Source organism: Nitratidesulfovibrio sp. 1201_IL3209, assembly GCF_036763125.1.
Taxonomy (GTDB): domain Bacteria; phylum Desulfobacterota; class Desulfovibrionia; order Desulfovibrionales; family Desulfovibrionaceae; genus Cupidesulfovibrio.
Genome location: NZ_JBAIYT010000011.1, coordinates 57,672 through 102,490, shown reverse-complemented (window position 1 = coordinate 102,490; position 44,819 = coordinate 57,672). Strand labels below are relative to the sequence as shown.

37 protein-coding genes and 1 tRNA gene (1 of these 38 only partly in view) are annotated in these 44,819 nt (G+C 68.6%); 17 read left to right on the top strand and 21 right to left on the bottom strand.

Translation table 11 applies throughout. From position 1 onward, the window contains the following. Positions 1-251: 251 nt before the first annotated feature. Positions 252-1,580: a hypothetical protein gene (locus tag V6B97_RS07545; protein WP_333505886.1), complete on the top strand. Its 1,329-nt coding sequence runs from the start codon at positions 252-254 to the stop codon at positions 1,578-1,580. Positions 1,581-1,732: 152 nt separating this feature from the next. Here the strand turns inward: V6B97_RS07545 and V6B97_RS07540 are convergent. Together V6B97_RS07540 and V6B97_RS07535 are read right to left on the bottom strand one after the other, a co-directional pair. Then, a tRNA-Met gene (locus V6B97_RS07540) sits at positions 1,733-1,809 on the bottom strand. 241 nt (positions 1,810-2,050) lie between these two features. Beyond that, on the bottom strand, positions 2,051-2,728 hold the full coding sequence (locus tag V6B97_RS07535; RefSeq protein WP_333505885.1) for a metallophosphoesterase family protein: 678 nt from the start codon (positions 2,726-2,728) through the stop codon (positions 2,051-2,053). A 358-nt stretch (positions 2,729-3,086) separates the two neighbouring features. On the opposite strand from V6B97_RS07535, the gene V6B97_RS07530 reads away from it, so the two are divergent. The 5 genes from V6B97_RS07530 to V6B97_RS07510 all read left to right on the top strand — a co-directional run bounded on the left by V6B97_RS07530 (position 3,087) and on the right by V6B97_RS07510 (position 7,818). Then, positions 3,087-3,758: a 5-formyltetrahydrofolate cyclo-ligase gene (locus V6B97_RS07530; protein ID WP_333505884.1), complete on the top strand. Its 672-nt coding sequence runs from the start codon at positions 3,087-3,089 to the stop codon at positions 3,756-3,758. Beyond that, positions 3,749-4,591 (top strand): polyphenol oxidase family protein, encoded by an 843-nt coding sequence (locus tag V6B97_RS07525; RefSeq protein WP_333505883.1) that lies wholly within the window; start codon positions 3,749-3,751, stop codon positions 4,589-4,591. Before V6B97_RS07530 ends, V6B97_RS07525 begins: the two co-directional genes overlap by 10 nt. Before the next feature lie 290 nt (positions 4,592-4,881). Then, on the top strand, positions 4,882-5,532 hold the full coding sequence (locus tag V6B97_RS07520) for an aminodeoxychorismate/anthranilate synthase component II (protein WP_333505882.1): 651 nt from the start codon (positions 4,882-4,884) through the stop codon (positions 5,530-5,532). Next, on the top strand, positions 5,504-7,048 hold the full coding sequence (locus tag V6B97_RS07515) for a chorismate-binding protein (RefSeq protein WP_333505881.1): 1,545 nt from the start codon (positions 5,504-5,506) through the stop codon (positions 7,046-7,048). Before V6B97_RS07520 ends, V6B97_RS07515 begins: the two co-directional genes overlap by 29 nt. Beyond that, a complete protein-coding gene (locus V6B97_RS07510; protein ID WP_333505880.1) occupies positions 7,045-7,818 on the top strand; it encodes an aminotransferase class IV in 774 nt (257 codons plus the stop codon). The genes V6B97_RS07515 and V6B97_RS07510 overlap by 4 nt, the downstream gene beginning before the upstream one ends. Positions 7,819-7,855: 37 nt before the next feature. On the opposite strand, the gene dinB is transcribed toward V6B97_RS07510, so the two are convergent. Beyond that, a complete protein-coding gene (gene dinB / locus V6B97_RS07505; RefSeq protein ID WP_333505879.1) occupies positions 7,856-9,211 on the bottom strand; it encodes a DNA polymerase IV in 1,356 nt (451 codons plus the stop codon). A gap of 265 nt (positions 9,212-9,476) precedes the next feature. Between dinB and V6B97_RS07500 the strand changes: the two genes are divergently transcribed. From V6B97_RS07500 to V6B97_RS07490, 3 genes are all read left to right on the top strand, one after another. Beyond that, on the top strand, positions 9,477-10,979 hold the full coding sequence (locus V6B97_RS07500; protein WP_333505878.1) for a DNA repair exonuclease: 1,503 nt from the start codon (positions 9,477-9,479) through the stop codon (positions 10,977-10,979). After that, positions 10,979-15,229, top strand: a complete 4,251-nt coding sequence (locus V6B97_RS07495) for an AAA family ATPase (protein ID WP_333505877.1) — start codon at positions 10,979-10,981, stop codon at positions 15,227-15,229. The genes V6B97_RS07500 and V6B97_RS07495 overlap by 1 nt, the downstream gene beginning before the upstream one ends. 261 nt (positions 15,230-15,490) lie before the next feature. Continuing rightward, positions 15,491-16,939, top strand: coding sequence for a cyclic 2,3-diphosphoglycerate synthase (locus V6B97_RS07490; RefSeq protein ID WP_333505876.1), 1,449 nt, complete (start codon positions 15,491-15,493; stop codon positions 16,937-16,939). A 96-nt stretch (positions 16,940-17,035) separates the two neighbouring features. Here the strand turns inward: V6B97_RS07490 and V6B97_RS07485 are convergent, their stop codons facing one another. From V6B97_RS07485 to carB, 4 genes are all read right to left on the bottom strand, one after another. After that, positions 17,036-17,563, bottom strand: a complete 528-nt coding sequence (locus V6B97_RS07485) for an acyl-CoA thioesterase (RefSeq protein WP_012613416.1) — start codon at positions 17,561-17,563, stop codon at positions 17,036-17,038. Positions 17,564-17,623: 60 nt separating this feature from the next. Next, positions 17,624-18,625, bottom strand: a complete 1,002-nt coding sequence (locus V6B97_RS07480) for a KpsF/GutQ family sugar-phosphate isomerase (protein ID WP_333505875.1) — start codon at positions 18,623-18,625, stop codon at positions 17,624-17,626. A 354-nt stretch (positions 18,626-18,979) separates the two neighbouring features. Continuing rightward, entirely contained in the window at positions 18,980-20,383 is a 1,404-nt protein-coding gene (purF, locus tag V6B97_RS07475) for an amidophosphoribosyltransferase (protein WP_333505874.1), read from the bottom strand. Positions 20,384-20,544: 161 nt separating this feature from the next. Further along, the gene (gene carB / locus V6B97_RS07470; RefSeq protein ID WP_333505873.1) at positions 20,545-23,781 is read right to left on the bottom strand and encodes a carbamoyl-phosphate synthase large subunit; all 3,237 of its coding nucleotides are present in this window, start codon (positions 23,779-23,781) and stop codon (positions 20,545-20,547) included. A 552-nt stretch (positions 23,782-24,333) separates the two neighbouring features. Between carB and hisH the strand changes: the two genes are divergently transcribed. The 5 genes from hisH (at position 24,334) to V6B97_RS07445 (ending at position 27,338) form a co-directional block, all read left to right on the top strand. Beyond that, positions 24,334-24,972, top strand: coding sequence for an imidazole glycerol phosphate synthase subunit HisH (gene hisH, locus V6B97_RS07465; protein WP_333505872.1), 639 nt, complete (start codon positions 24,334-24,336; stop codon positions 24,970-24,972). Beyond that, the gene (gene hisF, locus V6B97_RS07460) at positions 24,965-25,744 is read left to right on the top strand and encodes an imidazole glycerol phosphate synthase subunit HisF (protein WP_333505871.1); all 780 of its coding nucleotides are present in this window, start codon (positions 24,965-24,967) and stop codon (positions 25,742-25,744) included. The genes hisH and hisF overlap by 8 nt, the downstream gene beginning before the upstream one ends. 47 nt (positions 25,745-25,791) lie before the next feature. Continuing rightward, positions 25,792-26,469, top strand: a complete 678-nt coding sequence (locus V6B97_RS07455) for an RraA family protein (protein WP_333505870.1) — start codon at positions 25,792-25,794, stop codon at positions 26,467-26,469. Between the two features lie 170 nt (positions 26,470-26,639). Further along, positions 26,640-27,014 carry a type II toxin-antitoxin system RelE/ParE family toxin gene (locus tag V6B97_RS07450; RefSeq protein ID WP_333505869.1) on the top strand — a complete coding sequence of 125 codons (375 nt, stop codon included), beginning with the start codon at positions 26,640-26,642 and terminating at the stop codon, positions 27,012-27,014. A 3-nt stretch (positions 27,015-27,017) separates the two neighbouring features. Continuing rightward, a complete protein-coding gene (locus V6B97_RS07445; RefSeq protein WP_333505867.1) occupies positions 27,018-27,338 on the top strand; it encodes a helix-turn-helix domain-containing protein in 321 nt (106 codons plus the stop codon). Positions 27,339-27,389: 51 nt separating this feature from the next. On the opposite strand, the gene moaC is transcribed toward V6B97_RS07445, so the two are convergent. The 7 genes from moaC to rpoZ form a co-directional block, all read right to left on the bottom strand. Then, the gene (moaC, locus tag V6B97_RS07440; RefSeq protein ID WP_333505866.1) at positions 27,390-28,067 is read right to left on the bottom strand and encodes a cyclic pyranopterin monophosphate synthase MoaC; all 678 of its coding nucleotides are present in this window, start codon (positions 28,065-28,067) and stop codon (positions 27,390-27,392) included. 194 nt (positions 28,068-28,261) lie between these two features. Beyond that, positions 28,262-30,904 carry a putative bifunctional diguanylate cyclase/phosphodiesterase gene (locus V6B97_RS07435; RefSeq protein WP_333505865.1) on the bottom strand — a complete coding sequence of 881 codons (2,643 nt, stop codon included), beginning with the start codon at positions 30,902-30,904 and terminating at the stop codon, positions 28,262-28,264. Beyond that, positions 30,901-31,743, bottom strand: a complete 843-nt coding sequence (locus V6B97_RS07430; protein WP_333505864.1) for a phosphate/phosphite/phosphonate ABC transporter substrate-binding protein — start codon at positions 31,741-31,743, stop codon at positions 30,901-30,903. The genes V6B97_RS07435 and V6B97_RS07430 overlap by 4 nt, the downstream gene beginning before the upstream one ends. 121 nt (positions 31,744-31,864) lie before the next feature. Beyond that, the gene (locus V6B97_RS07425) at positions 31,865-33,367 is read right to left on the bottom strand and encodes a TolC family protein (protein WP_333505863.1); all 1,503 of its coding nucleotides are present in this window, start codon (positions 33,365-33,367) and stop codon (positions 31,865-31,867) included. Between the two features lie 380 nt (positions 33,368-33,747). After that, positions 33,748-34,263: a DUF2179 domain-containing protein gene (locus tag V6B97_RS07420; protein ID WP_333505862.1), complete on the bottom strand. Its 516-nt coding sequence runs from the start codon at positions 34,261-34,263 to the stop codon at positions 33,748-33,750. Between the two features lie 255 nt (positions 34,264-34,518). Beyond that, positions 34,519-35,643, bottom strand: a complete 1,125-nt coding sequence (gene dnaJ, locus V6B97_RS07415; protein WP_333505860.1) for a molecular chaperone DnaJ — start codon at positions 35,641-35,643, stop codon at positions 34,519-34,521. A 6-nt stretch (positions 35,644-35,649) separates the two neighbouring features. Further along, positions 35,650-35,877, bottom strand: a complete 228-nt coding sequence (gene rpoZ / locus V6B97_RS07410; protein ID WP_333505859.1) for a DNA-directed RNA polymerase subunit omega — start codon at positions 35,875-35,877, stop codon at positions 35,650-35,652. A 427-nt stretch (positions 35,878-36,304) separates the two neighbouring features. Between rpoZ and V6B97_RS07405 the strand changes: the two genes are divergently transcribed. The 3 genes from V6B97_RS07405 to V6B97_RS07395 all read left to right on the top strand — a co-directional run bounded on the left by V6B97_RS07405 (position 36,305) and on the right by V6B97_RS07395 (position 38,855). Then, on the top strand, positions 36,305-37,051 hold the full coding sequence (locus V6B97_RS07405) for a tRNA lysidine(34) synthetase (RefSeq protein WP_333505858.1): 747 nt from the start codon (positions 36,305-36,307) through the stop codon (positions 37,049-37,051). A 126-nt stretch (positions 37,052-37,177) separates the two neighbouring features. Beyond that, complete coding sequence (locus V6B97_RS07400) at positions 37,178-38,080, top strand: M23 family metallopeptidase (RefSeq protein ID WP_333505857.1); 903 nt, start codon at positions 37,178-37,180, stop codon at positions 38,078-38,080. A 70-nt stretch (positions 38,081-38,150) separates the two neighbouring features. Continuing rightward, complete coding sequence (locus tag V6B97_RS07395) at positions 38,151-38,855, top strand: phosphatase PAP2 family protein (RefSeq protein ID WP_333505856.1); 705 nt, start codon at positions 38,151-38,153, stop codon at positions 38,853-38,855. 87 nt (positions 38,856-38,942) lie between these two features. On the opposite strand, the gene V6B97_RS07390 is transcribed toward V6B97_RS07395, so the two are convergent. The 7 genes from V6B97_RS07390 to flgB form a co-directional block, all read right to left on the bottom strand. Next, the gene (locus V6B97_RS07390) at positions 38,943-40,262 is read right to left on the bottom strand and encodes a FliI/YscN family ATPase (protein WP_333505890.1); all 1,320 of its coding nucleotides are present in this window, start codon (positions 40,260-40,262) and stop codon (positions 38,943-38,945) included. Between the two features lie 124 nt (positions 40,263-40,386). Next, a complete protein-coding gene (locus tag V6B97_RS07385) occupies positions 40,387-41,139 on the bottom strand; it encodes a FliH/SctL family protein (protein ID WP_333505855.1) in 753 nt (250 codons plus the stop codon). Beyond that, entirely contained in the window at positions 41,126-42,142 is a 1,017-nt protein-coding gene (gene fliG / locus V6B97_RS07380) for a flagellar motor switch protein FliG (protein WP_333505854.1), read from the bottom strand. The genes V6B97_RS07385 and fliG overlap by 14 nt, the downstream gene beginning before the upstream one ends. Further along, a complete protein-coding gene (gene fliF / locus V6B97_RS07375) occupies positions 42,111-43,730 on the bottom strand; it encodes a flagellar basal-body MS-ring/collar protein FliF (protein WP_333505853.1) in 1,620 nt (539 codons plus the stop codon). The genes fliG and fliF overlap by 32 nt, the downstream gene beginning before the upstream one ends. Positions 43,731-44,018: 288 nt before the next feature. Then, the gene (fliE, locus tag V6B97_RS07370; RefSeq protein ID WP_333505852.1) at positions 44,019-44,351 is read right to left on the bottom strand and encodes a flagellar hook-basal body complex protein FliE; all 333 of its coding nucleotides are present in this window, start codon (positions 44,349-44,351) and stop codon (positions 44,019-44,021) included. A 22-nt stretch (positions 44,352-44,373) separates the two neighbouring features. Next, entirely contained in the window at positions 44,374-44,811 is a 438-nt protein-coding gene (gene flgC, locus V6B97_RS07365; RefSeq protein WP_333505851.1) for a flagellar basal body rod protein FlgC, read from the bottom strand. Next, positions 44,811-44,819 carry the 3' end of a flagellar basal body rod protein FlgB gene (gene flgB, locus V6B97_RS07360; RefSeq protein ID WP_333505850.1) on the bottom strand. It continues 402 nt past the right edge of the window, so the window shows 9 of its 411 coding nt (coding positions 403-411); its start codon lies beyond the right edge, outside the window; the stop codon is at positions 44,811-44,813. Before flgB ends, flgC begins: the two co-directional genes overlap by 1 nt.

Genomic DNA, 44,819 nt, shown 5'->3' with positions numbered 1-44,819 from the left:
GCCAAGGCCCAACGTCAGTAAATCGTTAGCTTCCACGGCTCCTTCCCTCCTGGGCAAAGGGAAAGGCTACGATGCGTCAGGAAGGAGAGTCAAGAAAGCTGATTTCCACGTCTCGCGTCGAGGAACCCCCTAAATTGACCAACATGTGTATTTTCGATAGCCAGATATTCAGTGGCCACGCATGAATGCACCGTCAACAACAAACAGCACACCATCTACAGCACGACCTTCGACACCCATATGGACGTGATATGAAACGTAAAAAAAGCGCTTACACACAAAACAATGGCATCAAAGGGTATGAAAGGTGTGATGCGTTTTCAGACTTTTTTAAAGAAGAAATATTCATAAATAGCAGTATTGTTAAATTTTCAGAGAAAATTGAATCCATAAACCCTCAGAACTACAACAACATCATTAATGGAATGCTTTCGCACAAAATCAAAGACACATCAGACAATACAAAATCACTCTATTTATACCTAAAAGGCAAAGATCCAAAGGAAATTTTTCTTTCAAAAAATCCTATTTGCATACTTGATGCATTTGATAAATACGGCAAAGAACTTGTTATGAACAAGTTGATATCTGGAATACCAATATATGATGCGCACAGCGAAGTTCGTTTTGACCTAAAGAACATTCAAAAAAGCCTCTCTAAATGCGAACAAATTACAATCATAATTGACGACCTTCAAAACCCATACGACATCATAACAAGCGAACACTTCGAAAGCCATGTTACAAAAGAAATAACAAATCACATAATTACCTTTACAATATCAGCAAACATAGAACATGCCAGACCTCTCAAGGCATACATTGTTGAACAGGACAATCATGGAAGCATTAATGAACACCCCATCATCATTCATACTTTCAAGATTAATAACGAAACATTTTCCTGCGCAGAGTACAAAAGCAATGTATATTTCGCCACATGCAGGAAGATTTATGATTCATACAAAAAAACCTGCGAATCAATAAATTATCCGAGAGTATCATTCAGAATGTTTTGCTCAATATACTACTTCTTCAAAATGAAGAATATCAGCCGCCCACCAACACTCAGTGAAGATCTATTCCAACTTGAGATAAATCTCTTAAATGACGCACGTGACGAAGCTTTCCGAACATGGATCATCAGCTCTGTAGACATTGAGAGCAAAACAGATTTTATCGACATTACAACATACACGGACAGGAAAAAAGCTATCGCCATTTCAGACGAGCTAAAACATTACGCAAAGATATCCCCAGACGACGACCCTGAATTAATTAAAAAATACATTTCTGCCTGGAAATATTTCTCTAAAAACATGGGCGCGTACGAAGAAATACTCGCAATAATTGTAGAGAAATACATGCACAAAGCGAAAGACAAGGAAATAGCCAACACAACAAAAGAACTCATCGTCGTCAATCCCGCAGATGACAGGATAATTAACTTATACAGGATAACAAAAAAAACAGCCGCAAACAAAATCATGAGCGACTTAAAAGAACTCATACAGAAACAGGCTCAAGAGTACTCGCTCCCTCAAATGGGCAATAAGAATAGACGACGCAGCGCGGGCTAGCACGCGCTAGCCTGGCACCCCCACACAATTGAGCGACAAAAGAGACAACCAGCCCCCCCCACTTCCCGAACAAAAGGTGGGGCTATAGTGGGGCTAAACACCAACAACGAAAAGAGGCTTACAAGGATATCCTTGTAAGCCTCTAATTTTACTGGTTGCGGGGGCCGGATTTGAACCGACGACCTTCGGGTTATGAGCCCGACGAGCTACCGAGCTGCTCCACCCCGCGTCACCTGCGGAATTCGGGTCCGGCGGCGTGGGCTGGCCCTTGCCGTCGGGGCGTTAGAAGTATGCCCGTCGGCCCTCGGTGTCAACATGAAATCCGAAAAAGGCTGCTAATATACGACAACACACTGGTCTTGCACGACAAAAAACATTCACACCGACCAGTCACGCAACACGAGAATGCCGGGGGGGCCGGGCGTCGGCCTCCGGCGTGCCGCACGGGACACATTCCGGCCCGTGCGCGCCTACCCCCGCAGCACCTTCAGTTCCGCCGTCAGCGGGCCGTCTTCCGGCGCGGTGACCACGGCGTAGCCGCCCGCCCCCAGCGCGCCGGGGTTCACCACCACGGTACGGCCGATGTGGTCCACCGCCCGCGATTCGTGGATGTGCCCGCACAGGCACACGTCCGGCTGCACCGCCTCGATGAACGCCCGCACCGCCGGGCTGCCCACGTGCGCCCCGTTGCCCAGCCTGTCGCACAGGCTGTTCATGGGCGGGGTGTGCACGGCCAGCACCAGCCGGGGCCAGCGGCCCGCCTCGGCCCGTAGCGCGTCCAGCCATTCGGCCAGCCGCGCCTCCGGCACCTCGCTGGGCGTGCCGAAGGGGGTGGGCGTGGAATAGCCCGCGCCCAGCAGGCCCACGCCGGGGGCCAGTTCGCGCGCGGCGCGGTGGATGTTCCAGCCGCGCCCCTCCAGCCAGCCGGTCACCTCGGCCTTGTCCATGTTGCCGATCTGGGCGTGGATGGCCGGGTTGCGTGCGGCGATGGCCGCCAGCACGCGCTCGGCCTGCCGCACGCCGCCCACCACGGTGATGTCGCCGGTGATGATCACCCCCGCCGCCTCGGACAGGCCGGGAATGTCCGCGATGGGCGAGACGTCATCGTGGATGTCGCCGAACGCGATCCAGTAGGGTGCGCTTTGCATGCCGTGCCTTCCTTGTTAGGGTGTGTTCGCAAAACGTCCTTCCGCCCGCTGGCTACGTCATGCTGCGCCTGCCATTCCGGTCAAATACGATAAGAGTATATTCCCTTCATGCCAGGCTTGCTTTCCTTGCCATCGGATCGGAAAACCTGTTTTGCGATCACACCCCGGCAGTTGTGACGGGGAGGGAGATGTGGAACCCGGTTGCCACACGGTCGCCGCCCGCGCCCGCACACTACACCACAGCCCCGCCGCCTGACAAAACCCCCGACGGGGCTGACCCGGGCCGCGCCCCGTCCGGTCCACACACCACCCGGCACGCACCCCAACACCCACGCCAACACCCACCCCAAGACCCACCATGACGCACTCAACTCCGCCAGACGCCGAAGCCCGGCAGGCCCTGCGCCGCGCCATGCTGGCCCGCCGCGCCGCGCTGCCGCCCGACGAGGCCGCCCGCCTGGGCCATGCCGCGCAGGATGCCCTGCTGGCGTCACCGGCATGGCAAAACGCCCGGCAGGTGCTGCTGTACGTGGCCGTGCGCAACGAGGCCGCCACCGCCCGCCTGCTGGACGCCGCCTGGGCGGACGGCAAGCAGGTGCTGCTGCCGCGCTGCCTGACGCCCGCCGCCGCGCCCGGCGCTACCGGCTCCGCCTCCCCCGCCGCCGACTGCGACAACGAGATGTGCCTGGCCCCCTGCGCCTGCGCAGCAGACCTCAAGCCCGGCCGCTACGGCATCGCGGAGCCGGACCCCGCCCGCTGCCCGGCCATCGACATGGACGCCGTGCCCGGCCTTGCGCCCAACTTCGCGCCCGACCTTGCCGTCATCCCCGGCGTGGCCTTCGACCGGCGGGGCAACCGCCTTGGCCACGGCGCGGGCTACTACGACCGTTTCCTGGCCCACCCGGCCATGGTCCGCACCGCGCTGGTGGGGCTGGCCTACGCGTTCCAGATCGTACCGGCGCTGCCCGTGGCCCCATGGGACCGCCCCGTCCACGCACTGTGCACCGAGGAGGGACTGACATGGCTGTAACCACCCCGTCGCTGGCCTTTCCGCCGCTTTCCGGCTCCGCCCGGTCATCCGGCTCCGCCGCCGATCCCGACGACGTCACCCCGCGCTGCATCCGCTTCGCCTTTCCCGGCGTGCCGGGGGTGCACTGCGCCTTCCAGACCCGGCGCGGCGGCATCTCCGACGGTCCGTGGGCCGGGGGCAACATTTCCTACGAGGTGGGCGACGACCCCGCCGCCGTGGCCGCCAACCGCGCCGCCCTGGCCGCAAGCCTGGACCTTGCCGAATGGGTGGAGACCAAACAGGTGCACGGCGACGCCATGATCATCGACCCGGAGCCGGTGCAACTGGCCGCCGCCCTGGCCGCAACCCCGGTGGCCCAGGCCGACGGGCTGGCCACCGCGCGCCCCGGCGTGGGGCTGGTGATCAAGACGGCGGACTGCCAGCCCATCCTGCTGGCCCACGAAAGCGGCAGATACGTGGCCGCGCTGCACGCCGGATGGCGGGGCAACCGCATCGGCTTTCCGCAGTCGGGGGTGCGCGCCTTTTGCGAGCGCTACGGATTTCCCCCGCGCGAAGTGCTGGCCGTGCGCGGCCCCAGCCTTGGCCCGGCAGCGGCGGAATTCGTCAACTTCGCCACGGAATGGGGGCAGGACTTCGCCCGCTGGTTCCGCTCGGCCAGCCGCACCATGGACCTGTGGACGCTGACCCGCCACCAGCTTGCCGAAGCGGGCCTGCTGCCGGAGCGCATCTTCGGGCTGGACCTGTGCACCCACGCCCTGCCCGACGACTTCTTCTCCTACCGCCGCGCCGCCACCACCGGGCGGCAGGCGTCCATCATCTGGATGGAAGGGTAGGGGCTGTTTCTAAATTGTCCTTTCGCCCTTTGGCCACGTCAAACTTCACCTGCCATGGCTTTGCTGTCCTTATCCGTAAGACTCGCGCTGCGCGCTCGCCTAACGGCTAAGGCTCGGTCGAATACGAGAAGAGCGCGCTGCGGTCCTCTACCGTAAGGCTCGCAAGCTCGCCTAACGGTAGAGGCATACTCCCTCATGGCAGGCTCGTTTTCCTTGCCAACGAACGAAAATCCTACTTTGGAAACAGCCCCTAGCCCGGCCCGGCTCACCGGACGCCGCACCAGCCACGCATGCGCATCCTGCTTGCCGACAACCATGACAGCTTCACGCGCAACCTCGAACATCTGCTGGTGGCCGCCACCGGATGCGTTCCCACGGTGGCGCCGGTGGACCGGCTGGCCGAGGTCACGGGCGGCTGGCCCCACTCCTCCGGGGGCGAGGCCCCTGCCGCACGCTGGGACCTGCTGGTGATCTCGCCCGGTCCCGGCGCGCCCGAGGAATATCCGCAGTACGCTCCGCTGCTGGGCGGAGAGGACACAAGGATGGCCCACGCGCACGCGGCAGCCGCCGCCCCGCCGTCTCCCCCGCCCCACACCTCCAACTCCGTGCCGGTGCCCGTGCTGGGCATCTGCCTGGGCCTCCAGATCATCAACGCCCATTTCGGCGGGGTCACCGCGCCGCTGCCGGGCTGCGTGCACGGCAAGCCGGACACGCTGCACTACGCCGGGCAGGCGCGCACCGTGGCCCGCTACCACTCGCTGCACCTGTCCGCCATGGGCGCGGGCATGCGCGTGCTGGCCCGCAACGGGCAGGGGGTGGTCATGGCCGCCCGGCACGAACGCCTGCCCCTGCTGGGCTACCAGTTTCACCCCGAATCGTTCCTCACCCCGGACGGGGTGTGGTGGATACGCCATGCGTTGCACGCTCTCGGCCTGCGCTGACGCCGACGCCTTCGCGGCCTTTGCCCTGGCCTGCGCCCGGCAGGGCACGGACCTGCTGCTGTGCCACCCGGACCCCTGTCAGGCGGATGCCGGTCACATGAATTCCGCACCCGCCGATTCCGGCGCACCTTCCGCTCCCCATGTCCACACCGCCATGCCCCCCGGCTGGACGGTCTGGCCCGGCGGCGAGGGCCAAGGCCCGTGCTGCCTCGTCGGCATCGGCCCGCGCCAGGAACTGTGCCTGGGAGACCCCGCGTCCGGTACGCACCACCCGGACCACGAACCCGGCCCGCACACCGACGCCGCGCTGGCCGCCTTTCTCGGCCTGCCGCCGCCGCTCGGGCCGCACCCCTCCGTGCGCGGCCGGGACGCCTCCCCCCTGCCCTGGCGCCCCGCCCGCACCGACCACGACATGGCCCTCGGCTTCCTGGCCTACACCTACGGCCTGCCGCGCTTCGGCATCCGCAGCGCCAAGCCCCGCGTGCTGCCGCACGCCCTGCTGCGCCGCTACCATGGGCTGGCCCGCTGGAACCCGGCCACCGGCGCGCTGACCCTTTCCGTCCACCCGGACGGCCCGCCGGACCTGGCCGCCCGCTGCGCCCGGCTGCTGACGGATGCCCCCCCGCCCGTCGCATTCACCGCGCCCTCCGGCTGCGCCGCCCTCCCGCCTTCGCTTGACCGCGCCGGGTACACGGCGGGCGTGCGCGAGGTGCTGCGCCGCATCCGCGCGGGCGACACCTACCAGTGCAACCTGTCCACCCGCTTCGGCCTGCACGCGCCGGGGCTGGACCCGGCGGCCCTGTCCCTGCACCTGTGGCGCACCCGGCCCGCGCCCTTTCACGGGCTGTTCCGGGTGGGCGCGCGCCATGTGGTCTCCGCCTCGCCGGAGCGGTTCCTGCGCGTGGATGCGCCGGGCGGCGGCCCGGCCCGCGTGCTCTCGCAGCCCATAAAGGGCACCCTGGCCTTCGGCCCCGGCACGCCGCACCCGGCCTGGCGCCCCGATCTGCCCGGCCTGCTGGCCGCCACCCCCAAGGAACGCGCCGAACTGTCCATGATCGTGGATCTGGTGCGCAACGACATCTCGGCCGACTGCGCCCATGGCAGCGTGGCCGTGTCCCGGCACTGCGCCACCTTTCGCGTGGGCGGCGCGGCCAGCGGCCTGGTGCAGATGTATTCCGACGTCACCGGCGCGCTGCGGCCCGACCGCACCTGCCTGGACCTGCTGCTGTCCGCCTTTCCCGGCGGCTCGGTGACCGGCTGCCCCAAGCGGCGCACCCTGGCCATCATCGAGGCCGGGGAACCGCACAGCCGCGAGGTGTACTGCGGCAGCCTGCTGGCCGTGGCCGACGCCCGCGCCATGGACGCCTCCATCGCCATCCGCACCGGCTGGCACGACGCCGCCGCCGGATGCTTCGAACATTGCGCGGGCAGCGGCATCGTCGTGGACTCGGACCCGGAAAGCGAATACGAGGAGACATGGGCCAAGGGAGCCAACTTCCGGGAGGTATGCGCATGATCCACTGGCGGGGCGGAGGGCTGCACGAGGGCGGGGTACGGTTGGACATCGGCAGTCCGGCCTTCCGGTACGGGGCCGGGTTGTTCGAAACCATCCTGTGGAACGGGCACGGACCCAGCCGCCTGGACGCGCACCTGGCGCGGTTGCAGGCCAGCCTGGCCCACTTCGGCCTCGTGGCCGAACCCGTGGACTACCCGGCGGTCATCGCGGAAGTGGTGCGCGCCAACGGCCTTGCCGGACGGCAGGCGCGGGTGAACATCATCGCCCCGCTGGAGGACGAGGACGCGGCCATCGCGCCGCTGGTCACCGCCGCCCCCTTCGACCCGCCCGCGCCGGACCGCACCTACAGCCTGCGCCTGGCCCCACCCGCCACGCTGGGCTCGCTGGCCCTGCACAAATCCATGAACTACATGCTGTGCTACCTGGAACGCAGGGCCGCCCGCGCCCTGGGCCAGGACGACGCCGTGCTCACCCAGCCCGGCGGCATCGTGGTGGAGGCCACCACCGCCGCCCTGCTGTTCGGCGACGGCGACTGCTTCTGCACCCCCACCGGAGGCTGCCGCCTGCCCAGCACCACCCTGGCCGCCGTGCGCGACATCCTGCCCGTGCGCGACTGCACCGTGCGCGCCGGAGAATTGCGTTCCTTCCGCCACGCCTACCTGCTCAATTCCCTGCTGGGCATGCGCCCGGTCTCGGTCATCGGCTCGCACGCCTTCACGCCCGATTTCGCCACCTGCGAGCGGTGCAATCCCGTGTTGCTGGGGGAGTGACGGGGACTGAAAAGGCCGCGACGCCGCGCGTACCGGACTACTTCTTTCTGGAATCGAACCCGAACAGACGGCCACGCACCACGGCCTCGCGGCCGTGCCGGTCGCGCAGGGCGTCCAGCGCGGCGTCCAGCTTCTTGCGGCGGCTCTCGTCGGGCGGGGTAATGGATTCGGGGGGAATTGCGGGGGCGGGGGCGTCCTGCTCGTCATGCTCGGCGGATACCCCCACGGAACGCGCGCCGTCCGCGCCCCGCGCCCCGGCGTCTCTGCCCTTCCCCGGGCCTGTCGTTTCCCGGCCCGACCGGTCCCTGCCCCTCCCCCTGCCGGGAATATCCAGCGGCAGGGGCAACTGGCGCGGGCCGTGGTGGGCCGGGCCGAAGTTGGACACCCCCACCCCGATCAGCCGCACCTTGTCCGCCAGGTCCAGGGCGTCCAGCAACCGGCACGCCTCGTCGAAGATGGTCTCGGTGGATGCCGTGGGTCCGGGCAGGCTGTGGCTGCGGGTGATGGACCGGAAGTCCGCGTATTTCACCTTCAGCGTGATGGTGCGCCCCGCCAGCCGCTGCCGCCGCAGCGACGCCCCCACCCGCTCGGACTGCGCCAGCAGCCAGCGCCGCAGCACGGCGCGGTCTGCGGTGTCCTCGGCAAAGGTGTTCTCCGCGCTTTCCGACTTGGGCTCGGAATACGGCTCCACCTCGCGCGGGTCCGCGCCGCTGGCCCGCTCGTGCAGGTGCACGCCGCCCTTGCCGAAGCGCCGTTCCCAGAACTCGCGCGAGTAACGCAGCACGTCGCCCGCGCTGCGCACGCCAAGCTGTTCCAGCGCGGCCAGAGACCGCTTGCCCACCCCCGGTATGCGGCCCACGGGCAGGGCGCGCAGGAATTCCGGCACGTCCTGCGGGTACAGGATGAACAGGCCGTCGGGCTTGTTCACGTCCGAGGCGATCTTGGCCAGGAACTTCACCGGGGCCGCGCCCACCGAACAGGTCAGCCCGCCGGTCACGTCGCGCACGCGGGCCTTCACCGCCATGCCCATGGTCTCCACCGGGCCGAACAGCCGTTCCAGCCCCGTGGCGTCCAGATAGGCCTCGTCCACCGAGGCGGGCTCCACCAGTGGCGAAAACTCGCGCAGCGCGTCCATGACGCGGCGCGAAATCTCGGCGTAGCGGCGCATGCGCCCCGGCACCACGATCAACTGCGGGCACAGCCGCAGCGCCGTGCTCATGGGCATGGCCGAACGCACGCCGAAGCGCCGCGACTCGTACGACGCGGCGGCGACGACCCCCCGGTGGGCGCCGCCCACGGCCACCGGCTTGCCCCGCAGGGAGGGGTCGTCCATCTGCTCCACGGACGCGAAGAAGGCGTCCATGTCGATATGCATGATCCAGCGCTGCGCCATGGGCGTATTCTAGCAAAGCGGACACGGGGCCGGAAGCGGGGCGCGCTTGTCCGGACTGGGGGAGGAGCGGGGGGCGGGGGCGGAAACAGGGCGGACGCCCGCCCGGCCGCTCCGGCGCGGGCACGGTGACGGCCCGCCGCCCGCCGTGCTAGACAGGTAGGCGCGCCGCCGCCGCACGGGACCGGGCAGAGCCCGGAAGGCCGTGCCGCGCGCACTCCATCGAAGCCGTCTTCACTTCCAGCCGCACCCCAACCCCCGGTCACCCATGCCAGCGTTCCGCTTCGTCCACGCCGCAGACCTGCACCTCGACGCCGCCTTCGCGGGCGTCTCGCGCGACCTTCCGCCCCGCCTGGCCGACCGGCTGCACCGCGCCACCTTCACCGCGTGGGAACGGCTGGTGGAACTGTGCCTTGCCGAACGGCCCGACGCCCTGATCATCGCGGGCGACGTGCACAACCACGAGGACGGCAGCCTGCGCGCCCAGGTGGCCCTGCGCGACGGCTGCGCGCGCCTGGCGGACGCGGGGGTGCGGGTGTTCATCGCCCACGGCAACCACGACCCGCTGACCTCGCGGGTGAAATCCCTGCACTGGCCGGGCGGGGTCACCGTGTTCGGCCCGCAGGTGGAGGCCCACCCGGTGATCCGCGACGGGCGCGTGGCGGCGGTGGTGCACGGCATCAGCCACGAGACCGACCGCGAGGGCCGCAACCTGGCCAAACGCTTTGCCCGCGCCGCCACGGCCCAAGGCATGATCCGGGGCATGGAGGTGCCCCCCGGCGCGCCGCAGATCGGCGTGCTGCACTGCAACGTGGGCGCCACCCCGGGCAGTCGCGACGCGGGCCGCTACGCCCCCTGCACCCTGGACGACCTGGCCGCCACGGGCCTGGACTACTGGGCGCTGGGACACATCCACCTGCCGCAGGTGCTGCGCGTGCGGCCCCACGTGGTCTACCCCGGCTCCACCCAGGGGCTGCACGTCAACGAGGACGGGCCGCGCGGCTGCCAGTTGGTCACCGTGCACGACGACGGCGAGGTGGAACTGGAATTCCGGCCGCTGGCCCCGGTGCGCTGGCAGGTTGTGGAAGTGTCCATAGATAATGGCGGCGGCAATGGCGGCAATGACGGCGACAGTCCCGACGATGTGGACGCGCCCGACGGCGCGGCATCATTGGAAGCGCTGCACGGCCGCATCCTGGAAGCCATGGAACGCGCCGCCGGGGAGGATGCATCCGGTACGCCCGCCTTCCCCATTGAAGTCACCCTGTTCCGGGTGGTCCTGCGCGGGCGCGGCCCGCTGGACCGCCAGTTGCGCCGCCCCGGCGCGGCCGGGGCATTGCTGGAAATGCTGCGCGAGGCCGGGGCCTCGCTGGACCCGCTGGCCCCACTGATATGGGTCAAGGACATCGAACTGCGCACCCGGCCCGACGTGGACATGGACGCGCTGCGCCGCCGCGACGACCTGCTGGGCGAAGTGCTGCGCGTGGCCGCCGCCGCGCGCGGCCTGCCGGTACCGCCTGCGGGCGACCCGGCCGCCTGCCCGGCGGGTGGCGATGCCGCCGCGTCCCTTGACGGGCCACCGCCCGACAGTTCCCCCCCGCCCGATCCCGATACCCTGCGCGCCCTGGCCGCCGCCGTGCTCGGCCCGCTGTACGACGGCGCGCGCGGCCGACGCTTCCTCGGCCCGTCCGATGCCCTGTCGCCCGAAGACCTGGCCGCCCTGCTGGACGACGCCGAACGCATCTGCTGCGACATGCTGGAGGCCGACTGATGTACATCCAGCGCGCGCATATCGATGGCTTCGGGGTTCTCGCGGGCCAGACCATCCCGCACCTGCCGCCGGGGCTGTCCATCTTCCTGGGCAGCAACGAGGCGGGCAAGTCCACCTGCCTCGACTTCTTCCGGGCCATGCTGGCGGGCTACCCGCGCAGCCGCGCCGCGCACCGGGTGCCCCTTTCCGGCCGCGCGGCCGGGGCGGGCGGCACGCTTACCCTGCACACCGACCGCTGCGGCGTGGTGCGGCTCACCCGCCGCCCCGGCCCGCACGGCGGCACGCTGACCCTCACCGACGCCCAGGGCGCGCCCCTGGACCCGGAACTGGCCACCGCCCTGCTGCACGGTGTCACCCCGGATCTGTACCGCAACATCTACGGGTTCAGCCTGTCGGAATTGCAGGAATTTTCCTCGCTCTCGGCGGAAGGCGCGCGCAACGTGCTGCTGGGCGCCGGGGCCGGACAGGGGCTGCGTCCGCCCAGCCAGTTGCTGAACGACCTTTCCGGCCGCATGGCCGCGCTGTACCTGCCGGAAGGCCGCAAGAAGCCGCTCAACGAGGCGTTGAAGGAACTGGAAGTCCTGCGCGCCAGCCTGCGCGCCCACGAGCGGGACACCGCCCGCTACGACGCCCTGTCCGCGGAACTGGACGACCTGTCCGCCCGGCTGGCCGGGGTGCGCGGCGACCGCGCCACGCGCGAGGCGGAGCACCGCGCGCTGGAACGCCGTCTGGGCGTGTGGCGGCAGTGGCAGGAACTGATGGCGGTGGAAGGGCAACTGGCCCGGCTGGAGGTGGTGGTCGAGCGCTTTCCGCAGGACGGCGGGGCGCGCTTCGAGCGGGAGCGCGAGCGCGCCTCCGAACGCGCCCTCCGGGCGCAGGGGCTGCGCGGCCAGTTGACGACGCTGGAGGCCACGCTGACGCAACGCACGCCGGACGCCCGGCTGCTGGCCGCCGCGCCGGAACTGCGCGCGTTGCTGGAGCGCAAGGCCAGCTACCGCAACGCCCGCGCCGCCCTGCCCGCCCTGCTGGCCGACATGGAGCGCAACCGCGCCGACCGGGAACGGCTGCTGGCCGCCCTTGGCGCGGACTGGACCCCGGAACGGGTGCGCGGCTTCGACCGTTCGCTGTTCACGCGCGAGGCCATGGCCGCGCACGAGGCGGCCATGGAAACGGCCGGGGCCGACCTGCGCCAGGCCCGCGCCGAGCGCGACCGCCGCGCCGCCGAGCACGAGGCCGCCCGCCACGCGGCGGAACTGGTCCATGTTCAGGTCCAGGCCCAGGCCGACGGGCTGGGCGCGGACCCCGCCGCCGCGCCGGACGCGGAACAGGCCGAACGGCTGCGCACCCTGCGCGCCCAGGCCGGGGCCGCCCTGGCCGAACTGCCGGGCCTGCGCGCCCAACTGGACGTGCAGGCCGCCGCGCTGGTCCGGTCGCTGACGGACATTTCCCCCCGCTGGACCCCGGACACCCTGCGCGGGCTCGACACCTCGCCCCGCGCCCGCGAGGCGTTGGCCGCCCGCGCCCGCACCGTCAGCGACGCCACCGACGCGGCCCGCGACGCCGCCCGCCGCGCCGACGAACTGGCCGCGCAACTGGACGACCTGGCCGCCCGCCGCGACCGGGCCATCCTGGCCGCGCGGGCCATCTCCGCTGCCCCCGGAGAGGAGTTGGACCGCCGGGCAGACGCCGTGCGCCGTCTGCGCCATGTGGCCAACGGACTGACCCTGGAGGCGGAACGCGCGGCCGAGGCCGCCCGCGCCGAACGTGACCATGCGGCCACCGCGCCCGTGGTCCGCAACTCGGCAACACTGTTGACCCTTGGCGGCGCGCTGCTGGCGGCGGGCGCGATTTCCGCCGGGGCGCTGCTGGCGGCATGGCGCGGCGCGCTGGACCTTACCGGCCTGCTCGGAGAACTCGGACAGTCCGGGCTGCCCCCCCTGGCTGCCATGGGCCTCGCGCCCGTGTACCTGTGCGGGGTGGCCGCGCTGTGCGGCCTTGCGCTGCTGGCGGCGGGCTGGCCCCGGCGTGATGCGGCGGAGTTGGCCGCCCATGCGGCCCGCGCCGCCCGGCTTGCGGCGCGGCGTCAGGAACTGGCCCAGCGCAATGACGCGCTGCGCGCCGAGGCGGCCCGGCTGCTGCATGGGGCCGGACTGGACCGGACCGGGCCGAATGGGGCGGATGCCCCCATGGACGGCCCTGCCTTGCCCGATCTGCAGGGCTTGCTCGATGCCACGGAACGCGCGCTGGAACATGCCCGCGACGAGCGCGCCCGGCGCGACCGGGCCGATGCCGAGGCGGCCGCCCGGGAGACCGACTGCGTCACCCTGCGCATCCGGCACATGCAGGCCCTGCACATCCGCGAGGCGGCGGAAGCGACCCTGCATCAGGCCCGCGCGGACTGGACGACGTACTGCGCCGGACTCGACCTGCCGGAATCCTTCACCCCCGAGGCGGCGGCCGGGCTGTTCGACCGGGTGGACGCTTGCGCGGCCCGCGCGGCCCAGGCCGATGCGCTGGCCGCCCGGGTGGCGGCCCTGAAGGAACAGGTGACCGCGCTGGCCGAAGCCGCCCGCGACGTGCCCGCCCTGGCCCCGCTGTGCCCCGACGGACCGGACGGGCCGGAAGTGAACGACGAGGCGGCCGCCGCCCTGCTGGCCGGGGTGGACCGACTGCTGGCCGACCTGCGCGCCGCCGAGGCCCGGCGGCAGGAGCGGGAACGCGCCATGTCGGAACTGGCCGCCCGGCGTGAGCGGGAACAGCAGGCCCTGGCCGCCTTGCAGGCGGCCGAGGCCGCGCAGGAAGCCGCCACGGCCACGGCGGGCGCGGCCACCGGCGCATGGCGCGACTGGCTGGCCCAGCGCGGCCTGTCCCCGGACCTGACCCCGGCCACCGCCCGCGACGCCCTTGCGGTCATGGACGACTGGCTGCGCCTGGACAACGAGGCCACCGGACTGGCCGCCCGCCGCGCCGCGCTGGAGGCGGAACTGGCCGCGCTGGAAACCCCGCTGGCCCGCATTGCCACGGACTGCGCCAGCGCCCTGCCCGACGCCGCCCGCGCCGAAGACTCCGTGACCATGCTGGACGCGCTGGCCACCGCCGCCGAAGCCGCCGTGTCCATGGCCGCCGAACGGGACAGGCTGGCCGCCCGCCACGCGGAACTGCTGGCCGAACTGCGCGAGGCCGAGGCCGCCCACGCCGCCGCCGAGGCCGCCGTGGCCGAACTGCTGGCCGCCGGTGGCGCGGCCGACGGGGAAGACTTCCTGCGCCGCGCCGCGTTCTTTGCCGAACGGCAGGAACTGCTGCGCCGCAAGGGCGACCTGACCGGGCACCTGTCCGCCGCCCTGCCGGACATTTTCCCTGGCAGCACCGCACACGTGCCGGACGGCGCATCCCCCGCCCCCCCCATTCCGTCGGCAGACCCGCTGGCCGTGCTGCGCGCCGAACTGGCCAGCGCCGACCGGGAGGCCATGCAGGCCCGCTGCGACGAACTGGCCACGGAACTGGCCGGACTTGCCGCGCGGGAGGCGGAACTGGTGCAGCGCATCGCCGACTTGCGCGCCCAGCGCGATCTGGTGACTTCGGCCGACGAGGTGGCCGCCCTGCGCAGGCAGGAGGCCGCCCTGCTGGAATCGGCCCGCCAGATGGCCCTGGAATGGAGCCGCAACGCCCTGGCCCGCCACCTCATCGACACGGCGCGGCGACGCTTCGAGCGGGAGCGCCAGCCCCACGTGATCCGCGAGGCGGCCGCCATCTTCCGGACCGTCACCGGGGAGCGCTGGCAATCCATCGCCGCCTCGCTGGAGGACGGCGTGCCCCGCGCCGTGCCCGCCGATGGCGAGCCGGTGCCGCACGAGCACCTCAGCCGGGGCACCCGCGAGCAGTTGTACCTGGCCCTGCGCCTGGGCTACGTGCGCACCCACGCCCTGCACGCCGAGCCGTTGCCGCTGATCATGGACGACATCCTGGTCAACTTCGACCCGGAACGCGCGGCGCGCACCGCCGCCGCCCTGGCAGACCTGTGCGGGACGGGCGCCGGTGGGGAAGACGGCGGACAGCCCGCCGACGCCACCGGACGCGCGGACGCGGGCACCCCGGACAATCCCGGCAGCACAGGCAGCCCAAGCGGTGCGAAACCGCACCAGATCCTGTTCTTCACCTGCCACCCGCACACCGTGGACATGTTGCGGCATGCCGCGCCCGGAGCGGCCCTGTTCACCGTGGAACGCGGAACCATCACCCCGGCCTCCTGAACCTCCCGGCGCGCCGCCGCCCCTTAGCCCGTCCTTCAGCCCCCTTCCGGTTGACGCGACCGCCCGGCCCGGCCATACCATGGGGGCGGTTCCCCCGGTTCCGGGTTGTCCCGGACGGTTCCCGCAGTCCCGCGCGGCCGCCCGGCCACGCCCAACTCGCCCGACTGCGCTGTCTGGGCCTGTCTGGGGCCCATTGCGTGCCCGGCCCGCGTCGCGCCGTTCCTTCCGCGCCCACCGACACCCACAGGAGGCCCGCCCCGCATGACCTCGTCATTCCGCGCCACGTCGCCCCCTTCGCATCCCGGCTCCCCCGTCGCGTCCCCGCTGCCCGCCACCTGCCGCGCCCCCGCGCCCGCCGATGCGGCCGGGGTGCGCAATATCGTCATCATGGGCGCGGCCGGACGCGACTTCCACAACTTCAACGTGCTGCTGCGCGACGACCCGGCCGTGCACGTGGTGGCCTTCACCGCCGCCCAGATCCCGGATATCGACGGCCGCTGCTACCCCGCCGCGCTGGCCGGGCCGCGCCACCCGGACGGCGTGCCCATCCTGGCCGAACGCGAACTGGCAGCCCTGTGCCGCGACAACCACGTGCACGAGGTGATCTTTTCCTACAGCGACGTTTCGCACGAGGCGGTCATGCACGCCGCCTCGCTGGCCCTGGCCGCCGGGGCGGACTTCCGCCTGCTGTCGCCCGCCGCCACCATGCTGCGCGCGGACAAGCCGGTGGTGGCCGTCACCGCCGTGCGTACCGGCTGCGGCAAGTCGCCGGTCACCCGGCACCTGTGCGCGGCCTTTGTGGAGCGCGGCATCCGCCCGGTGGTGGTGCGCCACCCCATGCCCTACGGCGACCTTGCCAAACAAACGGTACAGCGCTTCGCCAGCCACGCGGACATGGACGCCGCCGACTGCACGGTGGAGGAACGCGAGGAATACGAACACCTGGTGGACGCGGGCATCACCGTGTTCGCCGGGGTGGACTACGCGCGCATCCTGGCGGCGGCGCAGGCCGAGGCCGACGTGCTGCTGTGGGACGGCGGCAACAACGACACACCCTTCTTCCGGCCGGACGTGCACCTGACCGTGCTCGACCCGCTGCGCGCCGGGCACGAACTGACCTACCACCCCGGCGAGACCAACCTGCGCATGTGCCACGTGGCGGTCATCAACAAGGTGGACACGGCCACGCCCGCGCAGGTGGCCACGGTGCGCGCCAACGTGGCCGCCGTGAACCCCGCCGCGCGGGTGCTGCTGGCTGATTCGGTGATCGAGGTGGACGACCCCGCCGCCATCCGCAAGTCGCGCGTGCTGCTGGTGGAGGACGGCCCCACCCTGACCCACGGCGGGCTGCCCTTCGGCGCGGCGCAGGCGGCGGCGGAAATGCACGACGCGGGCCGCATCGCCGACCCGCGCCCGTACGCCCACGGCTCGCTGAAGCAGGTATTCGAGAACTACCCCCACCTGGGCAAGGCCCTGCCCGCCATGGGCTACTCGCGCAAGCAGCTGGATGACCTGGAGGCCACCATCAACGCCACGCCGTGCGACCTGGTGCTGCTGGGCACGCCGGTGCGCCTGGACCGGCTGATCCGCATCGACCGGCCGTGGCTGCGGGTGCGCTACACCTACCGCGACAGGGCCGAAGCCGCCGCTGGCACGCAGCCGTCCCACGGGCTGGCGGAAACCGTGCTGGAACTGCTGGGCATGGAGTAGCGCAGGGATCAGCCCCACGAAGCCATGCCCCATGACAAAGGGGGACGCCGCAGATGCGACGTCCCCCTTTTGCGGCAGCACTGCGGCGAGGCGGCCTCAGTAATAGTGCTCCACCTCTTCCACGGTGGCCGTGGCCAGCGCTTCCTGCGCGGCCTTCTCGCGCTTGCGCTCGTCGCGCCGCTGTTCGCGGCGGCGTTGCGCCTCGCGGTTGCGGCGGTGCTGGGCGGGCGTTTCCAGCAGCAGTTCCGGCACGGGCACGGGCTTGCGGTCCGGCCCCATGGACACGAAGGTCAGGTAGGCCGAGGCGGCGTGGCGCGATTCGCCGGTGAGCAGGTTTTCCGCCTCCACCCGCACGCCCACCTCCAGCGAGGTGCCGCCCGCCAGGTTCACGCTGGCCTTCAGTTGCATCAGCTCGCCCACGTGCACCGGCGCGCGGAAGTCCATGCGGTCGATGGAGGCCGTCACCACGGCGGTGCGGCAGTGGCGCATGGCGGCCACGGCCCCGGCCAGGTCGATGTGTTTCAGGATGACCCCGCCGTGCACGTTGCCCGCGGGGTTGGCGTCCTCGGGCAGGGGGCGGTGGGTCATCACCACTTCGCTGTCTTGCACGCGCTTGGCGCTCATGCGGCTGGCTCCGGGCGGTGTGAGGGTGACGGAAACGCGGATGCGGGGGGCGCGCCGGACCTACCCGGCGAAGCTCACCCCGCCCTTGCCCAGCAGGTCGTGCAGGTGGACGAGGCCCACCAGGCGGTGCGCGTCGTCCACGATGGGCAGCACGGTAATGGCCTTCTGCTCCATGACGTCCAGCAGTTCGGCCACGGACTGGTCGCTGCGGGCGCTGCGCGGGTTGCGGGTCATGATGGCCGTCACCGGCGTGCGCGGGGCGTAGTCGCCCCGGATCACCGCGCGGCGCACGTCGCCGTCCGTAAGGATGCCCATCAGCCTGCCGCTGCCGTCCACCACGGCCACCGCGCCGAAGCCGCCCTTGTCCAGCACGCGCACGGCCTCTTCCTGGCCCACGTCGTCCTGGGTCACGGGGATGCCCGTGGTGTGCATCAACTCATGCACGCGCAGGCGCAGCCGCTGGCCCAGCGAACCGCCGGGGTGGTAGCGCAGGAAGTCATTTTCGGTGAACGATTTCCAATGGATGAGACACACGGCCAAGGCGTCGCCCAGGGCCAGCACCGCCGTGGTGGAGGCCGTGGGAGCCAGGTTGTGGGGGCACGCCTCGCGCGGGACGCCGGCATCCAGCACCACGTCGGCGGCGCGGCCCAGGGTGGACTGCGCCGCGCCGGTCATGGCGATGATGGAGGCGCCGATGGCCCGCAGGCTGGGCAGGATGGCGTTCAGTTCGTCCGTCTCGCCGGAGTTGGAGATGGCGATGACCACGTCCTCCGCCCGCAGGCTGCCCATGTCGCCGTGGGCGCCTTCCACCGGGTGCAGGAAGAACGCGGGCGTGCCGGTGGAGGAAAGGGTGGCCGCCAGCTTGCGGCCCACCAGGCCCGACTTGCCGAGCCCGGTGACCACCACGCGGCCCCGGCAGCCCGCCAGCAGCGCCAGCGCCGCCTCGAACGAGGGGCCGAGCCTGTCGCGCACGGCGGTAAGACCTTCGATTTCGATGTCGAGCACGTCACGCCCGAGGGGTATCCAGTCGGTGCGGCGCTGGCCGCAGGTGCAATCGCTCATGCCGTGGAAATCCTGTGGATGTTGCGGATATGCCGCGCTGGACGCGGCGTCCTTCTCTTCCCCCGAAACGCGGGGCGGGTCAACAGGTCGACCGCAAAACGGCTGGTCGAACACGGCCTTCGAGCGCCAGCAACGCAAAGGGGGCCTTTCGGCCCCCTGAGAATTCTTGGCGTGAACGGTCGAGGCAGGCTACACGCCTCTTCCATCTTGGTCAGTTGGCACTCTGAGGATTTTTGTTCTCTGCCAAGGAAGAATGCTTTTTTATGGAGGGAGTATACTCTTGGCGTATTCGACCGGAATAAAAAAGCATTCTGACGCAGGTAGAGGGCAAAAGGACCAGAGTGCCGACTGGCGCTAGTCCGTCACTTCCAAACACGCCCGGCTGCACCCGTTGCCCGCGCAGGGGATGGGGTAGTCGCCGTTGAAGCAGGCCAGGCAGTAGTTTTCGGGGTGCGACACCGAACGCAGCAGCCCGTCGATGGACAGGTAGTGCAACGAATCCAGCCCGATAAACCGCTCGATCTCGGCGATGGAGTGGTTGGCCGCGATCAGTTCGCCCTTGGACGAAAAGTCGATGCCGTAGAAGCAGGGATGCTTGATGGGCGGGCAGCTGACGCGGAAGTGCACCTCCGCCGCGCCCAGTTCGCGCAGCTTCTTCACGCGGGTGCGGATGGTGGTGCCACGCACGATGGAATCGTCCACGATGCAGATGCGCTTGCCCTTGATCATGCTCTTGACCGGGTTGATCTTCACCTGCACGCCGAAGTCGCGCATGTCCTGCGAGGGCTGGATGAACGTGCGGCCCACGTAGTGGTTGCGGATCATGGCGTGCTCGTACGGCAGGCCCGACTGCTGGGCGAAGCCCACCGCACAGTAGATGCCCGAATCGGGGAAGGGCATGATGAAGTCCACGTCCGGGGCCGATTCCAGGGCCAGCTGGCGTCCCATCTCCTTGCGGCACTGATACACGTCCTCGCCGAACACGATGGAGTCGGGCCGGGCGAAGTAGACCAGTTCGAAGATGCACTGGCGCGTGGGCGGCTTTTTGTCCTCGTCCACCAGACTGTAGCTTTTCACGTTGTTGCCTTCGATGACCAGCATTTCTCCGGGGTCCAGCGGGCGGATGAACTCCGCCTCCATCAGGTCGAAGGCGCAGGTTTCGGACGCCAGCACCGGCGAACCGGCCAGGCGGCCCAGGGCCAGCGGGCGCATGCCGTGCGGGTCGCGCAGGGCGATGAGCTTGTCGTTGGCGAGGATGATCAGCGAATACGCGCCCTGCACCCGCTTGCACGCGGCCATGACGGCTTCCTCGAAGGTCTTGCCGTTCATGTTGTGCGCGATGAGGTGCACGAACACCTCGCTGTCGATGGAGGTCTGGAAAATGGCCCCCTTGCGCTCCAGTTCGTCGCGCAGTTCCACGGTGTTGGTCAGGTTGCCGTTGTGCGCGATGGCGATTTCCATGCCCTTGAAGCGCACCAGGAACGGCTGGGCGTTGCGGATGAGCGAGGCCCCGGTGGTGGAATAGCGGATGTGGCCGACGGCGATGTTGCCCTTCAGCTCCTTGCCCAGGTGCCGCTCGTTGAACACGTCGGGCACCAGGCCCATGCCCCGGTGTTCGCGCAGCTTCTGGCCGTCCCAGGTGACGATGCCCGCGCTCTCCTGCCCGCGATGTTGCAGGGCGTACAGGCCGAAGTATGCCATGCGCGCCGCTTCGGCGTGGTTGTAGATGCCGAAGATGCCGCAGTAGTGCTTGATCATGCTATACCTCGATGCAAACAGTCCGTTGCGCGCCCATTGTGGTCATATGTCGTGGTCATCACGTGCGCCAGCCATGTGCCTGCCATGTGCCTGTCGCTCGCCACGTTGCGCGTGGCCCAAAGCGCGGGACCGGGCCTTGGCCCGGTCCCGTTGTCGCTCTTCTAGTTGGTTCCGTAGTATTCCTGCAAGCTCTTCACGTTCACCCCGCAGCAGCGGCTGGCCCGGATGGCCTGCGCGATGGCCTTGGCCCCGGATACGGTGGTGCTGTAGGGCACCCCGTACATCAGCGTGGCCTGCCGGATGGACTTGGAATCCTGCACGGTGCGCTTGCCCGAGGCGGTGTTGACCACCAGGGCGATTTCGCCGTTCTTGATGAAGTCCACGATGTTGGGCCGCCCCTCGTACACCTTGTGCACCGCCGTGGCGGGCACGCCGCCTTCGCGCAGCAGCTTGGCCGTGCCGCTGGTGGCCAGCACCTCGAAGCCGAGGTCGGCGTACATGCGGGCCACGTCCGTGATCAGCAGCTTGTCGCGGTCATTGACCGAGATGAAGATCTTGCCGCCCTCGGGCAGGCGCTGCCCGCCGGCAAGCTGGCCCTTCAGATAGGCTTCCTCGAAGCTGGAGGCAATACCCATCACCTCGCCCGTGGACCGCATTTCGGGGCCGAGCAGGATGTCCACCCCCGGGAAGCGGTTGAACGGGAACACCGATTCCTTCACCGAAAAGTAGCCGGTGCGGCGCATGGACCACGGGTCCAGTTCCTTCAGCGTGGCCCCCAGCATGATCTGGGTGGCCAGGCGCGGCAGGGGCACGGCGGTGGCTTTCGACACGAAGGGCGCGGTGCGCGAGGCGCGCGGGTTCACTTCAAGGATGTAGATCAGCCCGTCCTTGACCGCGAACTGGATGTTCATCAGGCCCACCACGCGCAGCTCGCGCGCCAGTTCCACGGTCTGCCGGGCGATCTCGTTGACGATGGCCTCGGGCAGGGTGTGCGGCGGAATGACGCAGGCGGAGTCGCCGGAGTGGATGCCCGCCTCCTCGATGTGCTCCATGATGCCCGCCACGTACACGTCGGTGCCGTCGGACAGGGCGTCCACGTCCACTTCGGTGGCGCTTTCCAGGAACTTGTCGATGAGGATGGGGTGCTTGGGCTTCTCGCCCACCGAGGTGGCGAAGTATTCGGCAAGCTGTTCGTCGTCGTACACGATCTCCATGGCCCGGCCGCCCAGCACGTAGCTGGGCCGGACCACCACGGGAAAGCCGATGCGCCCGGCTGCGCAACGCGCCTCGGGCAGGGACATGACCGTGGCGTTGGCGGGCTGGCGCAGGCCCAGCTTCTGCAACAGGGCCTGGAAGCGCTCGCGGTCCTCGGCGCGGTCGATGGAGTCGGGCGAGGTGCCCAGGATGGGCACGCCCGCGCGCATCAGCGGCACGGCCAGGTTCAGCGGGGTCTGCCCGCCGAACTGCACGACGACCCCGTCGGGCCGCTCTTCCTCGATGATGTTCATGACATCCTCGTAGGTCAGCGGCTCGAAGTACAGGCGGTCGGAGGTGTCGTAGTCGGTGGAGACCGTTTCCGGATTCGAGTTGACCATGATGGCCTGCACGCCCATTTCCTTCAGCGCGAACGAGGCGTGGCAGCAGCAGTAGTCGAACTCGATGCCCTGGCCGATGCGGTTGGGCCCGCCGCCCAGGATGATGACCTTCTTGCGGGCGTCGGGCGTCACCTCGCGGCCGGTCTCGTAGGTGGAGTAGTAGTAGGGGGTGTACGCCTCGAACTCGCTGGCGCAGGTGTCCACCAGGTAGTAGGTGGGCGCGATGCCCATCTGGGTGCGCAGGGTGCGCACGTCCGATTCGGGGCGCTTCCACATTTCGGCCAGCTGCCGGTCGGAGAAGCCGTATTCCTTGGCGCGGCGCATCAGGGCCACCAGTTCCGCGTTGTCCACGGTCATGGCGTTGCCCAGGGCGAAGTCGCGCAGTTCGGCCTCCATGTCCACCAGGTCCTTCATCTGGCGCAAAAACCACGGGTCGATGGCGGTGGCCTCGTGGATTTCCTCCACGGTCATGCCGTCGAGCATGGCGTGGCGCACGTAGAAGATGCGGCGCGAGTTGGGCGTGCGCAGCTTGCGCATGATGTCCTCGCGCTCCGGCCCCTTGCAGCGGAAGGCGGAGCCGAGGCCGGGCGCGCCCACTTCCAGCGAGCGCAGGCCCTTCTGCAGCGATTCCTTGAAGGTGCGGCCGATGGACATGGCCTCGCCCACGCTCTTCATGGAGGTGGTCAGTTCGTCGCGCGCGCCGGGGAACTTCTCGAAGGTGAAGCGCGGAATCTTGGTCACGCAGTAGTCGATGGACGGCTCGAAGCTGGCCATGGTCTCGCGGGTGATGTCGTTGGGAATCTCGTCCAGCGTGTAGCCCACGGCCAGCTTGGCCGCGATCTTGGCGATGGGGAACCCGGTGGCCTTGGAGGCCAGCGCGGACGAACGCGACACGCGGGGGTTCATCTCGATGACCACCATGTCGCCGTTCTGCGGATCGATGCCGAACTGCACGTTGGAGCCGCCCGTTTCCACGCCGATCTCGCGCATGATGGCGATGGAGGCGTCGCGCATCATCTGGTACTCGACGTCGGTCAGGGTCTGGGCCGGGGCCACGGTGATGGAGTCGCCCGTGTGCACGCCCATGGGGTCGAAGTTTTCGATGGAACAGATGATGACGCAGTTGTCGGCCTTGTCGCGCATCACCTCCATCTCGAATTCCTTCCAGCCCAGCACCGACTGCTCGATCATCACCTCGTGCTTGATGGAGGCGGCGAGCCCGCGCGCGGCGATCTCTTCCAGGTCCTCCATGTTGTAGGCGATGCCGCCGCCGGTGCCGCCCATGGTGAAGGCGGGGCGGATGATCAGCGGGAAGGGCATTTCCGCGCCCAGGCGGCGCACGTCTTCCATGGTGCGGGCAATGCCGCTGGCGGGCACCTTCAGGCCGATGTTGGCCATGGCCTCGCGGAACAGTTCGCGGCTTTCCGCCTTTTCGATGACCTGCTTGTTGGCCCCGATGAGTTCCACGCCGCATTCGTCCAGCACGCCCATGGCGGCGAGGGCCAGCGCCGTGTTCAGGCCGGTCTGGCCGCCCAGGGTGGGCAGCAGCGCGTCGGGCCGCTCCTTGCGGATGATGGCGGCCACCGTCTCGGGCTCGATGGGCTCGATGTAGGTGCGGTCGGCAAGACCGGGGTCGGTCATGATGGTGGCGGGGTTGGAGTTGACCAGCACCACCTCGTAGCCTTCTTCCTTCAGGGCCTTCACGGCCTGCGTGCCGGAATAGTCGAATTCGCACGCCTGCCCGATGACGATCGGGCCGGAACCGATGACCATGATCCGCTTCAAATCGGTGCGTTTGGGCATTGGACTCTGTCTGGTAACAGGGTTGCCCCGCAGGGGCGGGAAAGAAGAGGGCTGCCGGGACAAAGGCGGGGGGAGTGTGCGGGGCGTTCCGGCGCGGCGAGGCGCGGGGGAACGGCCATCCACCCGCGATTGTTGCGGAACACGCGGGCATGAGCCCACGCGCCGTCAGCAATCCGGCTCTTATATCGCGCGCCCCGGCGCTTGGCAAGACGCGCGCGGGGTGGCGGAGAGGCCGGAAATCCGCTTTTTGACATTGATGGGAAACGGCAGCGCGAAAATCCCCCCGGCACCCCGCTGCCGCCCGGTTATCGCCCGGTCATCACCTACTCGGCCCCGCCGCCCCTTGCGCCCCACTGCCCGCCAATGCTACCGCATTGCCTTCACGGGGCCCCCGATCGATACCGGACAACGCCGGACGACGCCGGGCGTTTGCGGACCTTTCCGGACGCCACGGGCGGCGCGGGCTGGGCGGACAAGACGGGCAACACGGCTCCGGCGGGGGTTTTCCGAATTTGTCACAACCGTCGCACCCAGAACACGAGGGACAGGAACATGCTCGCGATCCTCGACTACAAGGCAGGCAACCAGACCAGCGTGCGCCGTGCGCTGGACCACCTGGGCATTCCCTGCGTCATCACGGCGGACCCGGCGGTCATCGCCGGGGCGCACGGGGTGATCTTTCCGGGCGTGGGCGCGGCCGGGCAGGCCATGAACGAACTGGTCTCCACCGGCCTGGACAAGGTGCTGAAGGACCAGGTGCAGGCGGGCAAGCCGCTGCTGGGCATCTGCGTGGGCTGCCAGATCATGCTGGACTACAGCCAGGAAAACGACACCAGGGCCCTGGGCATCGTGCCCGGCGAATGCCGCCTGTTCAACGCCGCATGGACGGAAGAGGACGGCACCCCCATCCGCGTGCCGCACATGGGCTGGAACCGCATCGTCCAGAAGCGCCCCTGCGAACTGCTGAAGGGCATCGAGCCGGAAGCGGAATTCTACTTCGTGCACAGCTACTACCCCGCCCCGCCGGACGAGTACGTCATCGCCACGTGCACCTACGGCGAGGAATTCTGCGCCGTCCACGGCGGCCCCGGCCTGTGGGCCGTGCAGTTCCACCCGGAAAAGAGCGGCCGCCCCGGCCTTGCCTTGCTGCGCAACTTCCACGCCTACTGCAAGGAGGCCAGCCGTGCTTAGCAAGCGCATCATCCCCTGCCTGGACGTCCGCAACGGCCGCCTGACCAAGGGCGTGAAGTTCGAGGGCAACGTGGACATCGGCGACCCGGTGGAAACCGCCCGCCGCTACTACGAACAGGGCGCGGACGAAATCGTGTTCTACGACATCACCGCCTCGCACGAGGACCGGGGCATCTTCCTCGACGTGGTCGAGCGGGTGGCCTCGGCGATCTTCATCCCCTTCTCGGTGGGCGGCGGCATCAACACCGTAGAAGACATGCGGGCCGTGCTGGTGGCCGGGGCCGAGAAGGTCTCCGTGAACTCCGGCGCGGTGAAGAACCCGGACATCATCAGCCGGGGCGCGGCGGCCTTCGGGTCGCAGGCCATCGTGGTGGGCATGGATGTGAAGCAGGTGGAGAAGTCCGGGGCCATCCCCTCCGGCTACGAGATCGTCATCCACGGCGGCCGCAAGTACATGGGCATGGACGCCATCGAATGGGCCAGAACCTGCGAGGCGCTGGGGGCCGGGGAGTTGTGCGTCAACTCCATCGACGCCGACGGCACCAAGGACGGCTACGAACTGACCCTGACCCGGATGATTTCCGACGCGGTGACCATTCCGGTCATCGCCTCGGGCGGGGCGGGCAGCCCGGCGCACATGTACGACGCGCTCACGAAAGGCGGGGCGTCCGCCGCGCTGATCGCCTCCATCGTGCACTACGGGCAGTACACCATCCCGGACCTGAAGCGGCAGATTTCGGGGATGGGGGCGAAGCTGCGGATGGTGTGGTAGCCCCGGCCTCCGGAAACACCGCGCCACACCTGCACAAGGATACCCGCATGTCCAACCCCGGCTATCGCGTCAAGAACACCATCACCCGGCCCGACGCCGCCCTTGTGGAAGCCTTCCGTGGCATCCCCGTGTCCAACATCGGCGACGCCATGAACCGCATGGCCTGCATGCATGCGCGCATCCGGCCCATGAACCGCGCCCCCCTGCTGGGCACCGCGCTGACGGTGCGGGTGCGCGTGGGCGACAACCTGCTGTTCAACAAGGCCATGGACATGGCCCGGCCCGGCGACGTGCTGGTGGTGAACGCCCACGACGAGCCGTTCTACTCCATCGTGGGCGGGCAGATGACCACGTGGATGAAGCGGCGCGGCCTGGCCGGGCTGGTGGTGGACGGCTGCATCCGCGATGCCGAGGAGATAGAGGCCATGGACTTTCCGGTGTACGCCACCGGCATTTCGCCCAACGGCCCGGTGAAGGAAGGCGGCGGCGAGGTGAACTTTCCCATCGCCTGCGGCGGGCTGGTGGTGAACCCCGGCGACATCGTGGCGGGCGACCGCGACGGCATCGTCGTCGTAAGCCCGGCCGACGCCCCGGCGGTGCTGGAAAAGGCCCGCGCCCTGACGGAGAAGGAGGCGCGCGTCATGGCCGCCATCGCGGACGGCACCTGGGACCGTACCTGGGTGGACGAGATGTTGCGGGCCAAGGGGTGCGAGTTCGTGGAGTAGGTGGCGTCGCCACAAGGGGCGCGCCCCTACCCCGCCCGAAAACCCCGCTCTTGCCGCCGGGCTTGAAGACCAGACGGCAGTCGCGCCGTGCATCCGCATTGACATCACACCAAGTGTGACATATATTTCCATCGCTCGGCATGCCCCGCCCTTCCTCACGCAAGGAACGCATGAAAGTCTACACGAATACCTGGTTCGCCCGTTTCGCCGGTGCACAGGCCATCACCGGCGCGGCCCTGCATGATGCGGTGGCGGACATGGACGCCGGGCGGTTCGACGCGGACCTCGGCGGGGGCGTATACAAGCAGCGGGTGGCCCGGCCGGGAGAAGGAAAATCCGGGGGCTATCGGGTCATCGTCTGTTTTCGACGGGAAGAACGGGCCTTTTTCGTCTACGGGTTTCCCAAATCGAAGCGCGGAAACATCACGACAAAGGAACGCGACAGCCTCAGGAAGCTGGCAAAAATACTTCTGTCCATGAATGACGCACAGTTGGAGGCGGAAGTCAGGGCCGGAACCTTTCTGGAAGTCCTTCGCGAGGAGTAGACCATGGCAAAGACATACAAGAGCGACGTGCTGGCGGCGGTTCACGAAACCGCGGAAGCGCTCCACGCGCACGGCGTGATCGACAAGGTCACCATGAAGGAGTTCGACGCTTCCTGCCTCGCGCCCGTGGACGGCATCACCCCGGAGGAAATCCGGAACATACGCGAACGGGCCCGGCTTTCGCAGCCCGTGTTCGCCCGGTATCTGAACGTCTCCAAGAACCTGGTCTCCGACTGGGAGCGCGGGGTGAAGAAACCGGGCGGCCCGGCCTTACGGCTGCTGGCCATCGTCAAGCACAAAGGGCTTGACGCGGTGATGCTGTAGCAACGAGGTTCACGGAGCACGCCGCGACGTTCCCTACCCACTCCCCGGCCCCTACCCCGCCCGGAACACCCCGCTCTTGCCGCCGGACTTGAACACCAGGCGGCAGTCGCGCAGCACGATGTCCTTCTGCACGGCCTTGCACATGTCGTAGATGGTCAGCGCGGCCACCTGCGCGGCGGTCATGGCTTCCATTTCCACGCCGGTCTGGCCGGTGGTGCGCACTTCCGCCTCCAGTTCGATGGAGGGGGGCGCGTCCACCACGGCAAAGCGCACGTCGGCGTAGCTGATGGCCAGCGGGTGGCACATGGGGATCAGTTCCGCCGTGCGCTTGGCGGCCATGATGCCCGCGATCTTGGCGGTGGTCAGCACGTCGCCCTTGGGCAGGGCGCGGCGCTTGAGCAGGTCCAGGGTATCGGCATTCACCTCCACCACGGCCCGCACGATGGCGATGCGCTGGGTGGGGGCTTTCGCGCCCACGTCCACCATGGTCACGCTGCCGTCCCCGGTCATGTGGCTGAAGGCCGCCTCTTCCCCGCCGGGCGTGGACAGGGCCTGGCCCATGCCCCCGGTGCATTCCAGCGCGGAGGGCGCGCCGCACCCGCAACCGCACCCGGTGTTGGGCAGGTCGGGACCTTCTTCGTCATAGTCGAGGGGATCGGGCATATCGTCGAGCCGGACGTCGGATGCGGGCGCATCGCCGCCGGGCGCTTTGGGTGTATCGGAAGACATGGGGCAACCTCCTGCCGGACGTGAAACAGGCCAGACGGATGGCCCCGGCGCGGCCCCGCGCCGACGATTCCATCCTTCTTGGCTGTAGCGCAAAACAGGACGGACGCCAATGCGGCGTCCCCCGGGCCGGGGTGGCGGGCGCACCTCGGAGGGGAGGGTGAGGGAGGAGGGCTGTTTCAGGCCACACATCTTTCCTAATTTTCCACGTCCCTGGGCACCAGCCGCATCCCCCTGCGGCACAGGGTCAGGATGTCGTCGGCGGGCAGGGGCCGGGCAAGGCAGTAGCCCTGCAAATAATCCACGCCCATGCCGCGCAGGGCGGAAAGCTGGGCCGCCGTCTCCACCCCCTCGGCCACCGTGGCCAGGCGCAGGCTGCGGGCCAGGCCCAGGATGGTCTCCACGATTTCCAGGCTGCCGCCCTCGTCCAGCAGTTCCTGCACGAAGGTGCGGTCTATCTTCAGGGCGTGGATGGGCATGCGCGCAAGATACTGCAACGACGAATACCCGGTGCCGAAGTCGTCCAGCGAGACGCGCACCCCAAGGTCGCGCAGGGTGCACAGCATGGCGTTGCCGCGCTCGTAGTTCTGCATCAGCGAGGTTTCGGTGATCTCCACTTCCAGCGCGTCCGGGGGCACGTCGTAGGCGTTCAGGCACGCGGCGATATGGCTGATGGTCTCGTCGCTGTTCAGGCAGCGGGACGAGATGTTCACCGACACCGGCAGGGTCAATCCCTCCAGCCGCCACGCGGCGTGCTGGGCGCAGGCCATTTCCACCACCAGCCGGGTTATCTCGCGGATGGAGTTGGAGCTTTCCGCCACGGGGATGAACACCGACGGCGGGGCCACCACCGCGCCGTCGCGCTCCCAGCGCAAGAGCGCCTCCACCTTGCGCACCCGCAGGGCGCGCGCGTCGGCGATGGGCTGGTACACCAGCCGGAACTCGCGCCCGGCGATGGCCGCCTTGATGTCCTGGTCCATGCGGTAGCGCCGGGTGAATTCCAGGCACTGCTCCTCGCAGAACACGGCGATGGCGTTCTTGCCCATGTCCTTGGCGCGGTACATGGCGATGTCCGCGCGCGACAGCAGTTCGTTGGCCGTCTCGCCGTCGTCGGGATACACCGACACGCCGAAGCTGGCCGTGACCGAAAAGCCCATGCCGCCGTACTCGAACGGTTCGGCAAAGGTTTCGAACAGCCGCCGCATGATGCCGTCCAGGTGGGTCTTCTCGGTGATGCCGCCCACCGCCGCCACGAATTCGTCGCCGCCCAGCCGCCCCAGGATATCGCCGGGCCGCAGGGCCGCGCGCAGCCGCCGGGCCACGTCGCACAGCAGCTGGTCGCCGGTGGCGTGGTCGTACGAATCGTTGATGAACTTGAAGCCGTCCATGTCGATGAACACCACGGCCAGTTTGTGGCCGCGCGCCGAAGCCCTGGCGATGGACTCGCGCAGCAGTTCGAAGATATGCTTGCGATTGGGCAGGCCGGTCAGGTCGTCGTGGTTGGCCTGGTAGGTGATCTGCGCTTCCTTCTGCTTGATGTCGGTGATATCCGAGAACACCCCCACGCAGTTCAGGATCACCCCGGCCTCGTCGCGGATGGACACCAGGCTCAGCCACTGCGGAATCTGCCAGCCGTCGCGGTGCGGCCCGCGCGTCTCGCCGATCCACGAACCGTGCTCCAGCATTTCGTCCCACACGCTGCGCGTGCCGCCCACCGGCACCATGCCCAGGGCCGGGGACAGCCGCCCCGCCATGGACTGCGCGTCCACGCCGGTGATGCGCTCGAAGGCCGGGTTCACGGCCACCACCATGCCCGAGCCGTCGGTGATGAAGATGCCCTCCACCGCGTGGGTGAACACCTCGCCCATCAGGTGCAGCCTGGCGTTGGCGTCGCACAGTTGGGCGGTGCGCTCGCGCACGCGGCGCTCCAGTTCGCGGTGGGCCTCGTTCAGTTCGCGCTGCGAGGCCTCCAGCAGGTCGAGCATGCCGTTAAAGGAATTGGCCAGCCCTTCCAGTTCGTCGCCGGTGTCGATCCGGATGCGCTGGCCCATGTTGCCGGGGCCGATGGAACGCACCCAGCCCGACAGGCGCAGCACCGTGCGGGTCACCGTGCGCGACAGCAGCAGCGCGGTGGCCAGGGCCACCAGCAGGGCCATGACCGTCAGCGCGCCGATGTGCCACCACGCGGCGCGCTGCTCCGCCCGGTAGCCGTCCAGGGCAAGGCCCACGGCCACCGTGCAGATGGAAATGCCCGCCCGCTCCACGGGCAGCACGTGATGGTACACCTCCGGTTCGGCGGCCTCGGCGGGGCGGACGGCGTCCGCCTCCTCCGTCACCGGGGGCAACCCCCGGCGGAAACCGCCGACTTGTGTCGGCGGCACCGGCTGCACGGCGCTGCCGGCCGGCCGGAACACCCAGCCGCCGCGGCGGAACACCAGGGCCGAGCCGTCCGCCCGGGTGACCACGATGTATTCCAGCCCCGGCTGCCGCCGGAGCACGCCGGTGCAGTGGTCCACCAGCGCGGCGTAGTCTTCCGCGGCCAGGGCGGTGGCGGCCACCTCGGCCACCGACGAGGCCAGCTTGTCGGCCTGCGATTCCATGCCCCGGCGCAGCACCCCCTGCTGATAGGGGATGATCATGCCCAGAATGGCCGCGATGATGGCCAGCCCGGCCACGAAGGCCAGCCCGCCCGCCTTGAGGGCGATGCCGAACCCAGAACGGGGGCGGCGCGGACGGGGAGCCACGTGAAGGGCCGGGTCAGGGACAGGACGGGGGGCGGCGCCGTCGGCCTGCACGCCGGGGGCGTCGGCCGCCGCGATGACGGGTGGGGGCGTGCTCATGGTTCCACCAGGCGGCGCGCGGGTTCGATGGCCTCGGGCCGGAACGGCGCGATGCCGTCCAGTTGCAGCAGAAGCAGCATCTGCCTGCCCCACGGGTTGTCCGAAAGGCCCAGCCCCAGTTCCGCATAGCGCGGCGCCAGCGAAGGATCCACGGACGGCGCGAGGCACATCACGAAATCTATGAGCGGCGGCGAAACGGCCACGCGCTCCACCTGCGCCTCGATCTGGGGGTTCAGTTCGGCCATGATGCGCAGCGACCGCTCGGTGACGACGCAGGCCGGGGCCTGGCCGAAAAAGACGGGCAACAGCACGCGCGAGGGCTGCACCTCGTACGTCATGGACGCGAAATGCCGGGCCGCCGGGGGCAGCCCCTGGTCGCGCAGCAGGCGTTCCACCCAGCGCGCGGGCAGGCTTTCCTGTCCCAGGGACATGGCCTGCACCAGCAGGCGCGCCCCGCGCAACTGCCCGATGCTGGTGACGCCCGACCCCCTGGGCACCACCAGCACGTAGCGTTCGCCGAATTCTCCGTCGGTGACGGGCACGCCGAAGGGCTTCAGGTCCATCTCGCGCGAGAGCAGCAGGTAGTCCACGGTGGGCAGGTGCACCACGTCCAGTTGGCCGGACAGCAGCGCCGCGCGGATTTCGCCCCGCGAGGCAAAGGCGGACAGGCGCACGCCAAGGCCACGCTCCGTCTCCACGTAGCGGCGCGCCCACATCTGCACGGCCAGGGCCACGTCCTTGCGGTCCACGCCGGGCAGGAAATATTCCACGTAGCCAAGGCGCAGTTCCGCCGGGGCGGCGTGCGCGGGCGCGGCGGGGGCCACGGCGCACAGCAGCATCAGCAGTGCCGCCAGACACGGCAGCGCGCTGCCGTATCCGCCATATCGGTCAGCCCTGACTGACAGGACTGACAGGACTGGCCGGACGGGCCTGACGGGCCGGGCGGGCCTGAGGGAGAATTCAGGGCAGCGCGCGGACGCCATAGCCCACCTCTCGCAGGTGTTCGAGGATTTCCGTGCCCGCCACCAGGTTGCGCGCGGCGGCCGCCGCCTGCGCATCGTACAGGGCGCGCAACCGCGCCGCGCGCACCATGGATTCGTAGATCTGGGCTTCCAGCAGTTCACGGGTGTCCACCAGCCCGTCGCGGTAGGCGCGCTCGGTAAGGGCGCGGCTTTCCAGGGCCACGGCCACGGTCTCCGCGCCGATGGCGGCCTGCCGGGCGGCGCGGCGCTCTTGCAGCACGGCGTCCTTCACGCGCAGGGCCACGCCCTCGCGCAGCAGCACCCGCTGGTGGGCCAACTGGCGCAGCCGGGCACGCATTTCCTCCACCCGCGCCCGGGTGCGGAAGCCTTCGAACAGCGGCAGTTCCACGGTCAGGCCGGTGGCGCCGTGGGTGCGTTCGCCCTCGGCCACCAGACCGCCGTCGTAGGAATTGGTCACCGTGGACAGGGTGCCGAACAGCGAGACCACGGGCAGGTATTCTCCGGTGGCGTCGTCCAGCCGGGCCTCTGCCGCGCGCACCCCGGCGTCGAAACGGACCAGGTCCAGGTTCAGGCGGTAGGCGTCGGCCACGGAATCCTCCAGCACGCCGGGGTCGGGCGCGGCGGGCAGTTCCGTGTCCGCCACCCGCACCCGGCCGTCCCACGGCAGGCCCATGGTGTTGGCCAGGGCCGATTCGGCCAGCTCCACGTTGGATTCCAGTTCCGCCAGTCGGGTCCGCATGCCGGAAACGGCCACCCGGGCGCGCAGCCAGTCGGTCTTGCACACCCGCTGCGAACCGCCCCTGTAGAAATGTTCGGTCACGTCGCGGGTGGCCTCGAACCGCTGCACCGTCTCGCTCCCCAGGTCGCGCAGGGCTCGCGCCAGAACCACCCCGTGGTAGCGGACGGTCACGTCGTGCACCAGTTGCAGGGCTGTCTGGCGCACGTCGCCCGCCGCCGCGTCGTGCCCGGCCACGGCCCCGCGCACGCGGGCCTCGCGGCGGCCGCCGTCGTACAGCAGAAGGCCCAGGTCCGCCCGGAACTCCCCGATGTCGCGGTCGGCAAGGCGGATGCGCCGCTCGGGCACGGTGGTGCGCATGGTCATGGGGCCGCCGCCCATGTCCACGGTGTAATCGAAGGAATCTTCCGGATAGACGAAGACCGGGTCACGATCCAGTCTCGTCCGGATGGAGGATACGGTGAGTTGCGGCCAGTAGGCCGAAAGGGCCTGGCGATGCTGGGCCTCGGCTATGGCCAGCCCCTCGCGCGCGGCGGCCGGGCTCGCATTGTTGCGCAGGGCCACGGCAATACACTGGTCCAGCGTCAGGGGCTGGGCTGGTGACGGGTCCGGTGACTGGGCCGTGGGCTGCTGCGTTGGCTGCACCGGGGGCTGGTCCGCGTCACCCGCCGCTGCCGTGGCCGCGCCAAAAGGGATGAGCCACAACAACGCCGCCAGCAGCAGCGCCGCCAACTTTGCCCGCAATGGCGCCCCGGCCCTCCGGCCATGCCCCCCGCGCCGCGCCTGTGCCGCCGCCCCGCCGGGAATGCGGCTGTGGGAGCGGCGGGGATGCGGCGGGGCTGGGTTCATGTCGGGACACTTCCTTGCGGATGCGAAGGTGCTGCGGCAGACGCGGGAAACTTCCGGCGGCACCGCCGTGCGGGGCACGGCGACCCCTTGGGGCTGTAAGGCGCGCACCCACCATCCCCATGCACGGGGACCATGCATGCTGGTTGGTTGATTAGTGACATGGCCCTTCGCAGGCCGTCAAGATTGCGGGAGGGATTTATGGGGGATTTTATGGGTGTTCCCCTATATTGTGGTAGGCAAATCCCCCATGCGGATGCGGGCAGCAGATGTGCGGATCAGACGCTGAAGCCGCCCCGCACGCTGCGCACGTCCTCCACGGTGGCGAAGCAGCCGGGGCACAGTTCGCGGCACAGGGCCAGCAGTTCGCGCGAACGCCTGCGGGGCGACACCACGCGGATCAGGTCCACGTCGCTGCTGCCCCCCGCGCCCGGCAGGGTGGTGGCCCCGAAGCCCGCCTGGCGGATGGCGCGGGCCATGGCCTCGCCGCTGGGGGTCACGATATTGACGACCACCACGCCGAGGGCCATGCGCTCCTCGATGACCATGCCCAGCAGGATGCCCGAACTGTACCCGGCGGCGTAGGCGAAGACGTTGGCCAGGTGGTCCAGATGGCTCATGACCTGCGAGACGGCGAACACCCAGATGAGTATCTCGAAGAATCCCACCAGCGCGGCCACCGGGCGGATGCCCCGCATGACCAGTACCGAGCGGACCGTGCCCAGGGCCACGTCCGCGAGGCGCAGCGCGAAGATCAGCAGCGCGCCGGCGATGTCGATGTCCAGATGCCACATGTCGCCCTCCATACGGGGCTGGCCGACCCGGGCCAGCGAAAACAAAGACCCGGCGCGCCGTGCCTGTGGCGTGCCGGGGACATCCCGACGGGGAAAGGGTCGGGGCTCGATAGCAGTGTACCAGAAGGCCGCCGCAAAAGCCAATCCGCCGCGCCGGGCGCGAAACCAGCCGCCGGACGCCGTCCCCGGAAACGGCGTCCGCCCCCGGCGCGGACACCGGGGGCGGACGAAACATCGGTCGCGCAAGAGGGCCGTTTATTCCATGCCCATGGCCTTGCCAATCTTCCGCGCCACCTTCTTGACCTTCTCGAAGGGCTTGCCTTCCTCCAGCTTGGCGAACTCGCGCAGCAGTTCTTCCTGCTTCTTGGAAAGGCTGGTGGGCGTCAGCACGCGCACCTCCACCAGCAGGTCGCCCTTCTGGTGATGGCCGAGGTAGGGCAGGCCCTGGTCGGTCAGGCGGAACACCTCGCCGCCCTGGGTGCCCCTGGGGATTTCCAGGGTCACCGGGTCGTCGAGGGTGGGCACCTCGATGCGGTCGCCCAAGGCGGCCTGCACGAAGCTGATCTCGTGGGTGATCACCAGGTCCTGGCCCTGGCGGCGGAAGGTCTTGTCCTGCTCCACGCTGACGACCACGTACAGGTCGCCGGGCGGGCCGCCGTGCAGGCCCGGTTCGCCCTCGCCGCGCAGGCGCAGGCGGTTGCCGGTGTCCACCCCGGCGGGAATGCGCACGGCCAGTTCGCGCACCTGTTGCAGGATGCCCGCGCCCTTGCACTTGGGACAGGGGGTGGGGATGACCTGGCCCTCGCCCCGGCACACGGGACACGGCACGGCGATCTGGAAGAAGCCCTGGCTCTGGCGGATCTGCCCGCTGCCGCCACAGTGGCGGCAGGTTTCGGGCCGCGTGCCGGGGGCCGCGCCGGAACCGCCGCACTCGTCGCAGGCCGCCTTCTTGGGCAGGCGCAGGGTGACCTCGTCGCCCTTGGCGGCCTGGCGGAAGGAGATGGACAGGTTGTAGCGTAGGTCGGCCCCGGCCTGGGGACGCGGGCCGCGCATGCGCGACGAACCGGTGGCGAACCCGAAGAGATCGCCGAAGATGTCGCTGAAGTGGGCGAACACGTCCTCGGCATTGGCGAAGCCGTGGCCACCGCCGTTGCCGTTGAGGCCCGCGTGGCCGAACCGGTCGTACCGCGCGCGCTTGTCGGCGTCGCGCAGCACGTCGTAGGCCTCGGCGGCCTCCTTGAACTTCTGCTCGGCCTCGGGGTTGTCCGGGTTGCGGTCGGGGTGGTACTGGAGCGCAAGCTTGCGGTACTGCCGCTTGATCTCGTCCTCCGACGCGTCCCGGCCCACGCCGAGCACCTCGTAATAGTCGCGCTGGCTCATGGCTGGCTATTCGGCCCGGACGTCGTCCTCGGTCTCCACGTAGCGCGCCTCTTCATCGGGCAGCACCTTGCCGGCGGCGATCTCGCGCAGGGCGGTCACCACTTCCTTGTTGCGCGAATCGACCAGCGCCTCGTACCCTTCGCGGTACTGGCGCACGCGCTTGATGGCCATCTGCACGAGAAGGAAGCGGTTGTCGACGCGTTCCTGGCAGTCTTCGACGGTAATGCGGGCCATGGGAGCTCCTTGCGGAAAGGATTGGGCGCTGCGGCGCGGGCGCGCGCAACGCCTCTTTCAGGTAATGCGGCAGGGCCGGTTGTCCAGTACCCCGCGCGGATTCCGGCGGGGGGACGATGGACTTCCGGCACATGGGCGGTGCGCGGGCGCACTACGCCAAGCTGTGCAACATACCCGTCCCGTCAAGGCGCGTCAAGCGCCTCCACGCTACGGCGATGGCGGGGCACCTGGCCTGAATATCATATGATGCGCCGTCCGGCGCCCGGCGCGGGTCAGCGGTTGCTTCCGCCCCCGTGCCGGGGTATCGGGGGGCGGCCCGGCGGATCCTTTCCGCCTCGCGCCCGCCCGGCCACGGCCACGCGGCGCCCCTCTCCCGCCACCCCGCCGCCCCTGTCCCATTGACGCCACCCCGCCAGACGGAGAATCCATGCCCCGCGAAAAACTGTCCTACGCCCAGAAGCAGTGCGTCACCGCCGCAGGCAAGCTGATGCAGCAGACCGCCATGATCCACCCCGGCGCGCGCATCGGCGTGGCCGTCTCGGGCGGCATGGACAGTTGGGTGCTGTTGCAGGTGCTGAAGCTGCGCCAGCGCATCGTGCCCTTCAGGTTCGAGATCATGGCCCTGCACGTGAACCCCGGCTTCGACCCGCACAACCACGCCGCCCTGCTGCCCTGGCTGCGCGCCAACGGCGTGGCCTCGCACATCGAGGTCACCGACCACGGCCCGGTGGCCCATTCGCCCGCCAACCTGCGCAACTCGCCCTGCTTCTACTGCGCCAAGCTGCGCCGCACCCGGCTGTTCGAACTGTGCAAGCAGTACGGGCTGACCCACCTGGCCTTCGGGCACAACTCCGACGACCTGGTGACCACCTTCTTCATGAACCTGGTCCAGACCGGACGGGTGGACGGCATGTCCATGAAGGAAGCCTTTTTCGGCGGCAGGCTGACGGTGATCCGCCCCATGATGCTGGTGGAGAAGCCGGTCATCGCCCGCGCGGTGAAACAGTGGAACCTGCCCGTGTGGACCAACCCCTGCCCGTCGGCCTTCGATTCGCGCCGCAGCGAGATGACCGCCGAGGTGAAGGAGTTGTGCAAGGGCAGCAAATTCGCGAAAGCAAACATTTTCAACGGGTTGATCCGCTGGCAGCTTGGGTTGACACCCTCGGACCAATAACGCTAGACAACCCGTTAGGCTCTACGCCCAGCCACGGCGCGCCACCCCACCGCCACGCTGCGGCATGCGCCGCCCAACGTCTCCCCCGCCCGTACAACGCCCTAACCCCAGGACCACGCCCGACACATGCTGCTCGGCAAGTACCACATCGTCATCCTCAAGGAGCGCGACGGCGCCCACCGCAACCTGCGCATGCGCGGGTGGTTCGGTTTCGCCGTGGTCTGCCTGGGGCTGGCGCTGGCCGGGACGAACGTGTGGCTGTGGGGCTTCTACTCCGAAAACCTGGCCCTGCAACGCCGCCTGGCCGAGGCCGAGCGCACGGTGGAGGAGCAGAACGGGCAGATGCTGAACATGGTGGGCAAGGTGCGCACCCTGCAGGCCGACCTTTCGCGCGTGCAGCAGTTCGACTCCAAGCTGCGCCTGATGATGAACATGGAGAAGGACGCCGGCGAAACCGCCTCCATGGGCGGCTCGCGCTCCGAAGACTTTTCCAAGAGCTACCTGCCGCTGCATCGCCAGGAACTGCTGGCCCGCAAGATGCACAGCTTCCTGCAACAGCTTTCCACCGACGTGCGGCTGGAAGAGGTGCGCCAGCAGGAACTGGTGCGCGCCCTGCGCGAAAACCGCGAAGTGCTGGCCGCCACCCCCTCCATCTGGCCCGCCGACGGCTACATTTCCTCCACCTTCGGCATGCGCGCCTCGCCGTTCACCGGCAAGGGCGAGTTCCACAAGGGCATCGACGTCATCAACCGCCCCGGCACGCCCATCTACGCCCCGGCGCGCGGCACCGTCACCCTCGCCGGGGTGGACGGCGCCTACGGCAACTGCGTGGTGCTGCAACACGGCGGGGGGCTTTCCACCCGCTACGCGCACATGCAGCGCTTCGTGCTGAAGGAAGGCCAGACCGTCAACCGGGGCGACCTGATCGGCTACATCGGCAACTCGGGGCGCAGCACCGGCCCGCACCTGCACTACGAGGTGCGCCTGAACGGGGTGTGCGTCAATCCCATGCGCTACATCCTCAACTAGGCGCGCCCGGCTTCGGCCCTGTGCAGCAGCGGCATCCGGCCCGCCTCCTCACCCTCTTTCCCCGCACCTCATGCCGCACATTTTCGACACCCCCTTCGCGTGGGACATCGAGTGGCTGCTGCGCGTCAACGTGGAATGGCGCAACGCCGCGCTGGACCTGCTGATGCCGCTCATTTCCAGCACCCTGCTGCTGTGGGTGATCATCGCCGCCTGCGCGGCGCTGTATCTGGCCCGCACGGGCAGGGACGGGCTGCGGCCGCTGCTGGCCCTGCTGCTGGTGGTGGGCATTGCCGCCGGACTGGCCGACGCTTCCAGCAACGTGTTCAAGAAGGCCACCGACCGGGTGCGCCCGCTGAAGGCCCTGCCGCTGGTGCACCACCGCGACGACGGCCAGTGGAAGCAGAACCCCGCCGACTTCGTCCAGCGCAAGAACAAGGGCGATTCCTTCGTCTCGGCCCACGCGGCCAACACCATGGCCGTGGCCGTGGCGCTGTACGCCATGCTGCCCGGCCTTGGCGCGGCCTTTCCCCGCAAACGGGCAACAGCCGTCCCGGCCCCCCCATCCCCGGACGCCCCGGCCGCACCCCGCACCCCGAGTGTTTTCAACGCACGGACGCTGGTCTTTTTGCTGCCGCTGGTGGTGGGCTACTCACGCCTGTACCTTGGCAAGCACTACCCTTCCGACGTGCTGGGCGGCTGGCTGGTGGGCGCGCTTGCCGGATGCGCGGCGGCATGGGCGTGGCGGCTTGCCACCGGACAGCGCCACGCGGCCTGACCCCCGGCGCACCGCGCCGGATTCCCCTCAAAACGCCAGCGGGCGGGACATTGCTGTCCCGCCCGCGTTCTTTTTGGAAAACCAGCCCTATCCTGCCGCCAACCCCTGCAACTGCGCGAACGAATCGGCCAGCGGCGCGGCGTCGGTCACGTCCTGGCGCAGGAAGGCGTTGATGGGGCCGTTCATGGCGATGGCCTTGTCGATGTCCGGGTTGCTGCCCTGCGCGTAGGCCCCGATGTTGATCATGTCCTCGGCCTTGCGGAAGGTGGCCAGGTGCCGGGTGATCACCCGGCCCGCGTCCACCACGTTCCTGGCGCAGATGTCGCTGCGCAACCGGCTGATGGAGCGCAGCACGTCGATGGCGGGAAAGTGCCCCAGGTCGGCCAGGTCGCGGGTGAGCACGATGTGCCCGTCCAGGATGGAGCGCACCGCGTCGGCGATGGGTTCATTGAAATCGTCGCCGTCCACGAGCACGGTGTAGACGCCGGTGATGGTGCCCTTCTCGCTGCGGCCCGCGCGTTCCAGCAGCTTGGGCAGCTGGGCGAACACGGTGGGGGTGTAGCCCTTCGTGGTGGGCGGCTCCCCCACGGCCAGGCCCACCTCGCGCGCGGCCATGGCGAAGCGCGTCACCGAGTCCATCATCAGCAGCACGTCCTTGCCCTGGTCGCGGAAATGTTCGGCCACGGCGGTGGCGGCATAGGCGGCGCGCATGCGCACCAGCGGGGACTGGTCGGAGGTGGCCACGACGAGCACGGACCGGGCCATGCCTTCCGGCCCCAGGTCCTTTTCCATGAACTCCACCACCTCGCGGCCGCGTTCGCCGATGAGGCCGATGACGTTCACGTCGGCCACGGTGTAGCGGGCCATCATGCCCATGAGCGTCGATTTGCCGACGCCCGACCCGGCCATGATGCCCACGCGCTGCCCCTTGCCCAGGGTGAGCAGGCTGTTGATGACCCGCACGCCCACGTCCAGCGGGTCGGAAATGCGCGGCCGGGCCAGCGGGTTGGGGGGCGAGGCGTACAGGGGGGCGAAGTCGGTGGTGGGCACGGGTGCGCCGCCGTCCAGCGGCGCGCCGAAGGCGTCGAAGGCGCGGCCAAGCAACGCGTCGCCCACGGGAAAGACGGGGGGCAGGCTGGTGTTGCGGATGAGGCTGCCGGGGCGGATGCCGCGCAGGTCGCCATAGGGCATGAACAGCAGATGGCCGTCCCGAAAGCCCACCACCTCGGCGGCGATGCCCTCGCCCGTGGCGGAGGCGGCGGGGACGCCGCCGGTTCCGGGCTCGCACCCTTCGGGCAGCATGTGGCACACCGCGCCCAGCGGGGCCTTTATGCCGCAGCCTTCGGCGACCAGGCCCACCACCTTGGTGACCTTGCCGTAGGTCTGCATGGCCTGCACCTCGCCCATCAGGCGCAGGCAGGCGGCCGGGTCCAGTCCGGACAGGCGGCTTTCGTGGGTGCCGTCAGGCGGGGCCAGGGGCGGGGTCACGGGCGGTCCCCAGACAGGGGCGCGGGCAAGGGCACGGACGAGGTCATGGGCGATCCTCGGGCAGGGCCAGCCCGGCCAGCACCTCTTCGATGATCCGGCGGCGGGTCTCTATGGTGTTGTCCACCATGCCGTCGCGGCTTTCCACCACCATGCCGCCGGGGCCGATGGCGGCGTCGCCGCGCACGTTCCAGGCTTCCAGGCCGGGGAAGCGCTCCTTGGTGGAAGCGATGATGTCGGCCACGGCCGGTTCGTCTTCCGGGTTCACGCGCACGGTGAGCGTGCGGCGGTTTTCCAGCGCCTGCACCGACTTCACGAACAGCGTTTCGAGCACGGCGGCGCGCTCGGCGTCCACCGCCAGGCCCACGCTGCGCTCCACCGCCGCGCGCAACAGGCCCACCAGGTCGCCGCGCCACGCGGCGAAGATGGACGAGCACTGCCCCTGGATGGCGGAAAGCACGGCGGACACCGATTCCCCCATGGCCGCGCGGAACTCCTCCAGTTCGCCGTGGGCCTGGGCCATGCCCGCCTCGTAGCCCTCGTCATGGGCAGCGGCGCGGATGACCTCGGCCTCCATGCGGGCCTGGGCCAGCACGTCGTTGGCCTTGGCCAGCACGTCGCGCGCCATAGCCTCCGCCCTGGCGCGCACGCGGTCCATGTATTCCGCCTCGGTGCGTTCGTCCCACAGCATGCGTGGGTTGGCGCCCTCCACGCCGGCCAGGGTGGTCTCGGCGAAGGGGCTGGGGCCCATGAAGATGGTGCCCCACCGTTCCGGCTTGCCGGAATCAGACGAAGACATCCCCGCCTCCGCGGCCCACGATGATGCGGCCCTCGGTTTCCAGCCTGCGCACCGTCTTCACGATGTTCTGCTGCGCGCCTTCCACGTCGGACAGGCGGGTGGGGCCCATGATCTCGAGGTCTTCGCGGATCATGGTGGCCGCGCGTTCCGACATGTTCTTGAAGAACTTCTCCTTCAGGTCGTCGGAGGAGCCGCGCAGGGCCATGGTGAGGTCCTCGTTGGAGATTTCCTTGAGCAGTTCGCGGATGCCCCGGTCGTCCAGCGCCTTGACGTCCTCGAACACGAACATGAGGTTGCGGATGTCTTCGGCCATCTGCGAGGACTCTTCCTCGATCTCGGCCAGCACTTCCTCTTCGGTGGCGCGGTCCACGGCGTTGAGGATCTCGGCCACGGAGGGCACGCCGCCCACCTTCTTGCCTTCCTTGCCGCCCATGGCGATGAGCTGGCTTTGCAACACCTTGTCCACTTCCATCAGCATGTCCTCGGGCACGGCTTCCAGCCGGGCGAGGCGCATGAGCACCTCGGGCCGCACGCCCGAGGGCAGGTTGGTCAAAAGTTCCGCGGCCTTGTCCGGGTGCAGGTGCCCCAGGATCAGCGCCAGGGTCTGGGGGTGCTCGTTGCGCAGGATCTGGGCCAGCAGGCGCGGGCTGACGTTGCCCAGCTCGCGGAAGGGCGCGGGCCCGGAATCCAGGTTCAGCGAGTCCATGATGTACTTGGCGGTCTCGCTGTCCAGGTTCTTCATGAGCATGCGCTTCACGGCCTCGGTGCCGCCCGCGATCATGTCCTGGCCGGTGACCAGGGCGGTGTGGAAATCGCGCAGGACTTCCTCCACCAGTTCCTTGGGCACGGTGTCGAGTTCGACGATGGCCTTGGAGACAGCCGCGATTTCCTGTCGTTCCATGCGCTTGAAGATTTCGGAGGTGAACTTGTCACCCAGCGCGAGAAGCAGGATCGCCGTCTTCTGGGGCCCCTTAAGCTGCTCCAACCTTTGATCCGTCGCCATGCTTCAGCCAGCTCCTGATGATGCTCACGGCCTGGTCCATGTTCTGTTCGGCCATCTGCAGGGCGTGAGCCTTGATGTCCTCGATCTTCTTCAACGCATCCAGCGCGTCCATCTCCTCGTCGCCCTCGATGAGCGCAAGGCGCTCCTCGCCTTCGGGCAGACCTTCCAACCCTTCGATCATCTCTCCCTCCACGCGGGGACGGATCATGGCGAGCACCACCGGCCGCACCACCAGCACCAGGAACAGGAAGACTAGCAGGGCGTTGAGCAGCGGCTTGCCCAGGCGCAGGGCGTAGTCCATGACCAGTTGGGGCAGGCTCGATTCCTGGGGCGCGTCGGGACCGCCGAACGAAATGCTGCTGACCTCTATGGTGTCGCCACGCGCGCGGTCGTAGCCCACGGCGTTGCCCACCAACTGGCGGATGCGCTCCACGTCCTCGGCCTTGCGGGGCACGAAGGCCCACTGGCCGTCCGCCCCCTTCTCATACGTGCCGTCCACGATCACCGCAACGGTCAGGCGCGAAACGTCGCCCACCTGGGCCACGATGTTCTGCTCTTCCTTGTTGATCTCGTAGTTGGTGGTGCGGGTTTCGCGGCTGCCTTCCTGGGTGGACGCGCCGCCGGTGGGCGAATCGCCCCGGAAGTTGGCGTCGGGCACGCCCGCTTCGAGGTTGGAACGGCCGCGCTGCGATTCCTCGCTGCGCTGCTCGCTGCGCACCACGGTCTTTTCCGGGTCGTACAGTTCCTTGCGGATGGTGCGCTGGCTGAAGTCGAGGTCGGCGTTGACCTTGGCGATGACCTTGCCCGCGCCGATGACCGGGTAGAGCAACTCCTCGATGCGGCGCTCAAGGGTCTGCTGCATGCGCAGCTTGTGCTCCAGCTGGGTGGTGGTCATGCCGTCCACGCTGCCGTCCTCGACCGGGGAGTACAGGATCTTGCCGCCGGTGTCGGTGACCGACACCTTGTTCTTGTCCAGCCCTTCCACGGCCATGACCACCAGGTTGACGATGGCCTGCACGTCCTTGGGTTCCAGCTTCTTGCTGCTGTCGCGCAGCTTCAGCACCACCGAGACGGACGGCTTCTGCTGCTCTTCGATGAACAGGCTGCGGTGCGGGATGACCAGGTGCACCCGCGCGCTCTCCACGTTGGGGAATTCCGAGATGGTGCGCGAAAGTTCGCCCTGCAGGGCGCGCTGGTAGTTGATCTTCTGCACGAAGTCGGTCTGGCCCACCTTGACCTGGTCGAAGATCTCGAAGCCGATGCCCTGGCCCACCAGGCCGCCTTCGCCGGCCACCTTCAGCCGCAGGTCGTACACCTTGTCGGCGGGCACGGTGACCGTGGCGCCGCCGTTCTCCAGCTTGTACGCCACCTTGTCGGCCTGCAGCATCTTGACCACGCGACTGGCGTCCTCGGGCGGCAGGTTGGAGTACAGCACCCGGTAGTCGGGCTGGTTGATCCAGAACACCAGGCCGAAGAACACGGCCACGACCGCCACGCCCAGACCGGCGATGAAGATGCGCTGCGAGGTGGAAATGCGTGCCCAGAAGCCCTTGGCCTTCTGGACGACGTCTGCGAGAGCGGGAGCCATGTGTTCTTCCTCCGGAATCGTCTCTGGCGAGTGGTCGCGGGCGAGCGGTCGTGATGCGGGGGGCTAGAGCCGGGCGCTTGGCGCGGCCGGATTTCCGTTCTCCGGCGGGAGCCATCGCGCCGGGGCATTCGGATGATTCCCGTCGCCTGCCGGGCGCCCCGATCTGTCGGATTTCCGTTCTCCGGCGAGGAAGGCGAGCCTTTTACGAAGGGAGCGTACTCTTATCGTACGTGACCGGAGTAAAAGGCGATGCCTGACGACGCCGGAGGGCGGAAGGCCGGCAGATCACTAGAATTGGATGCGACTAAGTTCCTTGTACGCCTCCATGACCTTGTTCCGCACGGCGGAGGTCATGTTCACGGCAAGACCGGCCTTCTGCAGGGTGATCATCAGTTCGTGCACGTTCTGGGTTTCGCCGGACGCGAACGCCTGGATCATCTGCGACTTTTCGGTCTGCATGTCGTTGACCTTGGTCAGCGACTCGGAAAGCGTGTTGGTGAACGACTTGGCCTGGACGCCCGAGGCCGTGGGCGCGGCGGTGGCGCGGGTGGCCTGTTCGGCCTTCATGAAGTTGCCGAGGGCGTTGGAGTACGCCTTCAGCCCTACTGCCTGGATGCTCATGGCCGTGTCTCCCTGCCGCCGGCTATCGGCTGATCTCGAGGGCCTTGGTGTACATGGCCTTCACGGTGTCGATGGTGGTCACGTTGGCCTCGTAGCCGCGCTGGGCGGTCATCAGGCTGGCCATTTCCTCCACCACGTTGATGTCCGGGTAGGCGACGAAGCCGTCCTGGTCCGCGTCGGGGTGGCCGGGTTCGTACACGCGCTTCAGGGGGCGCGAGTCGGTGGCCACGTGCATCACCCGCACGCCCTTCAGTTCGCGGTCCAGGGCGCCCTGCATGTGCTTGGCGAAGGGGTCGTCGATGTCCTGCGCCGCCATGACGGTGGTCTTGCGCCGGTAGGGACCGCCCTGCTCGGTGCGGGTGGTCTTCACGTTGGCGAGGTTCATCGAAATGATGTTCATGTTGGTGCGTTCCGCATTGAGCGCGGAAGCGCCGATGTCGATGGCGGTCATGAAGTCCATTACTTCTG

Coding starts and splice junctions, on each gene's coding strand:
- V6B97_RS07545 (WP_333505886.1), top strand. CDS start 252: ATGAAACGTAAAAAAAGCGCTTACACACAAAACAATGGCATCAAAGGG.
- V6B97_RS07535 (WP_333505885.1), bottom strand. CDS start 2,728: ATGCAAAGCGCACCCTACTGGATCGCGTTCGGCGACATCCACGATGAC.
- V6B97_RS07530 (WP_333505884.1), top strand. CDS start 3,087: ATGACGCACTCAACTCCGCCAGACGCCGAAGCCCGGCAGGCCCTGCGC.
- V6B97_RS07525 (WP_333505883.1), top strand. CDS start 3,749: ATGGCTGTAACCACCCCGTCGCTGGCCTTTCCGCCGCTTTCCGGCTCC.
- V6B97_RS07520 (WP_333505882.1), top strand. CDS start 4,882: ATGCGCATCCTGCTTGCCGACAACCATGACAGCTTCACGCGCAACCTC.
- V6B97_RS07515 (WP_333505881.1), top strand. CDS start 5,504: ATGCGTTGCACGCTCTCGGCCTGCGCTGACGCCGACGCCTTCGCGGCC.
- V6B97_RS07510 (WP_333505880.1), top strand. CDS start 7,045: ATGATCCACTGGCGGGGCGGAGGGCTGCACGAGGGCGGGGTACGGTTG.
- dinB (WP_333505879.1), bottom strand. CDS start 9,211: ATGGCGCAGCGCTGGATCATGCATATCGACATGGACGCCTTCTTCGCG.
- V6B97_RS07500 (WP_333505878.1), top strand. CDS start 9,477: ATGCCAGCGTTCCGCTTCGTCCACGCCGCAGACCTGCACCTCGACGCC.
- V6B97_RS07495 (WP_333505877.1), top strand. CDS start 10,979: ATGTACATCCAGCGCGCGCATATCGATGGCTTCGGGGTTCTCGCGGGC.
- V6B97_RS07490 (WP_333505876.1), top strand. CDS start 15,491: ATGACCTCGTCATTCCGCGCCACGTCGCCCCCTTCGCATCCCGGCTCC.
- V6B97_RS07485 (WP_012613416.1), bottom strand. CDS start 17,563: ATGAGCGCCAAGCGCGTGCAAGACAGCGAAGTGGTGATGACCCACCGC.
- V6B97_RS07480 (WP_333505875.1), bottom strand. CDS start 18,625: ATGAGCGATTGCACCTGCGGCCAGCGCCGCACCGACTGGATACCCCTC.
- purF (WP_333505874.1), bottom strand. CDS start 20,383: ATGATCAAGCACTACTGCGGCATCTTCGGCATCTACAACCACGCCGAA.
- carB (WP_333505873.1), bottom strand. CDS start 23,781: ATGCCCAAACGCACCGATTTGAAGCGGATCATGGTCATCGGTTCCGGC.
- hisH (WP_333505872.1), top strand. CDS start 24,334: ATGCTCGCGATCCTCGACTACAAGGCAGGCAACCAGACCAGCGTGCGC.
- V6B97_RS07455 (WP_333505870.1), top strand. CDS start 25,792: ATGTCCAACCCCGGCTATCGCGTCAAGAACACCATCACCCGGCCCGAC.
- V6B97_RS07450 (WP_333505869.1), top strand. CDS start 26,640: ATGAAAGTCTACACGAATACCTGGTTCGCCCGTTTCGCCGGTGCACAG.
- V6B97_RS07445 (WP_333505867.1), top strand. CDS start 27,018: ATGGCAAAGACATACAAGAGCGACGTGCTGGCGGCGGTTCACGAAACC.
- moaC (WP_333505866.1), bottom strand. CDS start 28,067: ATGTCTTCCGATACACCCAAAGCGCCCGGCGGCGATGCGCCCGCATCC.
- V6B97_RS07435 (WP_333505865.1), bottom strand. CDS start 30,904: ATGAGCACGCCCCCACCCGTCATCGCGGCGGCCGACGCCCCCGGCGTG.
- V6B97_RS07430 (WP_333505864.1), bottom strand. CDS start 31,743: ATGCTGCTGTGCGCCGTGGCCCCCGCCGCGCCCGCGCACGCCGCCCCG.
- V6B97_RS07420 (WP_333505862.1), bottom strand. CDS start 34,263: ATGTGGCATCTGGACATCGACATCGCCGGCGCGCTGCTGATCTTCGCG.
- dnaJ (WP_333505860.1), bottom strand. CDS start 35,643: ATGAGCCAGCGCGACTATTACGAGGTGCTCGGCGTGGGCCGGGACGCG.
- rpoZ (WP_333505859.1), bottom strand. CDS start 35,877: ATGGCCCGCATTACCGTCGAAGACTGCCAGGAACGCGTCGACAACCGC.
- V6B97_RS07405 (WP_333505858.1), top strand. CDS start 36,305: ATGCCCCGCGAAAAACTGTCCTACGCCCAGAAGCAGTGCGTCACCGCC.
- V6B97_RS07400 (WP_333505857.1), top strand. CDS start 37,178: ATGCTGCTCGGCAAGTACCACATCGTCATCCTCAAGGAGCGCGACGGC.
- V6B97_RS07395 (WP_333505856.1), top strand. CDS start 38,151: ATGCCGCACATTTTCGACACCCCCTTCGCGTGGGACATCGAGTGGCTG.
- V6B97_RS07390 (WP_333505890.1), bottom strand. CDS start 40,262: ATGGGCGAGGTGCAGGCCATGCAGACCTACGGCAAGGTCACCAAGGTG.
- V6B97_RS07385 (WP_333505855.1), bottom strand. CDS start 41,139: ATGTCTTCGTCTGATTCCGGCAAGCCGGAACGGTGGGGCACCATCTTC.
- fliG (WP_333505854.1), bottom strand. CDS start 42,142: ATGGCGACGGATCAAAGGTTGGAGCAGCTTAAGGGGCCCCAGAAGACG.
- fliF (WP_333505853.1), bottom strand. CDS start 43,730: ATGGCTCCCGCTCTCGCAGACGTCGTCCAGAAGGCCAAGGGCTTCTGG.
- fliE (WP_333505852.1), bottom strand. CDS start 44,351: ATGAGCATCCAGGCAGTAGGGCTGAAGGCGTACTCCAACGCCCTCGGC.
- flgC (WP_333505851.1), bottom strand. CDS start 44,811: ATGGACTTCATGACCGCCATCGACATCGGCGCTTCCGCGCTCAATGCG.